This is a genomic window from Streptomyces sp. 11-1-2 (assembly GCF_003595545.1).
Taxonomy (GTDB): domain Bacteria; phylum Actinomycetota; class Actinomycetes; order Streptomycetales; family Streptomycetaceae; genus Streptomyces; species Streptomyces hygroscopicus_B.
In genome coordinates this window covers 8,984,404-9,040,275 of the sequence record NZ_CP022545.1, presented here as the reverse complement: position 1 = coordinate 9,040,275, position 55,872 = coordinate 8,984,404, and the positions used below count along the sequence as shown (strand labels likewise).

Annotated in this window: 54 protein-coding genes, 7 tRNA genes and 1 pseudogene (2 of these 62 cut by a window edge); 22 read left to right on the top strand and 40 right to left on the bottom strand. The window is 71.5% G+C overall.

Annotated elements, in window-relative coordinates; genetic code table 11:
• The 10 genes from ruvB to pgsA form a co-directional block, all read right to left on the bottom strand.
• On the bottom strand, positions 1–618 hold the 5' portion of the coding sequence (gene ruvB, locus CGL27_RS38865) for a Holliday junction branch migration DNA helicase RuvB (protein ID WP_078639877.1). The gene continues 471 nt to the left of window position 1, outside the view; the window shows 618 of its 1,089 coding nt (coding positions 1–618); it begins with the start codon at positions 616–618; the stop codon falls past the left edge of the window.
• A gap of 64 nt (positions 619–682) precedes the next feature.
• Entirely contained in the window at positions 683–1,303 is a 621-nt protein-coding gene (gene ruvA / locus CGL27_RS38860; RefSeq protein WP_119992292.1) for a Holliday junction branch migration protein RuvA, read from the bottom strand.
• Positions 1,300–1,887, bottom strand: coding sequence for a crossover junction endodeoxyribonuclease RuvC (gene ruvC, locus CGL27_RS38855; RefSeq protein ID WP_119992291.1), 588 nt, complete (start codon positions 1,885–1,887; stop codon positions 1,300–1,302). The genes ruvA and ruvC overlap by 4 nt, the downstream gene beginning before the upstream one ends.
• Before the next feature lie 159 nt (positions 1,888–2,046).
• A complete protein-coding gene (locus CGL27_RS38850; RefSeq protein ID WP_078639880.1) occupies positions 2,047–2,799 on the bottom strand; it encodes a YebC/PmpR family DNA-binding transcriptional regulator in 753 nt (250 codons plus the stop codon).
• 115 nt (positions 2,800–2,914) lie between these two features.
• On the bottom strand, positions 2,915–3,544 hold the full coding sequence (gene pdxT / locus CGL27_RS38845; RefSeq protein WP_078639881.1) for a pyridoxal 5'-phosphate synthase glutaminase subunit PdxT: 630 nt from the start codon (positions 3,542–3,544) through the stop codon (positions 2,915–2,917).
• Between the two features lie 90 nt (positions 3,545–3,634).
• The gene (pdxS, locus tag CGL27_RS38840; RefSeq protein ID WP_078639882.1) at positions 3,635–4,555 is read right to left on the bottom strand and encodes a pyridoxal 5'-phosphate synthase lyase subunit PdxS; all 921 of its coding nucleotides are present in this window, start codon (positions 4,553–4,555) and stop codon (positions 3,635–3,637) included.
• 262 nt (positions 4,556–4,817) lie between these two features.
• On the bottom strand, positions 4,818–5,375 hold the full coding sequence (locus CGL27_RS38835) for a hypothetical protein (protein ID WP_078639883.1): 558 nt from the start codon (positions 5,373–5,375) through the stop codon (positions 4,818–4,820).
• Between the two features lie 115 nt (positions 5,376–5,490).
• Positions 5,491–6,651 carry a glycosyltransferase family 4 protein gene (locus tag CGL27_RS38830; RefSeq protein WP_119992290.1) on the bottom strand — a complete coding sequence of 387 codons (1,161 nt, stop codon included), beginning with the start codon at positions 6,649–6,651 and terminating at the stop codon, positions 5,491–5,493.
• The gene (locus CGL27_RS38825) at positions 6,648–7,574 is read right to left on the bottom strand and encodes a phosphatidylinositol mannoside acyltransferase (protein ID WP_119992289.1); all 927 of its coding nucleotides are present in this window, start codon (positions 7,572–7,574) and stop codon (positions 6,648–6,650) included. Before CGL27_RS38825 ends, CGL27_RS38830 begins: the two co-directional genes overlap by 4 nt.
• On the bottom strand, positions 7,571–8,239 hold the full coding sequence (pgsA, locus tag CGL27_RS38820; RefSeq protein ID WP_078639886.1) for a phosphatidylinositol phosphate synthase: 669 nt from the start codon (positions 8,237–8,239) through the stop codon (positions 7,571–7,573). The genes CGL27_RS38825 and pgsA overlap by 4 nt, the downstream gene beginning before the upstream one ends.
• Before the next feature lie 206 nt (positions 8,240–8,445).
• On the opposite strand from pgsA, the gene CGL27_RS38815 reads away from it, so the two are divergent.
• Together CGL27_RS38815 and CGL27_RS38810 are read left to right on the top strand one after the other, a co-directional pair.
• Positions 8,446–10,653, top strand: coding sequence for an elongation factor G-like protein EF-G2 (locus CGL27_RS38815; protein WP_119992288.1), 2,208 nt, complete (start codon positions 8,446–8,448; stop codon positions 10,651–10,653).
• Positions 10,654–10,885: 232 nt separating this feature from the next.
• Positions 10,886–12,538, top strand: coding sequence for a hypothetical protein (locus CGL27_RS38810; protein WP_119992287.1), 1,653 nt, complete (start codon positions 10,886–10,888; stop codon positions 12,536–12,538).
• A gap of 81 nt (positions 12,539–12,619) precedes the next feature.
• Here CGL27_RS38810 and CGL27_RS38805 read toward each other — a convergent pair whose 3' ends face one another.
• From CGL27_RS38805 to CGL27_RS38790, 4 genes are all read right to left on the bottom strand, one after another.
• Positions 12,620–13,186, bottom strand: a complete 567-nt coding sequence (locus tag CGL27_RS38805; protein WP_119992286.1) for an HIT domain-containing protein — start codon at positions 13,184–13,186, stop codon at positions 12,620–12,622.
• Between the two features lie 91 nt (positions 13,187–13,277).
• Positions 13,278–15,257: a threonine--tRNA ligase gene (thrS, locus tag CGL27_RS38800; protein ID WP_078639889.1), complete on the bottom strand. Its 1,980-nt coding sequence runs from the start codon at positions 15,255–15,257 to the stop codon at positions 13,278–13,280.
• 284 nt (positions 15,258–15,541) lie between these two features.
• Positions 15,542–16,744, bottom strand: a complete 1,203-nt coding sequence (locus CGL27_RS38795) for a hypothetical protein (RefSeq protein WP_119992285.1) — start codon at positions 16,742–16,744, stop codon at positions 15,542–15,544.
• Positions 16,744–17,322, bottom strand: coding sequence for a DUF4365 domain-containing protein (locus tag CGL27_RS38790; protein ID WP_078639891.1), 579 nt, complete (start codon positions 17,320–17,322; stop codon positions 16,744–16,746). The genes CGL27_RS38795 and CGL27_RS38790 overlap by 1 nt, the downstream gene beginning before the upstream one ends.
• 162 nt (positions 17,323–17,484) lie before the next feature.
• Here CGL27_RS38790 and CGL27_RS38785 point away from each other — a divergent pair, with 162 nt between their 5' ends.
• Positions 17,485–18,210 (top strand): 3'-5' exonuclease, encoded by a 726-nt coding sequence (locus tag CGL27_RS38785; protein ID WP_078639892.1) that lies wholly within the window; start codon positions 17,485–17,487, stop codon positions 18,208–18,210.
• A 29-nt stretch (positions 18,211–18,239) separates the two neighbouring features.
• Here the strand turns inward: CGL27_RS38785 and CGL27_RS38780 are convergent, their stop codons facing one another.
• From CGL27_RS38780 to CGL27_RS38730, 10 genes are all read right to left on the bottom strand, one after another.
• On the bottom strand, positions 18,240–18,611 hold the full coding sequence (locus CGL27_RS38780; protein ID WP_119992284.1) for a VOC family protein: 372 nt from the start codon (positions 18,609–18,611) through the stop codon (positions 18,240–18,242).
• Positions 18,612–18,746: 135 nt separating this feature from the next.
• A tRNA-Val gene (locus CGL27_RS38775) sits at positions 18,747–18,821 on the bottom strand.
• Positions 18,822–18,888: 67 nt separating this feature from the next.
• Positions 18,889–19,377, bottom strand: coding sequence for an SRPBCC family protein (locus tag CGL27_RS38770; protein WP_078639894.1), 489 nt, complete (start codon positions 19,375–19,377; stop codon positions 18,889–18,891).
• A gap of 33 nt (positions 19,378–19,410) precedes the next feature.
• A complete protein-coding gene (locus CGL27_RS38765; protein ID WP_119992283.1) occupies positions 19,411–22,158 on the bottom strand; it encodes a Tat pathway signal sequence domain protein in 2,748 nt (915 codons plus the stop codon).
• A gap of 103 nt (positions 22,159–22,261) precedes the next feature.
• Positions 22,262–22,873, bottom strand: coding sequence for a DUF624 domain-containing protein (locus CGL27_RS38760; RefSeq protein ID WP_237298661.1), 612 nt, complete (start codon positions 22,871–22,873; stop codon positions 22,262–22,264).
• A gap of 31 nt (positions 22,874–22,904) precedes the next feature.
• On the bottom strand, positions 22,905–23,759 hold the full coding sequence (locus tag CGL27_RS38755) for a carbohydrate ABC transporter permease (protein ID WP_119992282.1): 855 nt from the start codon (positions 23,757–23,759) through the stop codon (positions 22,905–22,907).
• A gap of 115 nt (positions 23,760–23,874) precedes the next feature.
• The gene (locus tag CGL27_RS38745; RefSeq protein ID WP_119992281.1) at positions 23,875–24,876 is read right to left on the bottom strand and encodes a sugar ABC transporter permease; all 1,002 of its coding nucleotides are present in this window, start codon (positions 24,874–24,876) and stop codon (positions 23,875–23,877) included.
• Between the two features lie 11 nt (positions 24,877–24,887).
• Positions 24,888–26,168 (bottom strand): sugar ABC transporter substrate-binding protein, encoded by a 1,281-nt coding sequence (locus CGL27_RS38740; RefSeq protein ID WP_119992280.1) that lies wholly within the window; start codon positions 26,166–26,168, stop codon positions 24,888–24,890.
• Positions 26,169–26,444: 276 nt separating this feature from the next.
• Positions 26,445–26,516 (bottom strand) — tRNA-Val (locus tag CGL27_RS38735).
• 66 nt (positions 26,517–26,582) lie between these two features.
• Positions 26,583–27,038, bottom strand: a complete 456-nt coding sequence (locus tag CGL27_RS38730; protein ID WP_119992279.1) for a TIGR02611 family protein — start codon at positions 27,036–27,038, stop codon at positions 26,583–26,585.
• Positions 27,039–27,228: 190 nt separating this feature from the next.
• Between CGL27_RS38730 and CGL27_RS38725 the strand changes: the two genes are divergently transcribed.
• Together CGL27_RS38725 and CGL27_RS38720 are read left to right on the top strand one after the other, a co-directional pair.
• Positions 27,229–27,642 (top strand): SsgA family sporulation/cell division regulator, encoded by a 414-nt coding sequence (locus CGL27_RS38725; RefSeq protein WP_003959770.1) that lies wholly within the window; start codon positions 27,229–27,231, stop codon positions 27,640–27,642.
• 312 nt (positions 27,643–27,954) lie between these two features.
• Positions 27,955–28,524 (top strand): CGNR zinc finger domain-containing protein, encoded by a 570-nt coding sequence (locus CGL27_RS38720; protein ID WP_119992278.1) that lies wholly within the window; start codon positions 27,955–27,957, stop codon positions 28,522–28,524.
• 49 nt (positions 28,525–28,573) lie between these two features.
• Here CGL27_RS38720 and CGL27_RS50430 read toward each other — a convergent pair whose 3' ends face one another.
• The gene (locus CGL27_RS50430) at positions 28,574–28,747 is read right to left on the bottom strand and encodes a hypothetical protein (RefSeq protein ID WP_162953164.1); all 174 of its coding nucleotides are present in this window, start codon (positions 28,745–28,747) and stop codon (positions 28,574–28,576) included.
• A 68-nt stretch (positions 28,748–28,815) separates the two neighbouring features.
• Entirely contained in the window at positions 28,816–29,274 is a 459-nt protein-coding gene (locus tag CGL27_RS38715; protein WP_078639902.1) for a hypothetical protein, read from the bottom strand.
• 132 nt (positions 29,275–29,406) lie between these two features.
• On the opposite strand from CGL27_RS38715, the gene CGL27_RS38710 reads away from it, so the two are divergent.
• Complete coding sequence (locus CGL27_RS38710; protein WP_078639903.1) at positions 29,407–29,922, top strand: DsbA family protein; 516 nt, start codon at positions 29,407–29,409, stop codon at positions 29,920–29,922.
• A gap of 67 nt (positions 29,923–29,989) precedes the next feature.
• On the opposite strand, the gene CGL27_RS38705 is transcribed toward CGL27_RS38710, so the two are convergent.
• The 3 genes from CGL27_RS38705 to CGL27_RS38695 all read right to left on the bottom strand — a co-directional run bounded on the left by CGL27_RS38705 (position 29,990) and on the right by CGL27_RS38695 (position 32,784).
• Complete coding sequence (locus CGL27_RS38705) at positions 29,990–30,835, bottom strand: GNAT family N-acetyltransferase (RefSeq protein WP_119992277.1); 846 nt, start codon at positions 30,833–30,835, stop codon at positions 29,990–29,992.
• A gap of 69 nt (positions 30,836–30,904) precedes the next feature.
• Positions 30,905–31,732 (bottom strand): aminodeoxychorismate lyase, encoded by an 828-nt coding sequence (locus tag CGL27_RS38700; protein WP_078639905.1) that lies wholly within the window; start codon positions 31,730–31,732, stop codon positions 30,905–30,907.
• Positions 31,729–32,784, bottom strand: a complete 1,056-nt coding sequence (locus CGL27_RS38695) for a chorismate-binding protein (protein ID WP_119992276.1) — start codon at positions 32,782–32,784, stop codon at positions 31,729–31,731. Before CGL27_RS38695 ends, CGL27_RS38700 begins: the two co-directional genes overlap by 4 nt.
• Before the next feature lie 160 nt (positions 32,785–32,944).
• On the opposite strand from CGL27_RS38695, the gene CGL27_RS38690 reads away from it, so the two are divergent.
• The 5 genes from CGL27_RS38690 (at position 32,945) to CGL27_RS38670 (ending at position 33,367) form a co-directional block, all read left to right on the top strand.
• Positions 32,945–33,017, top strand: a tRNA-Gly gene (locus tag CGL27_RS38690).
• Positions 33,018–33,045: 28 nt separating this feature from the next.
• Positions 33,046–33,116, top strand: a tRNA-Cys gene (locus CGL27_RS38685).
• Position 33,117: 1 nt separating this feature from the next.
• Positions 33,118–33,189: transfer RNA gene (locus CGL27_RS38680), tRNA-Val, on the top strand.
• Positions 33,190–33,212: 23 nt separating this feature from the next.
• A tRNA-Val gene (locus tag CGL27_RS38675) sits at positions 33,213–33,284 on the top strand.
• 11 nt (positions 33,285–33,295) lie between these two features.
• Positions 33,296–33,367 (top strand) — tRNA-Val (locus CGL27_RS38670).
• 71 nt (positions 33,368–33,438) lie between these two features.
• Here the strand turns inward: CGL27_RS38670 and CGL27_RS38665 are convergent.
• Positions 33,439–33,726, bottom strand: a complete 288-nt coding sequence (locus CGL27_RS38665; protein WP_119992275.1) for a zf-TFIIB domain-containing protein — start codon at positions 33,724–33,726, stop codon at positions 33,439–33,441.
• Positions 33,727–33,791: 65 nt separating this feature from the next.
• On the bottom strand, positions 33,792–34,838 hold the full coding sequence (locus tag CGL27_RS38660; RefSeq protein WP_119992274.1) for an aminoglycoside phosphotransferase family protein: 1,047 nt from the start codon (positions 34,836–34,838) through the stop codon (positions 33,792–33,794).
• Positions 34,839–35,016: 178 nt separating this feature from the next.
• Between CGL27_RS38660 and CGL27_RS38655 the strand changes: the two genes are divergently transcribed.
• Positions 35,017–35,916 (top strand): cyclase family protein, encoded by a 900-nt coding sequence (locus CGL27_RS38655; protein WP_162953163.1) that lies wholly within the window; start codon positions 35,017–35,019, stop codon positions 35,914–35,916.
• Between the two features lie 97 nt (positions 35,917–36,013).
• Positions 36,014–36,601 carry a TetR family transcriptional regulator gene (locus tag CGL27_RS38650; protein ID WP_119992272.1) on the top strand — a complete coding sequence of 196 codons (588 nt, stop codon included), beginning with the start codon at positions 36,014–36,016 and terminating at the stop codon, positions 36,599–36,601.
• Between the two features lie 43 nt (positions 36,602–36,644).
• Here CGL27_RS38650 and CGL27_RS38645 read toward each other — a convergent pair whose 3' ends face one another.
• On the bottom strand, positions 36,645–37,109 hold the full coding sequence (locus CGL27_RS38645) for a helix-turn-helix domain-containing protein (protein ID WP_119992271.1): 465 nt from the start codon (positions 37,107–37,109) through the stop codon (positions 36,645–36,647).
• Between the two features lie 136 nt (positions 37,110–37,245).
• Between CGL27_RS38645 and CGL27_RS38640 the strand changes: the two are divergent.
• From CGL27_RS38640 to CGL27_RS38615, 8 genes and pseudogenes are all read left to right on the top strand, one after another.
• Positions 37,246–38,438, top strand: a pseudogene (locus CGL27_RS38640) (MFS transporter).
• A gap of 269 nt (positions 38,439–38,707) precedes the next feature.
• Entirely contained in the window at positions 38,708–39,220 is a 513-nt protein-coding gene (locus CGL27_RS38635) for a hypothetical protein (protein ID WP_119992270.1), read from the top strand.
• Positions 39,221–39,404: 184 nt separating this feature from the next.
• Complete coding sequence (locus CGL27_RS38630; protein WP_119994765.1) at positions 39,405–40,598, top strand: helix-turn-helix transcriptional regulator; 1,194 nt, start codon at positions 39,405–39,407, stop codon at positions 40,596–40,598.
• Positions 40,599–40,707: 109 nt separating this feature from the next.
• Complete coding sequence (locus CGL27_RS38625; RefSeq protein WP_119992269.1) at positions 40,708–41,310, top strand: hypothetical protein; 603 nt, start codon at positions 40,708–40,710, stop codon at positions 41,308–41,310.
• A complete protein-coding gene (locus tag CGL27_RS50425) occupies positions 41,307–41,483 on the top strand; it encodes a hypothetical protein (protein WP_162953162.1) in 177 nt (58 codons plus the stop codon). Before CGL27_RS38625 ends, CGL27_RS50425 begins: the two co-directional genes overlap by 4 nt.
• A complete protein-coding gene (locus CGL27_RS50420; protein ID WP_162953161.1) occupies positions 41,480–41,623 on the top strand; it encodes a hypothetical protein in 144 nt (47 codons plus the stop codon). The genes CGL27_RS50425 and CGL27_RS50420 overlap by 4 nt, the downstream gene beginning before the upstream one ends.
• Positions 41,624–41,849: 226 nt before the next feature.
• A complete protein-coding gene (locus CGL27_RS38620) occupies positions 41,850–42,737 on the top strand; it encodes a radical SAM/SPASM domain-containing protein (RefSeq protein WP_240450790.1) in 888 nt (295 codons plus the stop codon).
• Entirely contained in the window at positions 42,734–43,873 is a 1,140-nt protein-coding gene (locus CGL27_RS38615) for a methyltransferase domain-containing protein (protein WP_119992267.1), read from the top strand. Before CGL27_RS38620 ends, CGL27_RS38615 begins: the two co-directional genes overlap by 4 nt.
• Before the next feature lie 205 nt (positions 43,874–44,078).
• Here CGL27_RS38615 and CGL27_RS38610 read toward each other — a convergent pair whose 3' ends face one another.
• Together CGL27_RS38610 and CGL27_RS38605 are read right to left on the bottom strand one after the other, a co-directional pair.
• A complete protein-coding gene (locus tag CGL27_RS38610) occupies positions 44,079–44,297 on the bottom strand; it encodes a hypothetical protein (RefSeq protein WP_119992266.1) in 219 nt (72 codons plus the stop codon).
• A gap of 286 nt (positions 44,298–44,583) precedes the next feature.
• Positions 44,584–44,820: a hypothetical protein gene (locus tag CGL27_RS38605; protein WP_078639914.1), complete on the bottom strand. Its 237-nt coding sequence runs from the start codon at positions 44,818–44,820 to the stop codon at positions 44,584–44,586.
• 306 nt (positions 44,821–45,126) lie between these two features.
• On the opposite strand from CGL27_RS38605, the gene CGL27_RS38600 reads away from it, so the two are divergent.
• A complete protein-coding gene (locus CGL27_RS38600; protein WP_119992265.1) occupies positions 45,127–46,470 on the top strand; it encodes a serine/threonine-protein kinase in 1,344 nt (447 codons plus the stop codon).
• 110 nt (positions 46,471–46,580) lie between these two features.
• On the opposite strand, the gene CGL27_RS38595 is transcribed toward CGL27_RS38600, so the two are convergent.
• From CGL27_RS38595 to CGL27_RS38570, 6 genes are all read right to left on the bottom strand, one after another.
• Positions 46,581–47,399, bottom strand: coding sequence for an RNA methyltransferase (locus CGL27_RS38595; protein WP_086711564.1), 819 nt, complete (start codon positions 47,397–47,399; stop codon positions 46,581–46,583).
• 80 nt (positions 47,400–47,479) lie between these two features.
• The gene (gene cobA / locus CGL27_RS38590) at positions 47,480–48,700 is read right to left on the bottom strand and encodes a uroporphyrinogen-III C-methyltransferase (RefSeq protein ID WP_078639917.1); all 1,221 of its coding nucleotides are present in this window, start codon (positions 48,698–48,700) and stop codon (positions 47,480–47,482) included.
• Positions 48,701–48,837: 137 nt separating this feature from the next.
• Complete coding sequence (gene cobT, locus CGL27_RS38585) at positions 48,838–52,935, bottom strand: nicotinate-nucleotide--dimethylbenzimidazole phosphoribosyltransferase (RefSeq protein WP_119992264.1); 4,098 nt, start codon at positions 52,933–52,935, stop codon at positions 48,838–48,840.
• A gap of 280 nt (positions 52,936–53,215) precedes the next feature.
• Complete coding sequence (gene cbiE / locus CGL27_RS38580; protein ID WP_119992263.1) at positions 53,216–54,469, bottom strand: precorrin-6y C5,15-methyltransferase (decarboxylating) subunit CbiE; 1,254 nt, start codon at positions 54,467–54,469, stop codon at positions 53,216–53,218.
• 291 nt (positions 54,470–54,760) lie between these two features.
• Entirely contained in the window at positions 54,761–55,408 is a 648-nt protein-coding gene (locus CGL27_RS38575) for a GNAT family N-acetyltransferase (RefSeq protein WP_078639920.1), read from the bottom strand.
• Between the two features lie 197 nt (positions 55,409–55,605).
• On the bottom strand, positions 55,606–55,872 hold the final stretch of the coding sequence (locus CGL27_RS38570; RefSeq protein WP_119992262.1) for a MetQ/NlpA family ABC transporter substrate-binding protein. It continues 555 nt past the right edge of the window; 267 of the gene's 822 nt are visible here — the last part of the coding sequence; its start codon lies beyond the right edge, outside the window — the gene reads right to left on this strand; its stop codon occupies positions 55,606–55,608.

Sequence of the window (55,872 nt, the reverse complement as noted above, 5' to 3'; positions counted from 1 at the left end):
CCGCTCCAGCTCGGCCGGGGCGTAGAACTCCATATGGCCGGTGAAGCCGAAGCGGTCGCGCAGCGGGGGCGGCAGCAGCCCGGCCCGGGTGGTGGCGCCGACCAGCGTGAACGGCGGCAGCTCCAGCGGGATGGCGGTGGCCCCGGGCCCCTTGCCGACAATGACGTCGACGCGGAAGTCCTCCATCGCCATATAGAGCATTTCCTCGGCGGGCCGGGACATCCGGTGGATCTCGTCCAGGAAGAGCACCTCGCCCTCGGCGAGGGAGGAGAGGATCGCGGCCAGATCGCCGGCGTGCTGGATGGCGGGGCCGGAGGTGATCCGGATCGGGGCGGCCATCTCGGCGGCGATGATCATGGAGAGGGTGGTCTTGCCCAGCCCGGGCGCGCCGGAGAGCAGCACGTGATCGGCGGTGCCGCCGCGCTGCCGGGCCGCCTTGAGCACCAGGTCCAGCTGCTCGCGCACCCGCTCCTGCCCGACGAACTCGCCGAGGTCCTTCGGGCGCAGCGCGGCCTCCACCGCTTGGTCGTCGCCGTCCGCGTCGGCGCCCACCAGCCTGCCGCCGGGGCCGGGCGGGGCGTCGTCGGCGGTGGCCGATGGGGTCTCGTCCCAGTTCACTGCGTTTCGCCTCGCGATGTCGTCTGGAGTGGTGCCGCCGGTCGCGGCCCGCGGCCGCGGTGGCTCACCGTGTGCGGTTCAGGGTCTGCAGGGCGGCCCGCAGCAGCTGAGCCACCTGGGGCTTGCCGCCCGCGGCCACCACCTCCTCGGCCTGCGGGGTGACGGCGGCCACCGCCTCGTCGGCCTCCCGGGTGGCGTAGCCGAGGCCGACCAGTGCGGTGTGCAGCTGGTCGCTCCAGCCGGGGGCCGCCGCGGAGCGGGCACTGGGGACGGCAGAGCCGAGCGGCTCGCCGAGCCGGTCCTTGAGCTCCAGCAGCAGCCGCTGCGCCCCCTTCTTGCCGATGCCGGGGACGGCGGTGAGCGCCTTCTCGTCCCCGGTGGACACCGCGAGCCGCAGCGCGTCCGGGGAGTGCACCGCCAGCATGGCCTGGGCCAGCCGGGGGCCGACCCCGCTGGCGGTCTGGAGCAGCTCGAAGACCTGGCGCTCGTCGTCGTCGGCGAAGCCGTAGAGGGTCAGCGAGTCCTCACGGACGACGAGGGAGGTGGCCAGCCGGGCCTGCTGGCCGACGCGCAGCCCGGCCAGGGTGGCGGGGGCGCACTGGAGCGCCATCCCGATCCCGCCGACCTCGATCACGGCGGTGTCCGGGGCGACGGCCGCCACCGGACCGGAGACGAACGCGATCATGAGATACGGCCTTTCGTGGTGCGCGCGGTACTCGTGGTGCCGGCGGTGCTCGTGGGGCGGGCGCTATTCGTGGTGCGGTGGGCGGCGACGGCCTGCTGGAGGCGGTTGGTCGCGGGGGCCCGCCAGATATGGCAGATGGCGAGCGCCAGGGCGTCCGCCGCGTCGGCCGGTTTGGGCGGTGCGTCCAGCCGCAGCAGCCGGGTCACCATCGAGCCGACCTGTGCCTTGTCGGCGCGCCCGGATCCGGTCACGGCCGCCTTGACCTCGCTGGGGGTGTGCAGCGCGACCGGGAGCCCGCGGCGCGCCGCGCACAGCATCGCGACGGCGCTGGCCTGGGCGGTGCCCATGACGGTGCGCACATTGTGCTGGCTGAACACCCGCTCCACGGCGACGGATTCGGGCCGGTGGGCGTCCAGCCACTCCTCTATGCCTCGCTCGATGAGGACGAGCCGGTCGCCGATCGCGAGATCCGCCCCGGTCCGGATGACGCCCACGCCGAGCATCCGCAGCGGGCGGCCCGCGACCCCCTCGACCACGCCGACGCCGCACCGGGTCAGCCCCGGGTCCACGCCCAGCACGCGCACCGCGCCCCTCCCCTCACCGCTGCTTCGGTCACCTGTTCCTGCAGGCTAGCGGCTGCCGCCGACAACACCGGCGCGGACAACGCCGACGGGCCGGTGGGGTGGTGCCCCGCCGGCCCGTCGGCGTTGACCGAAGGCGTTGACCGCCGTGCCGATCCGCCGTCAGGCGTCCACCTTGGCCATGACCTCGTCGGAGACATCGAAGTTGGCGAAGACGTTCTGCACGTCGTCGCTGTCCTCGAGAGCGTCGATCAGCTTGAAGATCTTGCGCGCGGCGTCTTCCTCGAGCTCGACCTGCATCGTGGGCACGAAGTTGGCGTCGGCCGAGTCGTAGTCGATACCCGCCTCCTGCAGGGCGGTACGGACCGCGACCAGGTCGGTGGCCTCGCTGATCACCTCGAAGGACTCACCGAGGTCGTTGACCTCCTCGGCGCCCGCGTCCAGGACCGCGCCCAGCACGTCGTCCTCGGCGAGCTCGCCCTTGGGGACGATGACGACGCCCTTACGGTTGAACAGGTACGACACGGAGCCCGGGTCGGCCATCGAGCCGCCGTTGCGCGTCATCGCGACGCGGACATCGGAGGCCGCGCGGTTGCGGTTGTCGGTCAGGCACTCGATGAGCACGGCCACGCCGTTGGGGCCGTAGCCCTCGTACATGATCGTCTCGTACTCGGCGCCACCGGCCTCGAGACCGGCACCACGCTTGACCGCGCTGTCGATGTTCTTGTTCGGAACCGACGACTTCTTCGCCTTCTGGATGGCGTCGAAGAGCGTCGGGTTGCCCTCCGGGTCGGAACCGCCCATCCGGGCCGCGACCTCGATGTTCTTGATCAGCTTCGCGAAGAGCTTGCCGCGCTTGGCATCGATCACGGCCTTCTTGTGCTTCGTCGTAGCCCATTTAGAGTGGCCGGACATCCGCCTGTCTCCTTCGCGTAACCCATTGCTGTACGAACGCCTGAGATCCTACCGGGATCGGCTCGGCCCGCGGCGTGGACCAGCCCTCCCGTCTCCCACCACCCTCAACCGAGCGCTACGCGCGCCGCACCATATCCACGAAGAGCTTGTGCACCCGGTGGTCACCCGTCAGCTCGGGGTGGAACGAGGTCGCCAGGACATTGCCCTGCCGGACGGCGACGGTGTGCCCGTCGAACGTCGCGAGCACCTCGGCACCGCCGCCCACGGACTCGACCCACGGCGCGCGGATGAAGACCCCCTCGACGGGGCCGCCCTCGATGCCGTCGATGTCGACCCGGGCCTCGAAGGACTCGTTCTGACGGCCGAAGGCGTTGCGGCGCACGATCATGTCGATGCCGCCGATGGTCTCCTGGTCGTCCCGGCCGTCGAGGATCTTGTCCGCGAGCATGATCATGCCCGCGCACGTACCGTACACCGGCATTCCGGCCCGGACCCGCTCGCGCAGCGGCTCCAGCAGCCCGAAGATGACCGCCAGCTTGGACATGGTGGTCGACTCGCCCCCCGGGATCACCAGGGCCGCGACCTCGGCGAGCTCCTCGGGACGGCGGATCTGCCGGGCCGTGGCCCCGGCCGCGGTGAGCGCGGCGAAATGCTCGCGGACATCGCCCTGGAGGGCGAGCACACCGATCACAGGCGCGTCGGGCGTGGACGCGGTCGGCAGGGAAGCAGTGGACGACGTAGTCACGGAAGCGAAGACCTCTCGAACGTCAGGAGCACCACGCGCCGGGCCGGGACGCCGGGCGCGTGGTGCCATGTGGTGCCGTGCGGGCGCCGCTTACCAGCCGCGGCTGGCGTAGCGCTCGGACTCGGGGAGGGTGTCGCAGTTGATGCCGACCATGGCCTCGCCGAGGTCCCGGGACGCGTCCGCGATGACCTTGGGGTCGTCGTAGAAGGTGGTGGCCTTCACGATCGCGGCGGCGCGCTTGGCCGGGTCGCCCGACTTGAAGATGCCGGAGCCCACGAAGACGCCCTCGGCGCCGAGCTGGCGCATCAGCGCGGCGTCTGCCGGGGTGGCGACACCGCCGGCGGAGAACAGCACGACCGGCAGCTTGCCGGTCTGCGCGATCTCGGCGACCAGCTCGTACGGGGCGCGGATCTCCTTGGCGGCCGCGTAGAGCTCGTGGTTGTCCAGGCCGCGCAGGCGGGCGATCTCGCCCCTGATCTGGCGCAGGTGGCGGACCGCCTCGACGACGTTGCCGGTGCCGGCCTCGCCCTTGGAACGGATCATGGCCGCACCCTCGGCGATCCGGCGCAGCGCCTCGCCCAGGTTGGTGGCTCCGCAGACGAAGGGGGTGGTGAAGGACCACTTGTCGCTGTGGTTGACCTCGTCGGCCGGGGTGAGGACCTCGGACTCGTCGATGTAGTCGACGCCGAGCGACTGCAGCACCTGCGCCTCGACGAAGTGGCCGATCCGCGACTTGGCCATGACCGGGATGGAGACGGCGCTGATGATGCCCTCGATCATGTCCGGGTCGGACATCCGGGCCACGCCGCCGTCCTTACGGATGTCGGCCGGCACCCGCTCGAGTGCCATGACCGCGACGGCACCGGCGTCCTCGGCGACCTTGGCCTGCTCGGGGGTGACGACGTCCATGATCACGCCACCCTTGAGCTGCTCGGCCATACCGCGCTTGACGCGGGCGGTTCCGGTCGCGGGGGCGTCGGAGTTGGGCGTGCTGGCGGGCGTGATGGACACGGTTTGACCTCACTCGATAATGAAAAGTGCGATGAGCCCATCGTAGGGCCGTTCGATACCGGAACATGACCCGGCCATCTGGTCCTGGTCACGAGCGTGTGTGCTACACGAATGACAAAAGCGGCTCGGGGCGGGGCACGGCAAGGGCCAATCGAAGGCCGGTGGCTCGAAACAGCCGGTGAATCCTCAGTGCGCGGAAGGCGGCAGGGGGCGGGCTCTTCTGCCGTCGCACCGTAGGGCTTCCTTCAGCGCAGGGCTTTCTTCAGCGCTCGGCCTCCTCGGCGCCCGGCACCCGCCCGAGGGCCGCCGGGGGCTCGTCGTCCATCTCGAAGGCGAGCGGAAACGGGGCGTGACCCGCCAGCCGGAACCAGCGCACCGTGCGATGGCGGCGCAGCGCCCGCGCCGCGCGCACCGCGTCGTTGTGGAACCGCCGGGCCATCGGCACCCGCCTTACCGTCTCCGTGAGCTCCCCCAGGGCGTCCTCGCCACCCGGCGCCTGCCGTACCGCCTCGGCCTGTGCGCTGTCCTGGAAGACGGCCCGCAGCGCCTGGCTCAGCTCGCTCTCGGCGACCTCGCGGTGCTCCTCCTCGGACTGCCGGGCGGCGTGCGCGGCCTGGTACAGCACGATCGACGCGGCCGGGTCGAGCACTTCGGCGGTGGCCAGCTCCTGCGCGACGGAGGCACGCCGCAGCAGCTGCGCGTCCAGTGCGGCCCGCGCCGCGTCCAGACGGCTGTGCAGCCGGTCGAGGCGTCCCGCGGTCCAGCTCAGATAGACGGCGATGACGACCAGCACGACGGCGATCCAGATCAAGGTGCTCACGGCCCGCCACGCTACCGCCTGCCGCCCCGGGAATCCGGGGTGGAGCCCTCAGCCGGAGCCGTTCCGCGCGGCCGTGTACGGCGCCGTACGCCCGTCCCGGGGCGGCCCCGGAACGCTAGGGCCTGGCGAGCCCCAGACGCGCCCACAGCCGCGCACGGTCGTCCGCGGCCACGGACGCCGCCCCGTCCGTCACCGTCTCGTAGACCGCGAGGATGTCCGCGCCCACCGTCGACCAGTCGAAGCGCCGTACGTGCCGGCTGCCCCGCTCCCGCAGCTCGGCCAGCCGCTTGTCGTCGCCCAGCAGCCGTACCGCGGCCGCCGCCAGGGCGTCGGCGTTCTCGTTGGCGAACAGCTCACCCGCCGCTCCCCCGTCCAGCACCTGGGCGAACGCGTCCAGATCGCTGGCGAGGACCGCGGCGCCCGCCGACATGGCCTCGACGAGGATGATGCCGAAGCTCTCGCCGCCCGTATTGGGCGCGACATAGACATCGACGCTGCGCAGCAGCCGCGCCTTGTCCTCGTCGCTGACCATCCCCAGGAACTCGACGCGCTCCCGCAGCGGCGCCGGCAGGGCGGCCACGGCCTCCTTCTCGTCACCGCGCCCGGCGATCAGCAGCCGCGCCCCCGGCCGGGCCTCGAAGATCTTCGGCAGGGCGCGCATCAGCACCGGCAGCCCCTTACGGGGCTCATCGATCCGGCCCATGAAGCCGATCGTCTCCCCCTGCCACTCCTCCTTCGGCTCGGCGTCGGCGAAGAAGTCCACGTCGACGCCGTTGGGGATGACGACCGCGTCGCCGCCGAGGTGCTCCACCAGCGTCCGGCGCGCGTACTCGCTCACCGCGATGCGTGCGCTGATCTTCTCCAGCGCCGGCTGCAGGATCGGATACGCCGCGATCATGGCCCGGGAGCGCGGGTTGGAGGTGTGGAACGTCGCGACGATCGGCCCCTGGGCCGCCCAGCAGGCCAGCAGCCCCAGCGAGGGCGAGGTGGGCTCGTGGATGTGGATGACGTCGAAGCCGCCGTCGTGCAGCCAGCGGCGCACCCGCGCGGCCGACAGCAAGCCGAAGTTCAGCCGGGCCACCGAGCCGTTGTACGGCACCGGCACGGCGCGCCCCGCGGAGACCACGTACGGCGGCAGCGGCGTCTCGTCGTCCGCCGGGGCCAGCACGGAGACCTGGTGGCCGCGCCGGATCAGATGGTCGGCCAGATCGCGGATATGGAACTGGACGCCGCCTGGGACATCCCAGGAGTACGGGCAGACGATCCCGATCCTCAAGGCTTCTCCATTCCGGGATTTCCGGGACTTCCGGGACCGCGATCCAGATCCGCGAGCCACAGGCGCTGCAGCATGTGCCAGTCCTCCGGGTGCTCGGCGATCCCCGAGGCGAAGGCGTCGGCCATCTCCTGGGTCATGACGGCGGTCCGCTCCACGCGGTTCCCGTCCCCGGGCACCTCGACCGGCGGATGCACCCGCCCGCGCATCACCGGCGAATCGTCGTACCAGAGGGTCACCGGCAGCAGCAGGGCACCGGTCTGCAGGGCGAGCGCCGCGGGCCCGGCCGGCATCTTCGCCCGCTCGCCGAAGAACGACACCTCCACGCCCGAGGCCGACAGATCGCGGTCGGCGACCAGGCACACCAGACCGCCCGAGCGCAGCCGCCGGGACAGCGTCCCGAACGCGCTCCCGCCCTGGTGCGGCAGCACCTCCATGCCCAGCCCCTCGCGGTAGGCCACGAACCGGTCGTACAGCGATTCCGGCTTCAGCCGCTCCGCGACCGTGGTGAAGGGCACCCCCAGATGTGTGGTCACCCAGGCCCCGGCGAGGTCGTAGTTGCCCATATGCGGCAGCGCCAGGACCACGCCCCGGCCCTCGGCGAGACCGTCCACCAGATAGTGCACGTCCTTGATGTCGAAGCCGCTCTGTATGCGCTCGGGGCTCCAGGCCGGAAGCCGGAAGGACTCCATCCAGTAGCGCAGATACGAGCGCATGCCCGCCCGCGACAGCTCGGCCAGCCGCCGGGGCGAGGCGTCCGGGACCACCCGCGCCAGATTGGCCTCCAGCCGCAGCACGCCCTTACCGCGCCGCTTCCACGTCTGGTCGGCGATGCGCTGCCCGAGGCGCACGGCGACCGGCTCCGGGAGCTTCTTGACCGCGCCCCAGCCGAGCCCGTACAGCGCGTCGGTCAGCCTGTCCTTCACCGCGTCTCGCCCCCCTGGGGCACCGCCCGCTCCTCGGCGTCCGCCTCGACGGCCTCCCGGCGCACGGTCACCACCCGCTGGACGAGGGTCACCGCGCTGCCGACGGCCACGATCCACAGCGCGATCGGGAGCAGGATGTCGATATGCGGCACGCCGAACTTGTGCAGACCCGAGAAGCCGCAGGCCACCAGGGAGATCACCAGCCGCTCGGCGCGCTCCACCAGCCCGTTGACGTTCACCGGCAGCCCGATGCTCTCGCCGCGCGCCTTGGTGTACGAGACCACCTGGCCGCTGGCGAGGCAGAAGATCGTCACCGCACACAGCACATTGTCGTCCCCGCTGCCCGCGTACCACAACGCCAGACCGCCGAAGATCGCGCCGTCGGCCACCCGGTCCAGCGTGGAGTCGAGGAACGCGCCCCAGCGGCTGGAGCGTCCGAGCTGCCGCGCCATATTGCCGTCGACCAGGTCGGAGAAGACGAACAGCGTGATGACGACCGTTCCCCAGAAGAACTCCCCCTGGGGGTAGAAGACCAGTGCGCCCGCGCACACGCCGGCGGTGCCGGTAAGGGTCACCGCGTCGGGGCTGATCCCGAGACGGATGAGCAGGGCGGCGAACGGTGTGAGAACACGCGTGAAGAATGCACGCGCGTACTTGTTCAGCATGGCCTTCCCGGGGGGTCGATACGGGCCGGGTGGCCAAGAGGCCACCGGCGCGCCCATCGTAGCCACGCCCCGGAGGGGCGCCGTGCACCTGTCGGACAGCTCCGTGACCCCACGCGCGCTACGGCCGCATGTGTGACGTATGGACGCACCGTTACAGCGGTGGAAAGCTCGAAGTATCGCAAGGTGTCGACCGGGAGGCGAGACACATGGGCGACAAGACGAGTACACACCCAGGGGCCGCCGGAAGGGCAGCGGCGGCCGACCGGCCCAGCTCCCTGCGGAATGTGGTTCTGGTCGGCCACAGTGGGACGGGAAAGACAACGCTGGTGGAGGCCCTCGCACTGGCGACGGGCGCGGTCAACCGGGCGGGCAGAGTCGAGAACGGCGGCTGCCTCTCCGACTACGACGAAATCGAGCACCGGCAGCAACGTTCGATTCAGCTCTCCCTGATCCCCGTCGAATGGGGCGGGATGAAGATCAATCTCCTGGACACCCCCGGCTATGCCGATTTCGTCGGGGAACTCAGGGCCGGTCTGCGGGCGGCGGACGCGGCCCTTTTCGTTGTCTCGGCCGCCCAGGACGCCCTGGGCATCACCGGGGCCACCCGCATGATCTGGGACGAGTGCGCCGCGGTCGGAATGCCGCGCGCCATCGTGATCACACACCTGGAAGCGGCCCGCGCCAGCTTCGAGGAGATGACCGAGCTGTGCCGGGAGAGCTTCGGCGGCGACGACCCCGACGCCGTACTGCCGCTGTACCTGCCGCTGCGGGGCGAGCCGGGGCCCGACGGGCACGCCCCGGTGACCGGGCTCATCGGGCTGCTCACCCAGCGGGTCTTCGACTACTCCTCGGGCGTGCGCACCGAGTCGCAGCCCCGGGACGACCAGCTCCCGCTGGTCGAGGAGGCCCGCGGCCGGCTCATCGAGGGGATCATCGCCGAGAGCGAGGACGAGACCCTCATGGACCGCTATCTCGGCGGTGCGGAGATCGACGTCAAGACGCTGATCGAGGACCTGGAGAAGGCCGTCGCACGCGGCAGCTTCCACCCCGTGCTGGCGGCGGCGCCCGCCGCCGAGGGGTCCAAACAGGGCCTGGGCACCGTCGAGCTGCTGGACCTGGTGACCGGCGGCTTCCCGTGCCCGCTGGAGCGCGAGACACCCGCCGTCACCACGCCACAGGGCGCCGCCCGCCCGCCGCTGAGCTGCGATCCGGACGGACCGCTGGCCGCCGAGGTGGTCAAGACCTCCTCCGATCCGTATGTCGGCCGGATCTCCCTGGTGCGGGTCTTCTCCGGCACGCTCCGCCCCGACGAGACCGTCCATGTCTCCGGCCACGGTATGGAGGACCGCGGCCATGAGGACCACGACGTGGACGAGCGGGTCGGCGCCCTGTCCGCGCCCTTCGGCAAACAGCAGCGCACCCTCGCCCAGGCCATCGCGGGCGATCTGGCGTGCGTGGCCAAGCTGACCCGCGCCGAGACCGGGGACACGCTCTCGGCCAAGGACCAGCCGCTCCTCATGGAGCCCTGGCAGATGCCCGATCCACTGCTGCCCGTGGCCATCCGGGCACACAGCAAACCGGACGAGGACAAGCTGTCGCTGGGCCTGTCCCGGCTGGTCGCCGAGGACCCGACGATGCGCCTGGAGCAGAACCCGGACACCCACCAGGTGGTGCTGTGGTGCCTGGGCGAGGCGCATATGGACGTCGCGCTGGAACGGCTGCGCAGCCGGTACGGAGTCCAGGTGGACGCGGTGCCGTACAAGGTCTCGCTGCGTGAGACCTTCGCGGCGAAGTCGGCCGGGCGCGGCCGCCATGTCAAACAGTCCGGAGGCCACGGCCAGTACGCGATCTGCGAGATCGAGGTGGAGCCGCTGCCGGAGGGCTCGGGCATCGAGTTCGTGGACAAGGTCGTCGGCGGCGCGGTACCCCGGCAGTTCATCCCGTCCGTCGAGAAGGGCGTGCGCGGCCAGGCGGAGCGCGGCGTCGCGGCCGGCTACCCCCTGGTCGACGTGCGGGTCACGCTGCTGGACGGCAAGGCGCATTCGGTGGACTCCTCCGACGCCGCCTTCCAGACGGCGGGCGCGCTCGCGCTGCGCGAGGCGGCCGCCGACGCCCGGATCGACCTGCTGGAACCGGTGGTCGAGCTGGGCGTGCTGGTCTCCGACGACTATGTCGGCGCCGTCATGAGCGATCTGTCCGGCCGGCGCGGCCGGGTCGTCGGCACCGAACAGTCGGGCGGTGGACAGACCCTGATCAAGGCGGATGTGCCGGAGATCGAGATTGGCCGGTACGCGGTCGATCTGCGATCGCTGTCGCACGGCACGGGTCGGTTCAGCCGTTGCTACGCCCGGCATGAGGCGATGCCCCATCAGCTGGCCGAGCAGATGCGCGAACAGGTGTCCGCCGAGGCGTAGTTCACGGCCCGCCCGTGGCGTATCTCACGGTCGGTCCAGGGCGTATTTCACGACCCGCCCGCCCCACCGCGCCGGGGCGGGCGGGCCTCCGCCGTCCGCCGTCCAGCGGCGGGCCCGCGGGCTCCTTCTCCACCAGGGTTTTCCACAGGCCGCACACGCACTGGCGACAGGCGGTGCACACCCCGGATACGCTGAGGTCGCAGCGCAAGAGCGTGCGGTATTGGGGGCGTTGGTGACGGACGGATTCGACTTCAGTCCCGGGGCGCAGGTTCCCCTCTCGGGAGCGGCGGGACAAACGGCAGCGACCCAGGCACTCGCCTCGGCCGCCTACCGCGACGACCCCGTGGCAAAGTTGCTCGACGCCAACTCGGAGTGGACGGTCTCCGAGGTCAAGGCGCCGAGAATGTCGCTCTTCGAGCCGAATCTGGGCGAGGCGTTCGCGCGCGCCGTCCAGATGAGAATGCTCGGCGGCGGCCGGGGCCAGGTGATCCAGTCCTTCGGCATAGAGCCCCAGACGGTCGTCGAGCACTGTCTGGCCGCCAACCGCATCCGCAAGACCCGTGACGCCCGGCTCACCGCCGTCATGGTGATCTTCGGGCTGCTGTTCCTGCCCGGCACACTGCTCTGGCTCGGCGTCTTCCAGCTACGCCGCTCGATCGCCGGGGCCCAGGACAAGCGGATGGGGGCACTCGGCACGGCGCTGCTGGTGGCGCTCGGCGTGATGGTCCTCATCTTCCTGATCAAGCTGCCCTTCGGCGGCTTCTGGGGGATATATCTGCGTGGCGTCGTGGTCGCCCCAGTGATCGGCTGGTACATCGCCAAGCAGGTCTGCGAGCGCACCGCCAAGGAGCTACGGGACTCCTGGGGCGGGCTGCTCTCGGGCGGCGGCATCGGCGCCAAGGTGCCCGAGACGGTGCCCAACCACCCGGGCCAGACCGCCGCCGAGGAGCTGCGCAAGGCGCTCCACAAGCTCACCGCCGAGCAGCACAGCAATGTGGTCTTCTACGCCGGCCCCAAGGGCATATTGGGCATGGGCACCCGCTGGGGAAGCTGGCAGCTGGCCGAGGACCTGGTCTCGGCCGACCCCGACAAGGAGATCGATCCCTTCCGCAGCTGGGACGTCATACGGGCGATCCATGACCAGTTGCGGATGCTGGAGCGCACCCCGCTGCACACCGGCGGCTTCCCCAAGCCCTCCGTGCGCCACTGGGTGGTCTCACCGATCGGCGAGGGAGCCAAGGCGGTCGAGCGCGGCGGCACCTCCGAGGAGGAGGGCTTCCAGATAAAGGGCGTCGAGCTGCAGCGGATCTGCGACAAGCAGCAGTTCGGCGCAGGTGACCGGCACTACCTGGGCGTGCAGTTCGTGCTCTGGGACGGCCAGTTGGTGATCAGCCTGATGATCACGGTGACCCTGCTGCACAAGACGCTGCGGATCGAGGTCACCGGGCATGCGCTCGGGCCGATCCATCCGCTGTTCCACAACAAGCCGTCGGCGCCCAGCAAGACGGTCGCCAAAACCTTCCGGTTCTGGGAGACCAAGTCCATCCCGCTGCCGCTGGTGAACGCGAAGGAGGTCGTGCGGCTGACCGCGCGCGCTCCCTTCACCTGGTATCCGCCGATACTGGACTACCTCGGGGGCAAGCTGGTCCTGCCCGAGCCGTTCGGTCTGCGGCACGCCTGGGCGGACAAGCCCTGGCGGCACCGCTTCATGGCGGACGACGCGCTGCGCACCGCCACACCGGTGCTGCGGGTGGTCCATGAGGCGGCCCTCGGGGTGCTCAAGCACCACGGCGTGGACACCGAGCGCTTCGGCAACCGCTCGCTGGCGCTCAGCGGCCAGATCCAGGAGGCGGCCCCGAAGAAGGCCGATCTGTACGACGCGTAAGCCGTCGTACGCACCGTATGAGGAAGAGGGCCCCGGCCGCGCGGCCGGGGCCCTCTTCCTCATACGGTGCGTACGGCTTGGCTATGCCTGGGCCTGCGGCCAGGCGTCGGCCAGCAACTGGCGGGTGTCGGCGAGGAGTTGCGGCAGCACCTTGGTCGTGCCGATGACGGGCATGAAGTTGGTGTCCCCGCCCCAGCGCGGCACCACATGCTGATGCAGATGCGCCGCGATCCCGGCTCCGGCCACCGCACCTTGGTTGAGCCCGATATTGAAACCGTGCGCACCCGAGGCGGTACGGAGCGCGGTCATGGCGGCCTTGGTGTAGTCCGCCAGCTCGATCGTCTCCTCGGCGGTGAGCTCGGTGTAGTCGGCGATGTGCCGGAACGGCACGACCATGAGATGGCCGCCGGTGTACGGGTACAAATTGAGCACGGCGTACACGGAGGCGCCTCGAGCGATGATCAAGCCATCCTCGTCCGACTTTTCCGGAATGGAGCAGAACGGACAGCCATCGCCCGCGCCCGGGCCGGTCGGCTTGTTCTCCCCCTGGATGTAGGCCATCCGATGGGGCGTCCACAGGCGCTGGAACGCGTCAGGCGTCCCCACTCCGATCTGCTGTTCCGGCTCACTCGTCATGCGGGCCAGCATATTCGCCCGGCCGCGGTGAGGAAGAGCCGAGGGGCGGCCCTGGTCAGGGCCGCCCCTCGGAATCCCGGCCTCCGTGGGAGACCGCAGTGGATCAGACCTGGATCCGGCGCTCCACGGCGTCGGCGATCTCGGCCAGCGCCTCGTCGATCGGAATGCCGTTCTTCTGCGAACCGTCGCGGTAGCGGAAGCTCACGGCGTCGTTGGCCACGTCCTCGTCACCGACGATCACCATGAACGGGATCTTGCTGCGCTGGGCGTTGCGGATCTTCTTCTGCATCCGGTCCGAGGACGAGTCCACCTCCATCCGCAGGCCCTTCGCCTTGGCCTGCGCGGCGAACTGCTCCAGGTACGGCACATGGCCGTCGCCGATCGGGATACCGACCGCCTGCACCGGGGCCAGCCACGCCGGGAAGGCGCCCGCGTAGTGCTCCAGCAGCACCGCGAAGAAGCGCTCGATCGAGCCGAAGAGCGCCCGGTGGATCATGACGGGCTGCTGACGCGAGCCATCGGCCGCGGTGTACTCCAACTCGAACCGCTCCGGCTGGTTGAAGTCGACCTGGATGGTCGACATCTGCCAGGTACGGCCGATCGCGTCCCGCGCCTGCACCGAGATCTTCGGACCGTAGAAGGCCGCGCCACCCGGGTCCATGACCAGCTCCAGGCCCTGCTTCTCAGCCGCCTTGCGCAGCTCCTCGGTAGCCTCTTCCCACTGCTCCGGCCCACCGATGAACTTGTCGGAGTCGTCCCGGGTGGACAGCTCCAGATAGAAGTCGTTCAGGCCGTAGTCGCGGAGCAGGTCCAGCACGAAGGTGAGCAGATTGTCGAGCTCATCGGCCATCTGCTCCTTGGTGCAGTAGATGTGCGAGTCGTCCTGGGTGAAGCCCCGGGCCCGGGTCAGGCCATGGACGACACCGGACTTCTCGTACCGGTAGACCGTGCCGAACTCGAACAGCCGCAGCGGCAACTCACGATACGACCGCCCGCGCGCCCTGAAGATCAGGTTGTGCATCGGGCAGTTCATGGCCTTGAGGTAGTAGTCCTGGCCCTCGAACTCCATGGGCGGGAACATGCCGTCCATGTAGTGCGGCAGATGGCCGGAGGTCTCGAAGAGCTTGGCCTTGGTGATGTGCGGGGTGTTGACGAACTCGTACCCCGACTCCTCGTGCCGCTTCCGCGAGTACTCCTCCATCTCCTTGCGGATCACGCCGCCCTTGGGGTGGAACACCGCAAGCCCCGAGCCCAGCTCGTCGGGGAAGGAGAACAGGTCCAGCTCCGCGCCCAGCTTGCGGTGATCGCGCTTCTCCGCCTCGGCGAGGAAGTCCAGGTACGCCTTCAGCTCGTCCTTGGTCGGCCAGGCGGTGCCGTAGATCCGCTGGAGCTGGGGGTTCTTCTCGCTGCCCCGCCAGTACGCGGCGGCGCTGCGCATCAGCTTGAAGGCCGGGATGTTCCGGGTGGTCGGCAGGTGCGGACCGCGGCACAGGTCCTTCCAGCACAGCTCGCCGGACTTGGCGTCAAGGTTGTCGTAGATGGTCAGCTCGCCCGCGCCGACCTCGGCCGACGCACCCTCGGCGGCGTCCGCGGCCGACCCCTTGAGCCCGATCAGCTCCAGCTTGTACGGCTCGGCGGACAGCTCCTCGCGCGCCTCGTCATCGGTGACCGCGCGGCGGGAGAACCGCTGCCCCCTCTTCTGGATCTCCTGCATCTTCTTCTCGATGCGCTTGAGATCGTCCGGGTGGAACGGGGTCTCGACGTCGAAGTCGTAGTAGAAGCCGTCCTTGATCGGCGGGCCGATGCCCAGCTTCGCCTCGGGGAACAGCTCCTGCACCGCCTGCGCCATGACATGCGCGGTGGAGTGGCGCAGGATGTCCAGGCCGTCCTTGCTGGTGATCTCCACGGGCTCGATCTCATCGCCCTCGGCCGGCTGGTACGCCAGGTCCTTGAGCTGCCCGCCCACGCGCACGGCGACGATCGAGCGGTCGCCGGTGAAGAGGTCCGCCGTCGTAGTGCCCGTGGCCACCACGCGTTCTTCCCGCTCGGAATCGCGTTGGATGATCACACGGACGTCTGACACCGGTCTCTCCTGACTGATGGATGGCTCACCGCGGCGAATGCGGCGCAGCGTGAATCGTACCGAGCCGACGGGTGGGACCGCGAAACGGTTGTGCACGCCGTCACCGCGCGGGACGACCACCGTCACGGGCTGGGACGACCACCGTCACGGGCCGGGACGGCCGCCGTCACCGCCCAAGACGGCCGCCGTCACCGCCCAAGACGGCCACCGTCACCGCCCAAGACGGCCGCCGTCACCCCGCACGGCGGCCGTCGCCGGACGTGGTCACGGGCCGGGGCGGCCGGTCAGGGGCCGCCGCCGCACGCCTCCTCGAAGAAGTCCAGGTTCTCCTGGAGCGATTTGACCAGCCGGTCCCGCTCGGCCTCGTCCACCTGGACCGGGGTGACGCCGGTGGCCCCGCTGAGCCGCCGGAAACCGCCGCGGCTCTCCAGCCGCCCCCGCACCCGGATCGGCAGCCCCACCAGATGGGCGTGGCCGGCGATCCGGTAGTCCTCCTCGTCCAGGGTGATCCGCACCTGTGCGACCTCCGCCCCGGAGAGCACCCGCAGCCGCACCGTCCCGGGACCGCCGGGGCCGGTTCGGCGCAGCCGCACCACCGCACCGGTGAGGCATACGGGCACCGACGGCTCGTCCCGGACATAGCGGGCGCCCGCCTCCCGCAGCCCCGGCAGATCGCCGGGCGAGAACTCCACCGGATCGGGCCGGGCGGCGAACCCCGGCGGCGGACCGGCGGCCGGTGACCACTCCAGCGCCACCCGCGCCCCCTCCGTGCCCTGGACCAGCGCGACCACCGCCTCGGTCAGCTCCCGGCAGGCCCCCGCGGCGACCGCCACGTCGTACACCTCCATGCCGCCGGTCGTCCGGTGGTAGTCGGCGGCGTCGCGGAGGGCGTACAGCGCGCGCAGCAGGGTGACGGCGGTGGCGCGGCCGTCCTCCGCCACGGGCACGAAGACGGTCAGCTCACGGCCACCGGACTCCGCGCCCGGGGGCCCGGTCAGCACCCGCTCCAGGGACGCCTCGGCGGCGCGGCGGTGCCGGGCGCCGTAGTAGCCCGCCCGGCCCCGGGCGGCGAGCGCCGCGGCCAGCAGGGTGTCGCGGGCGGCGGCGCGCAGCCGCTCCTGCGCGGTCCAGGCGGAGGTGCCGCCGGGCGATTCGGGCACCTCGCGCCGCCAGCGGATCTCATCGCTGGGCACGGCGAGGCCGGTGAGCACCTCGCGGGCGGAGGGGGCGGCGCTGCGGCTGAGCGCCATCAACGCCTCGCCGAGCAGATCGCCGCTGTCGGGGAAGTCCCGGCTCTCGGGCACCAGCAGGCTGGTGGCGCCCGCGAGCCGGCCCGGCGGCGTCCAGCGGGCGTAGCGCCCCGGGGCGCCGCCGCGGCGGCGCCAGCCGTGCCGGGCGAGCAGGGCGCCGAGGACGGCCGGATCGGTCTCGTCGGGGTGCGGGACCGACGGGGGTGCCGGGTCGTCCTGGGGCCACGGTCGGTCCATCACGGTCTCCCTCCCGCCCCGACCCGGGTCATGATCTCGCAGAGCGCGCGGTCGTCGAAGACCCGCGAGGCCGGGATCCGCACGGTGGTCCGGCGGCGGCCCGTGATCGGGTGGCCGGCCAGATTGATCCAGTAGCAGCAGTGGCGCAGGGACAGTCGGTCATGCCCGGCTCGCAGCCAGTCCTCCTGGCCGCGCGGCACGATCATCACCACGAGGATCTTGTGCACGGAGACCGGGCTCCGGGCCAGCTTGATCAGGTGGTCGTTGTCGAGGGTGAAGGCGAAGGTCGGGCCCGGAGGGTCCGGTGCGATCTGGTACGTGGCCTTGAGCTGCACCTTGATGGTGACCTCGTCGTCCACGGCGTGGCCGGGGGCGCTGTGGCTGACATGCCAGTCGATGCCGTGGTCGGGAAAGGGCTGGGCAAGTGAGCAGCCCGCGGCGGCGGCGACCGCGTGCAGATACCCCACCTGAAGGGTCTCCATGCACGCGGTGGTCGCGATCTGGCCACGCACGGGGGGTGATCCGCTCAGAGCAAGGCCGCTCACCGTCGGAGCCGGGTCGGGTTTCGCGAGCGTCATGTCCGTGACGCCTTCCGGTCGTCGCCGGCATACGTACACCTGTGTTGTCTCCGCGTCAGGACCTCGGCAAACAGCGGCGGTTCGAGGTGCTCGCTCCGGGTATCACCTGGTCGGGGCGGGATGCAGGAGTCATCGACGGGAAAAGCACGAGGAGTTGGGGCCATGCCGTCCTGGTTCGAGGGGCCGCTTGCCGCCTTTGACACGGAGACCACGGGTGTCGATGTCGAGCATGACCGGATCGTGTCGGCGGCGCTGGTGGTACAGCGCGGGACCGGAAGTCTGCCGGAGATCCGGCGTTGGCTGGTGAGTCCGGGGGTGCCGGTGCCGCCGGCCGCCACCGAGATACACGGCCTGACCGATGCCCATCTGCAGCGTCACGGCAGATGGCCGGCGCCGGTGATGGACGAGATGGCGCGGGCGATAGCCGAGCAGACCGCGCGGGGCACCCCGCTGGTGGTGATGAACGCGCCGTTCGATCTGACGCTGCTGGACCGGGAGTTGAAGCGGCATCGCAACTCCAGCCTGGCGGGCTATCTTTCGCTGCGCTCGATGAGCGTGCTGGATCCGCGCGTGCTGGACAAGCATCTGGACCGCTATCGCAAGGGCCGCCGCACCCTGCTCGATCTGTGCGCGCACTACGGAGTGGAGCTGACCGGCGCGCATGACGCGGCGGCGGACGCGGCGGCCTCCCTGGACGTGGTGCGGGCGGTGGGCCGCCGGTTCGCCTCCCGTCTGGAGACGCTCACACCCGCCGAGCTGCACGCCCGCCAGACGATCTGGTACGCGGCGCAGGCCCGGGGGCTGCAGGCGTGGTTCGCGCTCAACGGCTCGGACGAGATCTGCGATCCGGCCTGGCCGCTGCGTCCCGACCTCGCGGCCGCGGCCTGACGCTCGGGGGCGGCGGAGCGAGCGGGGGCTCAGTCGCGGCGGAGCGAGAAGGGGTGGCCCGCCGGGTCGGAGTAGATCCGGGTGTCGCGCGGGCCACCGTTGTTCTTGGTGTCCAGCGGGCGGGCGCCCAGGTCGATGACCTGGCGCTCCGCGGCGTCGATGTCCTCCACCAGCAGGTCCAGGTGTGCCTGCTGGGAGTCCTCCGGCCGCGGCCAGCTCGGCGGGGCGAAGCCGTGGTCCCGCAGGAACGCCATCCGCGACCCGCCGGGTGCCACGATCTCGATCCGGTCGGGGGTGGTCATCGGCTGGATCTCGGCGCCGAGCACCCGGGCGTAGAACTCGGCGAGCTCTTCGGGTTCGGCACAGTCCAGGGACAGGACGGCTACGCTGGCTACGGCCATGAGTTCCCCTCCATATCGTCACCCACGGAAGTTTTATCCGGATACCCAGCTCTTGGCCGTACAAGCACGCGGATCGGCCTTACCAGCGGACAGACATGAGGCCGGGCCGCCTGCTGGCGGCCCGGCCTCATGGGGTGGTGGGCGATACTGGGTTCGAACCAGTGACCTCTTCGGTGTGAACGAAGCGCTCTCCCACTGAGCTAATCGCCCGGGTTGTCCCCATCGGGGTCTCCCCCGGCGGAACGACCTGAACAATACAGGTCGCGGCGGGTTTGGTTCAAACCGTATGTCCGCCGGAGGGCGGGGAGGCCGGACCGGCGGGCCGCGCGGCGAGATGCGCCCGCAGCCCCCGCCGTCCGGAGCGCATCATCAGGGCGTGGTTGGCCCGGAAGACCGGACGGCCGGGGACCGCGAGGCGGCGCAGCAGGGGCTTGCGGGCCACCACCTCCTGTTCGAAGTGGGCGCGGGTGCCGGTCCCATGGGGCAGCACCGTCCAGCGCGCCCATCCCTCCAGATCGCCCGAGAAGCCGATCTCCAGCACGCCGTCCGCCGGGTCCTGGCGTGCCTCGCTGACGGTCACCCGCAGGTCGTACGGGACCAGGGAGCGGAAGCGGGCGGCGCCGCTGTGCTCGTCGATCCGCCGGACCTCACGGACCTGGGGCCACCACCGCGGATAGTCGTCGCCGTTCGCCAGCGCCGCGAAGACGGCGGCGGGGGCGGCGTCGAGATCCCATCGGCTGTGGAAGCGGTAATGGCACCAGTCCATGCCTCAAGTGTCGTCGGAGCCGTGGCCGCGTGGCTAGCCCGGCAGCTTGTCGCCGACGAGCGCGAGGTTCTGGATCGCGGCGAGGCCGTACTGGGCGGTGGCGTTGGTGCTCACCCAGGCCGCCTCGACGCCGGGCTCCAGCACCTGCGGGCCTTCGAGTTCGACCGTCTTCCAGCTGGTGGTGGCGTCGGGGTAGCCGTCGCCCTCGTGGTATTCGGTGAACTTCTGCCAGGCGCGGGCGGCCAGCTTGTCGTCCTCGAGCTGGACGGCGGCGTAGGCGTCGAGCCGTGAGTGGCCCTGGACCAGGATCAGGGAGCCGAAGTCGGTGCCGTAGCGGGCCTTCTGCTCGGCCTTGGTGGCGTTGAAATAGCGGCAGTAGTCCAGCCATGCCTCCTTGAACTTCGGCAGGTCGATGAGTTCGATCACCTCGGCGCAGACCTCGACCAGGCCGAAGACCGCGGACAGATGGGAGACGCTGACCTTGGGCTCGTCCTCGATGGCGTATGTGCCGGTGTCGAGGTCGTACAGCCCGCTGCCCTGGACGAAGCCGTTGGGCTGAGCCGCGATGGTCTCCATGGTGGAGCGCAGCCGCGCCTCGGCCTTCTTCGCCTTCGGGCCGCGCCGCTCCCATTCGGTGAGCCAGGCGCCGGCGAGGCCGCTCCAGTCGGTGCCGAAGCCGATGGACAGGGCGTGCGGATCGGGCTCGTAGTCGGGGTCCTCGCGGACCTTGCGCAGTGGATCGAGGACGAGGAACGTCTCGTCGGAGTCGACGAGGGCGTGCATGATGTCGCCGATCCGCTCGTCCGCGGTGAGGAAGTAGTAGTAGCGGCGGTACAGGGCGGTGGAGATGCGCTGCTGTTTGGCGCTGTCGGAGAAGTGCTGGACGCCGTGCCGGGTGCCGAGCCCGGCCCAGGTGCCGAGGTGGTAGGCGTCGACCTCGCCGGTGTGCCGGGTCATGGATTCGGCGAAGCGGAAGATGTCGGAGCGGCCGGAGCGCAGATACGCCAGCCACAGCCACACGTCGGGCGAGAGCTCGGAGTTGTCCCAGGCGTAGCCTCCGACGTCGTACCGCCACTGGTGCCGGTCCCCGTCGTAGGTGTGCATGATGTCGCCGAAGTCCCAGAAGCCGTACCAACGGCGCTGTTCGACCTGGCCCTTGTGGTAGTCGAAGAGGAAGTCCAGCCGGTCCTCGATCCTGGCCCTGGCGGGGGTGGAGCGGTCGACGGGGGCGAAGAGGCCGCCGAAGACCTTGGCGCGGGCGATGTCGGCGGGGCCCGCGGCCAGTTGGGGCGGGGTGCGTACGGCGGCGGCCTGCCGGACGAGGGTGTCGGCGTCGGGGGTGGCCGCGTTGGCCCAGAAGGTGAGTTCGCTGGTGCGGGCGATGCCGTACGGGGTGCCGAAGCCCGGCTCGTAGTCCTCGTAGGTGATCTCGAGGCCCTCGAGCTGTTCGGGGAAGGTGTCCTGGCCCATGCCGTCGTGGTAGAAGCGCAGGTCCATGGGCTGGGCCTCGGGCGACCAGAGCCACAGGGTGACCTCGGCCGCGTCCCCGGCGGCGCCGCGGATGTCGAGCTGGGCGGGGAACTTCTCCCAGAAGTCGCGCAGTCCGAAGGAGAGTCCGCCGCTGACCCCGCCGACATAGCCGAAGCCGCTCGCCCGGCCGCCGCCGCCCGCCGCGATCCAGCCGTGGCCGGGCTTGGTGCGCTTGCGCAGGGTGAAGCCGTCGGCGGAGAGCTGGGAGAGGGTGTAGTCGCCCCAGGTGGGGATGGAGTGCAGCCGGGAGGTGACGCGCTGGTCCCAGGTGGCCGGGTCGGGCAGCTTCTCGCCCTTGACCTGGGCGGCGCGGACGCCTCCGCCGGGGTCGCGGCGCAGCCCGGTGACGCCCTTGACGGCCTCGGTGAGGAATCCCTTGCCCTCGCCCGCGATGCGGATGTGGCGGTCGTACGCCTGGTCGCGCATCGGCACGGAGAAGCGGACGCCGAGACCGCGGATGAAGTCCTTCTTCTGGTCGCCGTCGTAGATGATCGTGTGCACCATGCGGAACGAGTCGGCGCCCGCGTAGAAGTAGAGCCGGACGCTGAAGGGGAGCCAGGCCCGGCGGCCCTTGCGGTGCTTGCCGTCGATGCGGACGACGGCGCGTACGGGGCCTCGCTGCTCGACCTTCGCCCCGCTGATCTCGCCGTCGAACCGCTCCCACGCGGCGCTGCCGTGATCGCCGTCGTCGAGGTCGCCCTGGCGGAGCAGGACCAGCCGGCCGTCGCGGGCGATCTCGGTGGAGCCGCGGGTGACGGAGCGTACGAACTTCTCGCCGTCCTTGCCGATCACGGCCCTGATCACCCCGGTGTCGACGGTGATCCGGCCGCCGCTCTCGATGACGGTGACCTTCTTGGCGGGCGCGGCGGGCGTGCCGGTGGTGAGCTTGTAGCCGCTGCCGGTGAGCCCCTCCCCCGCCGCGTGCGCGGTCCACTTGAGCGAGCCGTCGGGCCAGTGGGCGGTGGCCCAGGTCTGCAGGGGCACCTCCTTGCCGTCGGCGGTGGTCAGCGCGAAGGTCCGGTCGCCGGGGTGGGCGCCCTTGGGCCAGGGGACGCCGAAGGTGGAGCCCGCGGCCGCGCCCAGGCCGCCGTCCTCCAGCCAGGTGATGTCCACGGGCTCGTCGGCGGACCTCTCGGCGGGGCTGTCGGCGGCGGCCTGCGGGGCGTTCTTGGCGAGCAGCCAGGAGAACGGTATGGCGGCGCCGGTGGCGGCAGCGGCCTTGAGGAGGTTGCGTCGGGCGATCGGGGGCATGTCCGCTTCACCTTTCGTACGGGGGCAGGTGCATGACATGAGTGACGAGGGGGCGGCGCCCGGGGGCAGGTGGCAGGTGGCGCCGGGAGCGGGCAGCGCCGGGTCAGGCGCGGGCGCGGCGCTCCACCGCGACCGCACAGCCCGCGAGGGCGCCCGCCGCCGGGGCGATCAGCGGCAGCATCTGCCAGGCGGCGACGGCGAGCACCGCGAGCCCGCCGATGAGCAGCAGCGATCCGCCGGGGTCGGCGGCCAGGCCCTGGCGTAAGGCGGTACGGGCCGCGGCCGGCCATGCGGTGCCGGGCCGCCGTACGGTCGCCGTCCGCAGCCCGAGGACGAGCACCACGAGCAGGCCCGCCACGCTGACGGCGATCAGCGCGGGCCCGCCGGGCAGGGCTCCGGTGCGGGCCACCCGCAGATCGAAGCCGAGCAGCGCGAGCGCCGCCCACCACAGCAGGGAGAACCGCCAGCCGCTGCGGGTGGCCTCCCGCAGCCCGGCCAGGAAGTCCCGCCAGGTGGACCGCTCACCGTCCAGATGGCGGCGAAGGTGCGCACAGCCGGCGGCGAAGGCGGGCAGCAGGGTGATCACGGGCAGGGCGGCGAGCACCATCCAGACGCCGGTCAGCAGGCATTCGGCGAACAGCGCGAAGCGCAGTGTGCCGCGGGCGGGCCGCCGCGCGGTGCGTCGTACGGCGGCTGCTTCCCCGGCTTTCCCCATGGCATTCCCCGTGGCTTGCCCCATGGCGGCCTCAGCCCTTCAGTCCGGAGGTCGCCGCGCCCTCGACCAGATAGCGCTGGAAGGCCAGGAAGAACAGCAGCACCGGCAGCAGGGCGACGAGTGACATGGCGACCATGCCTCCGTAGTCGGCGACGGAGTCCTGGTCGATGAAGAGCTTCAGGCCCAGCGAGACCGTGTACTTGTCCGGTTCGTTGAGATAGAGCAGGGGCCCGATGAAGTCGTTCCAGGACCAGATGAAGGTGAAGATCGCGCTGGTGATCAGGGCCGGGCGGCACAGCGGCAGCACGATGTTCCAGTAGATGCGCAGATGTCCACAGCCATCCAGCCGGGCCGCCTCGTCCAGCTCCCGGGGCAGCCCGCGCATGAACTGCACCATCAGGAAGACGAAGAAGGCGTCCGCCGCCAGGTACTTGCCGAGCAGCAGCGGCACATACGTGTTGATCAGGTCCAGCTTCTGGAACAGGATGTACTGCGGAATGATCAGCACCTGGAACGGCAGCAGCAGGGTGGAGATCATGAGCGTGAAGAGCGCGTCGCGCCCCGCGAAGCGGATCCTGGCGAAAGCGTAGGCCGCCAGCGAGCAGGAGAACAGCACGCCGATCACCGAACCGCCCGCCAGCAGGAGCGAGTTGGTGAAGAAGGTCGAGATCGGCACGTCCGCGATGCCATCACTGAGCCGACGGTAGTTGTCGGTGATCGGATCCGTGGGCAGCACCTGAAGGCTGCCGATGATCTGGTCACCGGGCTTGAACGAGCCGCCGATCACCCACACCACGGGGTAGAGGATCACCACCAGCACGGCGAGCGCCCCCACATGCCAGATCACGGAGCGCGCCCGGCGCCCAACCGTAAGAGAAGCACTCACGGCGCCTCCCGCTCAGTCCCGGCGCGCTCCCATGCGCGGGCTTCCTTCGTCACTGCTCGCTCCTTCGTCGCTGCGCGGCTCCTCAGTCCAGCCCGCGCAGCGCGCCGGGACACGCTCATCTGGCGTCCTCCTCGTAATGCACCCAGCCGCGCTGGGTCTTGAACAGCACGGCGGTCACCAGGCCGATGCCGAGCATCAGCATCCAGGCCATCGCGGCGGCGTAACCCATGCGCAGATTGCGGAAGCCCTGCTCGTAGAGGTACCAGCCGTAGACCAGCAGGGAGTCGCCCGGTCCGCCGGTGTTGGTGCCCGACCCCGCGATCACCACCGCCGAGGTGAAGACCTGGAACGAGTGGATGAGCTCCAGCAGGAGGTTGAAGAAGAGCACCGGGGAGAGCATCGGCAGGGTGATGGACCGGAACCGCCGCCAGCGGCCGGCGCCGTCCATCTCGGCGGCCTCGTACAGTTCGCCCGGCACCTGCTTCAGCCCGGCCAGGAAGATCACCATCGGCGCGCCGAACTGCCAGACGGTCAGGGTGACGAGGGTGGGCAGCGCCCAGTCCGGATCGCCGATCCAGCCGCCGACGTCCCATCCGAAGAGGCTCATCGACTTGTCGACGATCGCGTCGTCGTTGAAGATCGCCCGCCAGACGATGCCGACGCTCACGCTGGCGCCGATGAGCGAGGGGGCGTAGAACGCCGAACGGTAGAAGCCCTGGCCCTTACGGGGCTTGACCAGCAGCAGCGCCACGGCGAGCGCCGCCGCCAGCTTCAGCGGAGTGCCGATCAGTACGTACTTCAGCGTCACCTGGACCGAGGTCCACCAGCGGTCGTCCTGGAAGAGGTCCTGGAAGTTCTTGAACCCGATCCACCGCGGCGAGTCGAAGAGGTTGTAGTCGGTGAACGCCAGATAGAGCGAGACGAGCATCGGGCCGAGGGTGAGCAGCAGGATCCCGATGCACCAGGGCGTCAGGAAGAGATAGCCGGCGAGGTTCTCCCGGCGGCCCGGCCGCCGCCCCGCCGCGGGGGCGGGGCGGGTGCCGGGGGCGGCCGTGGCCCGGGACTTCCCGGTGGGAGGCCGCGCTCCGTCCGTCGCACGCGTCGTGGTCGGTGTCACGGAAGCTCTCCTCACGAGCCGAGCGCGGACTCGGCCTCGTTGAAGAACTGGTCGACGGCCTTGCCCATCGAGGTCTGTCCCAGCGCGACCTGGGTGTAGATCCTCAGGAAGGCGGCCTCGGCGACATCGGCACCGGCCGGATGCGGAGTGATCGGCTCCAGCTTGGCGCTCACGCTCTTCTCATACGCGGCGATCTTGGCGTCGACGCCCTGGGGCTGGTAGGCGTCGTACTGGGAGATGGTCGCCGGGATGCCGCGGTTGTAGCCCATGACCTTGCCCACCTCGGGGTCATGGGTCATGAAGTCGATGAACTGGGCGACTTCCTTGGGGTGCTGGGTGCGAGCGGAGCCGCTGAGCATCAGCGAGGAGAGGTACTGGCCGGTCCGCTTGCCGTCCGTGGTCGGGATGGGCCCGAGGTCGAGGGTGGTCTTGGTCTCGGCGGCGAAGCGGACCAGGAAGTTGTCCCAGGTGAACTCGGAGGCCGACAGACCGGCGCTGATCGACGCCTTGGGCTTGGCCTGCTCGGACTTCTTGCCCGGCACCAGCTCGTCGGCCTTGGCGTGCTGCTGCCACCGGCCCCACCACTCGGTGAGGTCGTCCTTGGTGAAGCCGAGCTTGCTGTCCTTGGTGAAGAACGCCTTGCCGTTCTGCCGCAGATACAGGTCGTAGAGATACATCACATTGGCGTTGTCGCCGGCGCCGTAGAGGGTGTCGTCGCTCTTGCGTACCTTCTTGGCGGCCGCGAAGAAGTCGTCCCAGGTCCATCCGTCCCCGACGGTCACTCCGGCCTTCTTGAACGCGTCCGGGTTGTAGAAGAGGGCGAAGGTATTGGCGCCGACCGGCACTCCCAGGAGCTTGCCGTCGATATCCCCGGCCTTCTCCAGCCCGTTACGAAAACCCTTCAGGCTGAGATTTCCGGCCTTGGCCTGACCATTCAGATCCAGGAGAAGGTTCTTGTCGCCGTATTTGCGCAGGAAGGCGTAGGAGTTCTGGAAGACGTCCGGTGCGTTTCCGCCCGCGGCCTGGGTGTTGAACTTGCTCCAGAAGTCGGTGTATTCCGAGAAGTCCGTCTTGACCTTGATGTTCGGGTGTTCCTTCTCGAACAGCTTCACCGTCTTCTGGATCAGCTCGGCGCGGTCCTTGGCTCCCCACCAGGAGTAGCGGATGGTCACCTTGCCGTCCCCCGAGCCACTCCCCCCGCCGCAGCCGGTGGCCAGCAGCCCCAGCGCGGCCACCACGGCCGCGCCCGCGCGGACCCCTCTCGCCCTCGCCGTCCATCGCCGAGCACCCATGACACGCCCCTCCCGGGCAGGCCATCCGGCTGCCCCCATTGGTTGAAACGTTTTAGGCAAGCGCTTGCCGGGACAAGTTAAGGACCAGCGACGCGTACGTCAACGGTTCGGACAGGATCGATCAGGATTGAGGTGAAGCGCTTCGACAACAGCACTGGGGACGGCACCGACGGCTTCCCGTCGCCGGACACCTTCGGACAGCCGCCGGGCACCTTCGGATATGCGAGAACGCCGAGGGCCCGGAAGGCTGATGCCTTCCGGGCCCTCGGTCCAGGGTGGGCGATACTGGGTTCGAACCAGTGACCTCTTCGGTGTGAACGAAGCGCTCTCCCACTGAGCTAATCGCCCTGGCGCACGGCCAACATTAGCGTATGCCGGACCGTGCTCATGACCAGTCCTACGACCCCGGACCGGTCACTGCTCGATCTTCCACGGCATCACGATGCCGAACTTCCACACGTAGACCGTCACCGCCGCGGCACAGATCACCACCGCGATCGTGGTCAGTATGAGATTGCGCCGACGCACCCTCGGATCCAGGGCACGGTGCGCCGCCTCGGTGACCTTGCGCTTGGTCCAGGCCAGCACGAGCTGGGCCCAGACGAACTCGGTCGCCCAGATCGCCATTCCGGCGAAGATCACCAGCCAACCCGGACCGGGCAGGGGCAGCAGAATGATGCCCAGGCCCACGACCCCGAGGCCGACGATGAAGACGCCGACCTGCCAGCTCAGGTGGAGCGGTCGCGACCGCTTGATGAACCGCGGCGCCCGGGAACCCCATACCGGCTCCCGCTTCGACCCGTCGCCCCCCGTCGCGGCCTGGGGTGCCGTTTCGGCACCCCCCCGCCGCCCGTCACTCTCCGCATTCATGTGACCCAACCTACCTGATCAATTGAAGTCACCGGAACGGCGGCAGTACCCATGTCGGAGCTGGGCCGCAAGAGCTACCGGAAGCGCCGCAAAACGGTCAGAGGGGTTTACAACGGCACCGTAGGTGGCATGTCGATTTCGCCGACGTGCGAATCCCCGAGCGCACACTGAGCGAAAGGCCCTGGCGCTTATGAACACCACGGTCAGCTGCGAGCTGCACCTGCGCCTCGTTGTGTCGAGCGAATCCTCACTGCCTGTACCCGCGGGCCTGCGGTATGACACGGCCGACCCTTACGCCGTGCACGCCACCTTCCACACCGGAGCCGAAGAGACGGTCGAATGGGTGTTCGCCCGCGATCTTCTCGCCGAGGGCCTGCACCGGCCCACCGGCACCGGCGACGTCCGTGTGTGGCCGTCCCGCAGCCACGGCCAGGGAGTCGTCTGCATCGCCCTGAGCTCCCCGGAGGGGGAGGCACTGCTCGAAGCCCCGGCGCGGGCCCTGGAGTCGTTCCTGAAGCGAACCGACGCCGCGGTGCCACCCGGTACCGAACACCGCCATTTCGACCTCGACACAGAGCTCTCCCACATCCTGGCGGAGAGCTGAGACCCGACGAGAGCTGAGCGCTCGGCCGTCCGACTCGGGGAGACGGCGCAAGCCTGGGCGCGATCTACGCGACATGCGCAACCTTTCAGTACCGACCATCCCGACCACGGCAACCCGACAACGGCAGAGGCAGGCGACGGTGCCGTCGCCGCGGCACCCCCCGCGGCGACGGCACCGTCGCGTGCCCGCGCGGCACCCTCGCGTGCCCGCCCGTGCCGTCCGGTGACCGCCCGGCGCCCGGCAGGGCTAGAGTCGGGCAGATCGAGGGCAGCCCAGAGGCAGCCGCCGACCCAGCCGGCCAGGGAGCCAATCGTGCTGATCAACCACGACACCCGGTGCGCGCTCGACGCGGTCGTCGATCTGGTGAACACCGCGCCCGAGGGTGCGGACCGGGACGACCTCGCCGATGTCGCCGCCCTGCGCCGGTTCGTCGAGCGCAATGGCATCAGCGACATCGGCACGCTCGCGGAGCGCGACCTCACCGCCGTCCGGGCCGTACGGGACCGCTTCGCCGAGGTCTTCTCGGCGGCCGGGAACGAGGCCGCCACCCGCCGCTCCGCCGAGCTGCTCAACGCGATGATCGCCGCGGCCGGCACCACGCCCCGGCTCACCGACCACGACGGCTTCGACTGGCATGTGCACTACTTCGCGCCCGGGGCCTCGCTGGCCGACCACCTCGCCGCCGACTGCGGCATGGCGCTGGCGTTCCTCGTGGTGGCGGGCGAGCGGGAGCGGCTGCGCCGCTGTGAAGCCCCGGACTGCCGCCACGCCTTCGTGGACCTGTCCCGCAACCGCTCCCGGCGCTACTGCGACAGCCGCACCTGCGGCAACCGGCTGCATGTCGCCGCGTACCGCGCCCGGCGCCGCGAGGCCGCTAGCTGACCGCCCGCGCGCGGCGGTCGAGCGGAGGGGGAACGGGCGGGGCGCCGCCTCACCACCGGTGGAGGTCGTGAACGGCGGTCACGACGAGCAGGGTGCCGATGAACGCCAGGAACAGCATCAGCGGCGGCTGCGAGAGGGCGAAGAGACAGCCACGGGTCTCGTCGCTCGGCGGAACAGGGGGTCCTTCGATGGGGGATTGCTCCCCGGGCGGTGATTGCAACATCTCGCGGAGATCATGACCCAGCCCTCACCCCGCCTGCGACCGGTGATCGTTTTTTGATCGGTCGCTTGTCAGATCCCGTGCTTTTTGAGTATGGCCTCGATGTCGGAGAAGTCATCTGTGCCAGAGCTCGTTCCGCCCTTGGCCTTCGGCCGCTCCGCCGCCTTCGTCCCGGCGGCTCCTCGGCCGGGCCCCAGCGCGGGCTCCGAGGCCCCAGCGGACACCCCGGCACGTTCGGCCGCGGCCGCCGCCCTGCGCTCCTTACGGGTGCCGCCGGAGCGGCGCTCGACCGCCCGGCTGATCATGAACAGCGCCCAGGAGAGGCCGAGCACGCCGAAGCCCACCCAGACGGTCGGCTTGAAGACCAGGTCGGCCACCCAGTCCAGGATGCCGGTCATCGCCAGGCCCAGCGGGACCAGGGCGTAGGCGGCGATCCGGGTCGCGGCCAGGAACCGCTTGCGGTAGGCGGTCAGCCCGGCGATGCCCAGACCGGCCGCGGACAGCGCGGCACAAATGGTGTCGGTCAGCATCGTTCCTCCCGCGACTGGCGTTCCGGTATGTCCATCGTGCACCCCGTAAGGCGGCGGGGGCCATGGCCCAGGCCCGGGATCAGGGACATCTCCGGGTACGGAGCAGGGACCAGGGGCTGGAAGACTGGCCCCATGAGCCACACCGACCCCTCCCCTCGCCCCGTGCTCGACGTCTGGTGCGAGCTGCAGTGCCCCGACTGCCGTACCGCCCTGGGCGATCTGCGCGCGCTGCGCGACCGCTTCCAGGACACCCTGGACATCCGGCTGCGCCACTTCCCGCTGGAGCGCCACCGGCACGCCCACGCGGCGGCCCAGGCGGCCGAGGAGGCCATCGCACAGGGGCGCGGCTGGCCGTATGTCGAGGCCGTCCTGGAGCGCACCGAGGAGCTCGGGACCCGCGGTGAGCCGCTGCTGGTGGAGGTGGCCCGGGAACTGGGGCTGGACGCCGAGGAGATGGACACCGCGCTGGTCGACGGCCGGCACATCCTGATCGTGGACGCGGACCAGGCCGAGGGCAAGGCGATCGGGGTCACCGGCACCCCCACGTATGTGATCGGCGGCGAGCGGCTCGACGGCGGCAAGAGCCAGGAGGGGCTGCGGGAGCGCGTCGAGGAGATCGCCGCCCGCCTCATCGCCGAGCGGCCGTAAGGCCCCCGGCGGGGCCTCGGAAGGCCCTTGGAGCAGACCCTCGGATCAGGCCGTAAGAGCAGGACGCTCAGAGCAGCGCCTTGTAGAGCTGGTACTCGGTCGGCTCGTAGCCCAGCGACTCGTACAGCCGCAGCGCCGGGGTGTTGCCGCCGAAGACATACAGGCCGAGGCCGCGCGCCCCGTGCGCCAGGCTCGCGCGCTCGGCGGCCAGCATCAGGGTGCGGCCGTGTCCGTGGCCCCGGTGCTCCTCGGTGACCTCGACGGCGTAGACGTACGCCTCCCCGCTCTCGGCCGCGTCGGGCTCCCCCTCGCGCAGCGTGACCCAGAGGGTGCCCACGTCCGTACCGCCGTGGGCGAGGATGCGCAGCAGGGCCCCGGGGGTGTCCGGGCCCTGCGGCAGCAGCGTGGCGTAGTCGGTGTCCGCCTTGGTCTCGGCCTGCTGCCGGGTGACTCCGCGCTCCAGCAGGTCGGCCATGTATCCGGCCCGCTTGTGGGCGTGCCACGCCGGGTATTCGGCCTCCGTCATGGGGCGTATCGCGCTGTCCCCGGGCAGTTCGGGCGGCTCCGTGAGCCGCTTGAACATATTGCGGCCGCGCTCGCGGTAGCCGAGCGCGGCCGCTAGCCCGAGGGCGGTCGTGGCCGGTGCGGGGACTCCCACCACGAGCTGGGTGCAGCCCCAGCCGCGCAGCACCTCCTCGGCGGCGAGCGCGGCGACCGTGCCGCGGCCCCGGTGCCGCTCGCCCTCGTCGATGTGGAGCCGCTCGATGCACCCGGCCACCGGGCCCAGGCGGGCGTCGGTGGTGAGCTGGACGGAGCCGACGGGGCGGCTGTTGACGCACACCTCGTACGAGCGGGCACGCCCGCCGCCGTCGGTGTGCTGTTCGGGCGCGATGGGCCGCAGAGTGGTGGTCACGAGGGTGTTCTACCGGTCCGCCGGGCCGACGTCACCCGTTTTCCGCGCGGATCCGCCGCTACCGGCCGGTCACGGGTCGATGTCCGCGGCGGCCCGCTCGGTGAAGATCCGCAGGGCCTCGGCGGTGACCGGGCCGGGGGCGCCGGGCAGGGTGCGGGTGTCCACCCGGTGCACGCCCTGTACGTCGCGGGTCGTGGAGGTCAGGAAGACCTCCTCGGCCCGGCGCAGCGCCTCCAGCGGCAGATCGGTCTCCTTGGCGCCCACCCACTCCAGCACCAGGGCGCGGGTGATCCCGGCGAGGCAGCCGGAGGAGAGCGGCGGGGTGTGCAGCTCGCCGTCGAGGACCACGAAGACGTTGGTGCCGGTGCCCTCGCAGAGCGCGCCGACCGTGTTGCCGAAGAGGGCCTCGGTGGCGTCCTGCTCGCGGGCGCGGGCCAGCGCGACCACGTTCTCGCCGTACGAGGTGGTCTTCAGGCCGGTGAGCGCCCCGCGCTCGTTGCGCGCCCAGGGGACGGTGATCACGGCCGTGGCGTCGGGCCGGCGGGACGCCTCGGCCAGCGCGACCACCAGGGTGGGGCCGGCCGTGCCGCGGTCGGAGCCGAGCGGCGAGAGCCCGCCGGTGTAGGTGATCCTGAGCCGCCCGAACGGCACGGGGTGGGCCCCCAGCACCTCCTCGCAGCCCCGCCGCACCTCGTCCAGGTCCGGCTCGGGAAGCCCCAGGCCCTCGGCGGAGCGGGCCAGCCGCCGCAGATGGCGGGTGAGGGCGAAGGGCCTCCCCTCGGTGGCCTTGACGGTCTCGAAGACACCGTCGCCGACCGTGAGTCCATGGTCGAAGACGGACACCCTGGCGCTGTCCGCGTCGCAGAGGGATCCATCGAGCCAGATGGCCGGTTTCATCGCGTCGCCCTTCCCGTCGGCTGCTGTACGCCCGACGCTACCGCGAGCAGCCGGGCGGCCTTGAGTTCCGTTTCGTCCCATTCGCGCTCCGGGTCGGAGCCCCAGGTGATGCCCGCCCCGGTGCCGAACCGCAGCACGGCCCCGGCCGGGCCGCGGTCGATCCAGAAGGTGCGTATCCCGACCGCCAGCTCACCGGTGCCGCGGTCGGCGTCGACCCAGCCGATGCCGCCGCAGTACGGGCCGCGGGGCGCGGTCTCCAGTTCCTCGATGACGCGCAGCGCGCTGGACTTGGGCGCGCCGGTGACCGATCCGGGCGGAAAGGTGGCGGCGAGCAGTTCCGGCCAGCCGGTGCCGGGGGCGAGTTCGCCGCGCACCGTGGAGACGAGGTGGACCAGTCCCGGATGCGGTTCGACCGCGCAGAGGGCCGGGACGGTCACCGAGCCGGTGGCGCAGACCCGGCCCAGGTCGTTGCGGACCAGGTCCACGATCATCACGTTCTCGGCGTGGTCCTTCTCCAGCAGGTCCTCGGGGCCGCGGCCGGTGCCCTTGATGGGGCCGGACTCCACGGTGCGCCCGGCGCGCCGCAGGAACAGTTCGGGCGAGGCCGTGGCGACCTCCACCCCGTGGGCGGGCAGCCTTACGGTGCCCGCGTACGGGGCGGGGTTGCCCAGGGCCAGCAGCGCGGTCAGCGCGTCCACATCGGCCCCGGCCGGATCGGGCAGCGGCGCGGTCAGCACCCGGCAGAGATTGGCCTGGTAGACCTCACCGGCCGCGATGCGCCGCCGGATGCCGCGCACCCCGGAGGTGTAGGCGGCCCGGTCCAGCGACGAGGTCCACTCCCCGGCCGAGGGGCCGCGCCAGCCACCGGGCGTAGGGGGCGGCACGGGCTCGGTCCGTACGTCCCCGAAGCGTGCACAGACCAGACGGCCCTCGAAGTCCGCGACAACGGCCCAGAAACCCTGGGTGTCCAGGGCCGACGGATCGCTGGTCACATCGCGTAGATCGGAGGCGAGCAGGCCGCCGAAGCGGGCGAGCGGGGGCAGATCGTGCACGGTTGCGAGTCTATGGTGCCCAGGTCAGGGCGGCCTCGGGAGGGCGTGCGGCACCCGAGCAGGGCAGCACGCTGCGGAAACGGAATTTGAGCTGGCCGGGGAATCCGCTAGAGTTCAACACGTCGCCGGGACGCGGAAGCGCCCCGGACATACGACACCTGCGGACGTGGCTCAGTTGGTAGAGCATCACCTTGCCAAGGTGAGGGTCGCGAGTTCGAATCTCGTCGTCCGCTCGGTGTGGGGGTTTCGACCTCCACGGCTGGTGGAGTGGCCGAGAGGCGAGGCAACGGCCTGCAAAGCCGTCTACACGGGTTCAAATCCCGTCTCCACCTCGGACGATTAGCTCAGCGGGAGAGCGCTTCCCTGACACGGAAGAGGTCACTGGTTCAATCCCAGTATCGTCCACTCGGATCCTCGCGGATCCACCTGCGCGATTAGCTCAGCGGGAGAGCGCTTCCCTGACACGGAAGAGGTCACTGGTTCAATCCCAGTATCGCGCACGCAGTCCCGCGGACGATTAGCTCAGCGGGAGAGCGCTTCCCTGACACGGAAGAGGTCACTGGTTCAATCCCAGTATCGTCCACACTGATCGGCGGAGGGCCGGAGCGAAGAGCTCCGGCCCTCTGACGTTTCTCGGCTATCAGCTCTCAGTCCTCAGGACGAGAAGAGCATGTGCCCGAAGCCCCGCTTGTGGTGGCCGTGGTGACCACCGTGGTGGCCGCCGTGCTGCGGCGCGCCCCACGCGGGCGCGGGCGCGGCCGGGTACCCCTGCGGGCCGGGCGCGGCGGGCGGCATCTGCTGGGTCCACTGCGTCTCAAGGCGGGTCAGCGCCTCCAGCTCCCCGTAGTCCAGGAAGATCCCCCGGCAGCCGCTGCACTGCTCTATCTGCACGCCATTGCGGTTATACGTGTGCATCGGCGCATGGCACTTGGGACACTGCATGGTCCGCTCAACTCCTCATGCTTCGGACAACAACGCGCCGGAACATCCGTCCGACCGCGTGGACTTCAGCCTACGGCCTCCATGTACCGGGCGATGCGGACAGCCGCCTCCACCATCGCCTCCTCGGCCTCGTCCAACGCCCGCCCGGCAGCCGCCGCTTTGGCGAGCGCGAGCGCGGCGGTCTGGACGGTGAGGGCACGGGCGGGCACGTCCAGCCGCGGCCAGGGGTCGCCCTGCCCCGCGGCGGAACCACCCGCCGCCCGGTACGCCCCCAGAAACCGGTCCCAGTCCTCGGGGGCGAGCAGCCCGGCGGCGTACCAGGCGGCGGGCCGCGCGAGGTCCCAGGCGGGGTCGCCGAGGCCGAGGTCGTCGATGTCGATGAGCCGCCAGTCGGTGGCGCGGGGGCGGATGAGCTGACCGAGGTGGAGATCGCCATGGCAGAGCCTGTCGACCTCTTGCCGGTCCTCGTAATCCCGACGGTCCCGGCGATGCCCGTGAGCCCCGTGATCCGCGCGATCCCCGTGAGCCCGGCAGTCCGTATGGTCCAGGTCCACGCGGTCCGTGTGGTCCGTGTGGTCCGTGCGGTCCGTGCGGTCCACGCCTCGCGCCCAGCCGGGCAGACCGGACCAGGCCTGCAGCACGGCCCGGATGGCCGCGCTGTCGGGGAGCGCCGCCGCCCGCAGCCGGGCGATGGCGCGGGCCGCCTTGACCGGGCCGCGCATCGCCGGGAGGGGGCCGGGCAGTTCGGTGACCGGCACGGCGTGCAGCCGGGCCAGCAGCTTCCCCGCCTCGACCCACGGGGCGGCGTCCGGCGCGTCGGGCGCCACGGGTTCGCCGTACGGCCAGAGGGTGACCCGTCGGCCGTCGGGCAGCGCGCCCATGTCGTCGTCGACCGGCGGCAGCAGTATCCCCGCGCACCGGGGGTGGGCCGCGACCCCGAGCCGGACGGCCAGCTCGGCCGGGTCCGTGCCGGGTGGGTGCGCCTTGGCGACGACATGGCCGCACCGCACGACGGTGGCGTCGGGCCGGTCGGCCAGGACGGTCACCTCGGCGGTGGCATCACGCCGGCCCCGGCGAAGGGCGGCGACGAGCTGCGCCGCGGTTTGGCTCACGGCTCCCCCATGTCATCGGCTGCCCCGGGATCGTAGCCCCTGCCGGGCGGGGTGCAGGTGCTCCGCCCCTCCTGGTGTCGGGCGCTCACCCGGGTGCGGGGCGCGGGCGCTTGCGGCGCCACACTCCATGGTTACAAAGTTTGAATTCTGTAACCCCAACCCGGTACGGTTCGGCGCCATGGACGCATCGCGTACGGGAACGAGCAACTCACAGGACCTGCCGAGCAATTGGGGCCGGTGGGGTGAGGACGACCAGCTCGGCACGCTCAACCTCATCACCGCGGAGGCCCGGGCCAGGGGCGCCGCGGAGGCCCGCACCGGGCGGACGGTGTCCCTCGCGGTTCCGGTCCAGCCCGCGCCGCTCATCAGCGGCCCCTTCGCACCGTCCACCCAAGACGCCTCGCCCGTTCAGCAGCTGATGGTCTACGTCGGTTCCCCGGCGCCGGCGATGGCGGACGTGATGCTGGTGACCAATCACCACCCGCGCTCGACGCACCTCGACGCGCTGGGGCACGCGATCCGCGACGGGCGGGTCTATCCGGGGCGGCCCGTGGACGAGGCCGTGACACCGGCCGGCGCCCGGCACGGCTCCACGACGGCCTTCGCCGCCGGGCTCGCCACCCGGGGCATCCTGCTCGACCTGGCGGCCGAGGGCCCGTTGCCCAGTGGCCATGCGGTCACCGGGCGGGATCTCGAGGCGGCCGAGGAACGTCAGCGCGTGCGGCTGGAGTCCGGCGACGCCCTGGTGGTGCGCTGCGGATGGCCCATGACGCCCGACCCCGAGCGGCCGATGCCGGGGATGAGCCTGGACGCGGTGCGCTGGATGCACCGGCGCGGCGTGTCGCTCTACGCGGGCGACATCGGCGACGCGCACCCGGACCTGGATCCCGCCTGCCCCCTGCCGCTCCACCGGGTCGCCCTGCCGATGATGGGCCTGCCCCTGATCGACGCCGCCGAGGTGGACGAGCTCGCCGCCGTCTGCGCGGAGCTGGGCCGCTATGCTTTTCTGCTCACGGTGGCGCCGCCACGTATCCACGGGCTGACCGGGGTGCCCGTCAACCCGCTCGCGGTCTTCTGACGGGCCACTTGGAGGAACTGGCAGTGAGGGAGCAGCCGATGCCCGCCGCCGGGACCGGGAGCCGCGCGGTGCGGTTCGTACGGAACGGCGAGCCCTGATGCGGTCGGGCCCCCTTGACGCCGAGACCATCCTGACGGCCACCGAGGACGTGCTGCGCCGCCACGGACCGGCGAAGGCCACGGTGCTCGACGTGGCGCGGGCGCTGGGGGTCAGCCACGCCAGCGTCTACCGGCACTTCCCGTCCAAGGCGGCGCTGCGCGAAGCCGTCACCCGGCGCTGGCTCGGCCGGGCGCGCGAGGACATCGCGACGGTCGCGGCCGACACCCGGCAGGCCGCGCCCGAGCGACTGCGCACCTGGCTCACCACGCTGTTCGCCGCCAAGCGGAAGCTGCTGTCCGAGGACCCTGAGCTCTTCGCCACCTACCGGGTCCTGGCGGCCGAGCACAGCAGCGCGGCCGCCGACCATGTGGCCGATCTGATCGAGCAGCTACGCGTCATCATCGCCGACGGCGTCGTCGGCGATGACTTCACCTGTGCCGACCCCGCCGCGACGGCCCGGACCGTCTTCGACGCCACGATGGCCTACCACCACCCCGCACACGCCCCCGAGTGGCAGTCCCCGGGCGCCGAGGCCGCCTTGGAGTCCGTCTGCGCCCTGCTCATCAACGGCCTTCGCTCCCGCTGATCCGTCCGCGAAGGGACGGGCTGTGCCGTGGCCGTAGGACGGGTCAACCCATGTCGTCCGCACTGCTGAGCTTTTCGACGATGGTCTCGTCCGGGCCGACGGAGCGCCCGTCGCTGGAGCGGATCTCCAGCGGGCTCAGCGGGTGCCCGTTCCGACGGTCGAGGAGTCGCGAATGCTCCTCCCCCGGGCCGAAGCAGTGCGTCTCGCCCCACTGGCGCAGCGCCACGACGACGGGGAAGAGCGCACGGCCCTTTTCCGTGAGCACGTATTCCTGGTAACGGCTTCCGTCGGAGGCGGGCACGGCTTCCATCACTCCGGTCTGCTCCAGCGTGCGCAGCCTGCTGGTGAGGATGTTCTTGGCGATGCCCAGGCTCCGCTGGAACTCGCCGAAGCGGCGACTGCCGTCGAACGCGTCGCGCACGATCAGCAGGGACCACCAGTCGCCGATGGCGTCGATCGACCGGGCAACGGGACACGGTTCGGCGTCGAATCGCGTACGGGCGACCATCGCACTTCCTCCTCGCAACACATCTGGTCGCAACATGCTACCTCCTCACCTAAGGTCCAGCAGGTAGCAACTTGCAACCATCAATGAGGGGCACCGCATGCCGAGCGACTGCTCGACCGCCGACGGTCGGACGGCCATGAACACCGCACTCGCTCCGCCCGGGCCGCCATCCGCGCGCCTGATCCTGCTCTTCGCCGTTGCCTGCGGCAGCGCGGTGGCCAACGTCTACTTCGCCCAGCCCCTGCTGGTCACGCTCGGCGAGCGGTTCGCGCTCGGCCCCGGCCTGCTCGGCGCCATCGTCGCGATCACCCAACTCGGTTACGCCGCGGGTCTGTTCCTGCTCGTCCCGCTCGGCGACCTCGTCGACAGACGCAGGCTGATCACACTCCAGCTCGGCCTGCTCGCCGCCGCGCTGCTGAGCGCGGGTCTGGCACCCGGGACCGCCGCACTGCTCACCGCCCTCGCGGCGGTCGGTGCGCTCGCCGTCGTCGCCCAGACCATGGTCGCCGCGGCGGCCCACCTCACCGCTCCCGCCTTTCGGGGCGGGTCGTCGGAGCGGTCACCAGCGGGGTGATCACCGGCATTCTGCTGGCCCGCACGGTGGCAGGCGTCCTGGCCGACCTGGCCGGATGGCGCGCCGTTTACCTCTTCTCGGCCGTGGTGACCGCGGCGCTCGCCGTGCTCCTGCGCCTCGCCCTGCCGGCCGACCGGCCGCCGACCGTCACCATGCCGTACCGGCGTCTACTGGCATCGACCGTCGCCCTGTTCACCCGCCACCCTCTGCTCCGGGTCCGCGGCATGCTGGCGCTGCTGGTCTTCGCGGCCTTCAGCACGCTGTGGAGCAGCGTCGTCCAGCCGCTCAGCAGTCCCCCCTGGTCGCTGACGCACACCGCGATCGGCGCGTTCGGCCTCGCCGGAGCGGCCGGAGCCGCGGCCGCGGGAGCCGCCGGTCGATGGAACGACCGCGGTCTCGCCCAGCGCACCACGGGTACCGCACTGGTCCTGCTCGCCGTGTCGTGGCTCCCCCTGGCCTTCACCCGGCAGTCGCTCTGGGCCCTGGCCATCGGAGCGGTCCTCCTGGACTTCGCCGTCCAGGCCGTGCACGTCACCAACCAGTCCCTCATCTACGCCGTCCACCCGGACGCGGGAAGCAGAATCATCGGCGGCTACATGGTCTTCTACTCGGCCGGCAGCGCCCTCGGCGCGATCGGCTCCTCCGCGGCGTACGCGGCGGCCGGGTGGACAGCGGTATCCGCCCTGGGAGCGGCATTCAGCTGCTCAGCCCTGCTGCTGTGGGCGACGACCCGGCGCCTGGGCCCAGTGGCGTGAGGTCCTGAATCCCACTGCGGCCAAGTGCGATGCCGTGCCGTTGGCGTGGACAGGGGGCGGGGTGATCTGCCGGATACAGCGGCGACCGGAAGCGCCTCGCCCGCGTCTACACCAACCACCTGCGGCCCAGTGAGCGGCGCCGCCTGTGGGGCCGCCGGTCGTTCGAGCACCGCCGCTGCGCAGGATCGGTGGCTCACCTCCGACCGCCGGTCGCTGGGTGCGTCAGTTAGGTTCTTGCTCCGTACAGGCGCGCGAATGGGGGAGAAGCCATGGCCCAGCTCTTGGGACCTCTGGAGCTGACGGGGGACACGTGGGTGCTCGGGGACCCGATGCGGAAGGACGGCCTGTGTGTCGTACTCACCTCCGAGGGTCTGGAGCACCGGCGGCACGGGGAGGCGGCATCCCAGCTCACTGTCCAGTGGTCCCGGTTCGTCGAACTGAACGTGCGGGCCGCTTACCGGAAGTGGCAGGCCGCCCCCGGCCTCCCTTCCCGGCCCGGCGTCGACATGGGCCGCGACGGCTGCTCCCTGTACGGCACCGTGCGCCATCCGTACGATCTGTGGAGTGTGCGGTACACGCATCACCAGCGCCCCTATGCGGGCGGCCACGTCATCGTGCTGAAGGCCCTGTTCGGCCAGCTCACCCAGGCGAAAGCGCTGGACCGGCTCGGTGATCCCGAGTGGCTGGGTGCGGTGGTCGCTCAGCTTTCGGCCTACACCTCGTGGAACGCCATCAAGGGTAACCGGCTGGTGGAAGCGACCATCCAGAGCCTTGGCACTTGACCAGCCCACTCGCGCCCGACCAGCCAGCCGGGGCGCGGCCTGGGAACTCGCGCGCCCCTCAGTCATTACGGGACAGCCCGTAGGCCAGGAAAACGCCGGCCTCATGAGAGTGAGGGCCGATCGAACGCACCCCCGAGCCGACCAGGGGTACCGTCTGAGTGTGGCGTTCAGAACGGAGTTCAGTATGCCCGAAGAGACTGACATTGGCTCCAGCCTCCGCAAGGTCCGCAAGCGGCGCGGGTTGACGCAGCGGGGACTGGCCGACGTATCAGACGTATCGCTCTCGCTGATCCGGAAGCTGGAGCAGGGCGAGATCACCGACACTCGCATGGAGACTGCCCACAAGCTCGCCTCCGCGCTACGCGTCCCCACCAGCTACCTCCTGGAACGGGACGACGAGGAGTCCGCGACCGAGGGCGCCGAGCCCTGGCGCCCGTTGGGCCAGGCCGTCCAGGTCGCGACGGTTTGCAGGGGCCAGGCCCCCACGGTCGAGGGCGTACGCGCGATGCTCCCCGAGGTGCGTTCCGCCTACTTTGACAACCGACTCGCTGAGTTGACCGGGCTCCTGGCCCCGCTTCTGGCGGATGCTGACGCGCTCGGCGACTCGGCCGAGGCCCGGGACGTACGTTCCCATCTGCTGCAGATCGCCGGATCGGTGCTGACCCAGGTCCGCCAATTCGGCGCAGCGGAGACCGCACTGCGCCGCGCGCTCGATGACGCGCCGGACCGGCTGCGCGCGTCGGGGATCATCGCTACCTGGAGCTGGCTTCTCGTCCGGCAGGGCAGGTTGGCCGCATCCCGGGAGCTGGCCACCAAGTGGGCGGACGACGTCGAGCCGAAGATGTCCAGGGCGACACCGGAGGAGCTCGCCGCTTTCGGCTGGCTGCTGATGCAGGCGAGCGCCGCAGCCCTGCGCGACAACCGGCGAGGGGAGGCGGACGACACGATGCGCCTTGCCCAGTCGGTCTCCGTGCTGCTGGGGCGCGAGCTGCCCCGCGGTAGTGAGCGCCTCACGACATGGGGCCCGACCACCGTGCGGTACAAGGCATGCGAGCGGCACATCGTGCTGGATGAGCCGGACAAGGTACTGCGCGCGGTGAAGCCGAAGCGGTCCGGACGAGCTGCGGCCGGGAAGCCCGGCGGGCTGGCGGTGAGCACCGAGTACCACCGGCACCGGCTCGACGTCGCGAAGGCTCACACCATGATGCGGCAGTACCCGGAGGCTGTGGACATGCTGACCAGCGTGCACGTCGAGGCGCCGGAGTGGCTGGCCAGCCAGCGGTACGCGCGCGACATTCTCGGCGATGTGGTCGAGAAGCGGCGGACGTTGACGCCGGAGATGCGAACGCTGGCAGACGCGGTCAGCCTGCCGCTGTAACGCTCATTGACACTTCCCTCAGCAGCCCGAAGGAAGTGCCATTGAGTGACCCGGGTCACCACACTTAGCGTCACGGCACGGATACATACCGGCCACGAGGAGCCGTGTCGTGATCGCAGACCCACAACCAGCCCTGCCCTGGCTGCCGCCACCCGCCGGGGACGTCGAGGCGTTACCCGCAGGTAGATGGTGGGACGCCGTTCGCGCGGCCCCCACCGCCGGAGAACGTGTCCTGAAGATACTCGGCGACGAGACCGGCGCCGTCATCCAGGACAAGCACGTTCCCTTGTACTGGCTCGTGAAGGTGGGCTCCGCTAAAAGCTGGCACCTGCGGCAAGTCCGAGTCCTCACCCAATGGGCCAACGAGAGCAACTACCTTGGTGTGCCCCCCGTCTCCCGGACGGAGGGCCCCAGCACCCACTGGCGCGTGCCGCTCGACCGTTCCCACTACCTGACGGACGCCCCGAAGTTGTGGAGGGCGCTGGCCGAGGCCGACCGGGCCGAGCTCGGACCCGTCCCGCAAGGCCGCCAGACCTGCTATCGCTGCGAACTCCCTACCGACGAGCCAGTCATCGTCGACGTTCAGCACGGCGGCAGCGGCGCCGGCCGCACCGTCTACGCCTGCCCCCGGCATGCCCGGACCTACCGGCGTGACGTGGTCGCCGAAGCCGCCGCCAGGTGCCGCGCCGTCGACCGGGGCAGGACCCGATGACGGCCGCCGAGACCGCCGCCCCCTTCGCCAGTGAGCCATGGCGCGCGGCCATCGAGCACGCCGCAGGCTGCCCGGCCTGCCGGACGCCCGGCGCCGTATGCCCGGAGGGCGACCGGCTGCTGCGCGCCCACGAGGAGGCTGCGCGGCAGGTCCGATCAGGAGATGGCGCATGAGTCACCGTCAGCATCCCTCTGCCGAGCGGGCAGCACTGTCCGTCTTCCACGCCGCACACCCGGGGCTGCTGCTCAGCGCGATCCGCACGCTGTTGGCGCTCGCGGCCCGCCTCTGCATCGCGGCCACCCCGGGCCCATAGACCGGGTGGGCCGCTGGTGTTCCGGGCCCCCGTACCGGACGACGGCGCAGGCGGCCCACCCTCCCCGGCACCCTGTGGTCGGCGCGGCCAGGCACGGCCGCCGACCGCAGGGCAGGGACTCCGCCCCCGCACTCGTTACCGGCTCCCTCCGGGACGTGGGGGCGGTGCACCACCCCAGGCGACCGCAGGGCCAGGGTCGCACCCGTCTACTCGTGGAGGCAGTTACGTGAGCACAACTACCGTGATCGGTATCCAGTCCATTGAGCTGGAGATCACCGGAACCTGCCAACTCCGGTGTACCCACTGCTGCACCGACAGCAGTCCGCAGGCACCCGCCGGGAAGATGATCCGCGAGGACTGGTCGCGCGTCATCGCGGACGTGGCCGAGCTGGGCATCCCCATGGTGCAGTTCATCGGCGGCGAGCCGACCCTCTCGCCGCACCTCCCGCAGTTCATCGAGGAAGCCCTCGATGTCGGCCTCGGTGTCGAGGTGTATTCGAATCTCACCCACGTACGGCCGTCGCTGTGGGACTCCTTCAGCCGCAAGGGCGTCTGCCTCGCCACGTCCTACTACAGCGACGACCGGGCGCAGCACGAGGAGATCACCCGCACGCGCGGAAGCCTTGAGCGCACCAGGGCGAACATCGCCGAAGCGGTCCGCCGCGGTATCCCCATGCGCGCCGGAATCGTCGAAGTGGTCGAGGGGCAGCGCGTCGAGCAGGCCAAAGCGGAGCTGCACCGGCTCGGCATCAAGGAAATCCAGGTCGACCGCATGCGCAAGGTCGGACGTGCGGCCGAGCCTGACGCGAGCACGCCGACCGCCGCCGAGCTGTGCGGACACTGCTTCCGGCACCGCGTATCCGTCTCTCCCGACGGGGCCGTGTCCGGCTGCATCCTCAGCCGCTTCATGGTCGCCGGCAACGTCCGCGAACAGCGTCTCGCCGAGATCCTGCACAGCGACCGATGGGGCGAGATGATTGCGGCCGTGCCCTCGCCGCGCGCCGGCGCCTGTACCCCGGACGATTCGAACGACTGCGACCCGGCCCGTACGCCCGCCTGCAACCCGAAGCACTTCGCGCCCGCCCCGCCCCCCTCTCTTGGAGTTCACGCGTGAACTGGACCACCCGCGCCGTAGCTCTAGTCGGCGCCGCAACACACCGGCACTCCCGATGGGCGCCGGCCGTCGCCGCCACGCCACGGCACCTGTTCATCCCCCGATGGTGGAAGCGCGGTGCCGACGGCTGGGAACTGCACGACGGACCCACCAACCCGGACCGCTGGCTCGATGCGGCGTACCGCGACACGTCGCTTGTGACGCGCGTCGGCCCCTTACACGCCGACCACGCCACGGCGGCCGACCGACCGCATGGCCGGCCGACGTCCTCGGCCACCCTGCCGAGCCTGGTCGTGGGCATGTTCCAGCATGCCCGCATCGACGATGGCGACCGACTGCTCGACGTGGGCACGGGAAGCGGGTACGGGGCCGCCCTCGCCGCTCGCCGACTGAGCGACGAACAGGTGACGAGCGTCGACGTCGACCCCTACCTGACCGAGGCCGCCCGCAAGCGGGCGAGCGAGGCAGGCGTCGCTCCCACGCTCGACACCATCGACGCGACCGGGAACCTGCCGTACGAGCCCGCGAGCTTTGAGCGGATTGTCGCGACTGTGTCCGTACGCACGATTCCCGAAAGCTGGCTCCGGGTGCTCTGCCCCGGCGGTCGGCTGGTGACCACGATCGCCGGTACTTCCCTCCTCGTCACGGCCGAGAAGGACGAGGACGGGGGTGCGACCGGACGTGTCGAGTGGGACCGGGCAGGGTTCATGCACGCTCGTCACGGTGACGACTACCCGCCCGGTGCGGCCGTTCGCCTCGCCAAGGCCGCGGAACTGGACGGTGACGAGGTGACTCGCGGTCCGTATCCCGTCGTCGACGTGGCGAACGCGTGGGACCTCGCTTCCATGCTCGACGTCGAGGCGCCCGGCATCGAGTACGAGTACCGGGAGGACGGCGAGCAGCGCGTCGCGCTCATGGCACATGCCGACGGATCGTGGGCCCGGGCGACGGCGACCGGGAACGAGCGGCCCACCGTGCACCAGGCCGGCCCCCGTCGGCTGTGGGACGCCCTCGACAAGGTCCGCGACTACTGGCTCAGCAACGGCGAGCTACCGGTGCGAGGGGCCCGCGTGGACATCACACCCGACGGTCGTACGTACCTCGGCCGCGGAAAGTGGTCTGCCGAGCTGAGGTGATCACAGCGGGAACGGCGAACCTGGTGTCGCCCCCGGCTTAGGGCCCTTACGGCGGGCCGTGTCGGTTCCGAACGCGCCTAGACGGCGCGATGCCCGGACAGCTCCCCAGCTGTCCGGGCATTCGTGCCGTCCGCCGCACCCCCGTCCCCACGGGGTTAATGGCCGGAAGTCCCCGGCCCGGGCCGCTCTCCCAGGCCTGGGGCGCTCAGCGCCCCAGCATTCCCGCCACGGACGACGCTTGTGTGACGACGGCTTCCCAGCCGCCGAAGGTGATGGTCAGGAGGATGGCCATCGGCAGCACCATCGCCGCCGCGACCAGAGGGTGGCGGGTGCCGGTCCGCGGGCCGCCGAAGGCGTCGACCGCCGCGCGAATGGACCTGCGACGACGCGTGTGAATGACCGTGTGTCCAGCCGTGTCCGCCATCGTCCCTCCTCCGTCACATCTGGGGGCGGCGAGCGTCTGACCTCGGGGGACGAGTGCTGCGCCCGCCGCTTGACCACAACATTAGGCGCGCACCCCGGTCCTCGGCGTCATGCCCTCGTACCGATTGCCGGGCCTCCCGGAGGATGACCCCGGGAGGCGTCGACTACTCCCCTGGGTGGAGATGCGCCCTCACGCCTTGGGGTCTTCCCGGAGGGGTCCGGGGAATCGATCCTTCCGGAGCCCTTCCGGGGCCCCCGGAGTGTGCCCCTCCGAGCGCGTGCGAGCTCTACTCACCATCTCCCTCCTCGCCCCGCGGCACCGGCTGCTCCACCAGTGCCAGGACGCGATTGGCCATGAAGCGGGCCGTCCGCACCACGGACCCATTACGGGTGACTTCGCTCACTTCCACCACCCCCCGCCGGACCGCTGTCTCGACCCTCCGGCCCGCCCTGCTGGCCACCACTTCATACGTCCGCGTCGTGTCCCCCGCATCCACGACTATCTCCACACGATCACCCTTCACGGTCTCAATCCCCCTTCTGAGACGGCCTCTTGAGATCACGCAGCACGGAGCCGAGCGTGGATTGCCACGATTCCGGCCCACTTCTCCAGGATCCCAGGCACCACTGACAATCCATCGGCCGACGCATGCGCGGCCTCTCAGCGCGCGGGGCTGTCAATCCGTAAGCTGTGCACGTCAGACGGACAGCGACGGACAACAGCGGCGGACTGACGACAGATCAGCGGCAAACGGCAAGCAGACGGCAGCGGATGGGGCTCCCCACCAGGGGTTAAGGGAGGGGCTCCCCACCGGAGGTAGGGGACGGACATGGCGATGATGCGGCTCCGGCGCGAGGACCCGCGTGTCGTCGGTTCCTTCCGGCTGCACCGGCGGCTCGGCGCGGGCGGCATGGGGGTGGTCTACCTCGGCTCCGACCGGCGCGGCCAGCGAGTGGCCCTGAAGGTGATCCGGCCGGATCTCGCCGAGGACCGGGAGTTCCGGTCGCGGTTCGCCCGGGAGGTCTCCGCCGCGCGGCGGATCCGCGGCGGCTGTACGGCCCGGCTGGTGGCCGCCGACCTGGAGGCCGACCGCCCCTGGTTCGCCACCCAGTACGTACCGGGCCCCTCCCTCCACGACAAGGTGAACGAGGAGGGCCCGCTGCCCGCCGCCCAGGTCGCGTCGATCGGGTCGGCGCTGGCGGAGGGGCTGTTGGCGGTCCATGAGGCGGGGGTCGTCCACCGTGACCTCAAGCCCTCGAACATCCTGCTCTCCCCCAAGGGCCCGCGCATCATCGACTTCGGCATCGCCTGGGCGACCGGGGCCAGCACCCTCACCCACGTCGGCACGGCGGTCGGCTCGCCCGGCTTCCTCGCGCCCGAGCAGGTACGGGGCGCGGCGGTGACCCCGGCGACCGACGTCTTCGCGCTGGGCGCGACGCTCGCGTACGCCTCGACGGCGGACTCGCCGTTCGGGCACGGCAGTTCCGAGGTGATGTTGTACCGGGTGGTGCACGAGGAGCCGCAGTTGCTGGGCGTCCCTGACGCCTTGGCGCCGCTGCTCCACGCCTGTCTGGCGAAGGATCCGGAGGACCGGCCGAGCACTCTGCAACTGTCGCTGCGGCTGAAGGAGATCGCGGCGCGCGAGGCGCATGGGCACGGGCACGGTGCCGGGGGCTACGGCGGCGGGCCGGGCCGCCCTCCGGCGCGGCGCCCCGAGGCGTACGCCGACCAGCACACGGAGCGACGCCCGGGCAGTACGCCGGCGCCGCGGAACGGGTCGCCGTCCCCGCGGCCGGGAGCCAGTACGGGCGGGTCCTCGGGGCGAAACACGGGGCGGAACACCCCCGCGCGTCCGGCGCAGGCGCAGCGCCGGGGCCCGCGGCCGCCCGCGCGTACGGACCGCTCGGGGCGCCCGGTCAACACCGTTCGCACCTCGCCGGGCGGACGCCGCCCCAGCGGGCCGAACCGTCGGCTGCTGCGGCAGCGGCTGACCGTGTTCGTCGTGGTGACGCTGCTGGTGGCGCTGGGGATCGCGGCGGCGCAGGGCTGCCAGGGCCCGGCGAACGGCCTGGGCGCGCCGCACGGGCCGAAGGGGTCGGTCTCGGCGGAGGCGCCGCACTCGACGGAGACGCCGCCCTCGGCGGAGGCGGCGGCCGGGCCGGACGGCCGGTAGGGGTCAGAGCCCCCGTTTGCCCGAGGTGACCGCGTAGAAGCGGAGGCGCCGCACTCGGCGCAGGCCCCGCACTCGGCGGAGCGGCGGCCGGGCCGGACGGCCGGTAGGGGTCAGAGCCCCGGTCTGCCCGAGGTGACGGCGTAGAAGGCGACCGCCGCCGCCGCGCCCACGTTGAGCGAGTCCACACCGTGGGCCATCGGGATCCGGACCCACTCGTCCGCCGCCATCAGCGCCTGGGTGGAGAGCCCGTCGCCCTCCGCGCCCAGCATCAGCGCGACCCGCTCCAGGCGGTGCGGGGCCGCGTCGTCGATGGTGGTGGCCTTCTCGTCGGGGGTCAGGGCGAGGATCTTGAACCCGGCGTCCCGGACCGCCTCCAGCCCGCGCGGCCAGCTCTCCAGGCGGGCGTACGGCACGGAGAAGACGGCGCCCATGGAGACCTTGACCGAGCGCCGGTAGAGGGGGTCGGCGCAGTCCGGGGAGAGGAGCACGGCGTCCATGCCGAGGGCCGCCGCGCTGCGGAAGATGGCGCCGGTGTTGGTGTGGTCGTTGACGGACTCCATGATGGCGACGCGCCGGGCGCCCTGGAGGACCGACTCCGCGTCCGGCAGCGGCTTGCGCTGCATGGAGGCGAGGGCGCCGCGGTGGACGTGGTAGCCCGTCACGCGTTCGGCCAGTTCGGGGCTGACGGCGTAGACGGGGGCGGGGACGTCCTCGATGACGTCCCGCATCACATCGACCCACTTGGACGACAGCAGCATCGAGCGCATCTCGTAGCCGGCGAGGCGGGCGCGCCGGATCACCTTCTCGCCTTCGGCGATGAACAGGCCCTCGGCCGGTTCCCGCTTGCGCCGCAGCTCCACATCGGTCAGACCCGTGTAGTCGCGCAGCCGCGGGTCGTCCGGATCATCGACGGTGATGAGATCAGCCACTTAAGTGATACTGCCTTGTCCTGGATGCGGTGCCAATGAGCCCGACGCGAATAAGTTACCGGCGGTTACGTCCGCTTACGTCAGCGGTGGTCACGGGACGCGAGGGCGACGACATCTCCGATCACCACGACCGCCGGGGGCCGTACGCCCTCGGCCGCGACCTTCTCCCCGACGGTGGCGAGGGTCGCGTCCACCCGGCGCTGGGCCGGGGTGGTGCCCTCCTGGACCACGGCGACGGGGGTGTCGGCGGCGCGGCCGTGGGCGACGAGGGTCGCGGCGATGGCGCCGATCTTCTCCACGGCCATGAGCAGCACCAGCGTGCCGCGCAGCCGGGCCAGCGCCGCCCAGTCCACCAGGGAGCTGGGGTCGTCGGGCGCGACATGGCCGCTGACCACCGTGAACTCATGCGCGACGCCCCGGTGGGTCACCGGGATCCCGGCCGCGCCCGGGACGCTGATGGAGCTGGAGATGCCGGGGACGACCGTGCACGGGATACCGGCCTCGGCGAGCGCCTCCGCCTCCTCCATGCCGCGCCCGAAGACGAAGGGGTCGCCGCCCTTGAGGCGGACGACCGACTTGCCCGCCTTGGCGTGCTCGATCAGCGCGTTGTTGATCGCCTCCTGGGCCATGAAACGGCCGTACGGGATCTTCGCCGCGTCGATCACCTCGACATGCGGCGGGAGTTCATCGAGCAGATCGCGCGGGCCGAGCCGGTCGGCCACCACCACGTCCGCCTCGGCGAGGAGGCGGCGGCCGCGCACGGTGATCAGGTCCGGATCGCCCGGCCCGCCGCCCACCAGCGCCACCCGCGGGCCGCGGGTGCGGTGGCGGGGCGCGGCGAGGGTGCCGTCGCGCAGCCCCTCCACCACGGCGTCCCGGACGGCGGCGGAGCGGCGCGGGTCCTGTCCGGTGAGCACGGCGACGGTGACGCCCTCGCTCCGCCCGGTGGCCGGGGTCCAGGCGGAGGCGGCCTCGGCGTCGTCGCTGCGGACGCACCAGATGCGGCGCGCCTCGGCCTCGGCGGACGCGGTGGCGTTGGCCTCCGGGTCGTCCGTGGTGATCAGGACGTACCAGGCGTCCTCGAAGTCGCCCTCCTGGTAACGGCGGCGCTCCCAGCGCACCTCCCCCGCCTCGGCCATGGCCTCGACGGAGGCGGTGGCGGACGGGGAGATCAGCAGGATGTCCGCACCGGCCGCGATCAGCGCGGGCAGCCGGCGCTGGGCGACCTGCCCCGCCCCGAGGACGACCACACGCCGCCCGGAAAGGCGCAGTCCGACGGGGTATGCGAAGTGTTCGGACATGGCGGTGCGGCTCTCCTCGGGCGAATGCGCGGCCGCTGCGGCGCTGGAGCGGCTGATCGACTGGGGCTTGATCGACTAGAGCTTGATCGACTCTGGGGCGGAGCCCCCGCCGACACCCTACGCGGCGGGGGCGCGCATCAGTTTTTCTCCGTGACCCCTGCGGAGTCGAACGTGGCCACCTCGTGCATCGCCCGTGCGGCGCTCTGCACCACCGGGAGGGCGAGCAGCGCCCCGGTGCCCTCGCCGAGCCGCAGATCCAGGTCGACCAGAGGGCGCAGACCCAGCTTGTTCAGGGCCGCCACATGGCCCGGCTCGGCGCTGCGGTGGCCCGCGATGCAGGCCGCCAGCACCTCGGGCGCGATGGCCCGGGCGACCAGCGCGGCGGCGCCCGCGCTCACCCCGTCCAGGATCACGGGCGTACGCAGCGAGGCGCCGCCCAGCAGCAGCCCGGTGATCGCGGCGTGCTCCAGGCCGCCGATCGCCGACAGGACGCCGATGGGGTCGGCCGGATCGGGCTGGTGCAGCTCGAGACCGCGCCGTACGACATCGATCTTGCGCGCGTGCATCTCGTCGTTGATGCCCGTGCCGCGCCCGGTCACCTCGGCCGGGTCGGCGCCGGTGTAGATGGAGACCAGGGCGGCCGACACGGTGGTGTTGGCGATCCCCATCTCTCCGGTGAGCAGCGCCTTGTTCCCGGCGGCCACCAGATCGCGGGCCGTCTCGATGCCCACCTCGATGGCGCGCAGCACCTCCTCGCGGGTGAGCGCGGGGCCGACGGTGAAGTCTCCGGTGCCCGCCCGCACCTTGCGCGGCAGCAGCCCGGGGGTGCTGGGCAGCTCGCTCGCCACCCCGACGTCCACGACGCACACCTCGGCGCCCACCTGGGCGGCGAAGGCGTTGCAGACCGCGCCGCCGCCCAGGAAGTTGGCCACCATCTGGCTGGTGACCTCCTGCGGCCAGGCGGTGACGCCCTGGGCGTGCACCCCGTGGTCGCCCGCGAAGATCGCGACGGCCGCGGGCTCCGGGATCGGCGGCGGGCACTGCCGGGACAGCCCGCTCAACTGGGCGGAGATGATCTCCAGCATGCCGAGCGCACCGGACGGCTTGGTCATCCGCTTCTGCCGCTCCCACGCCTCGCCGAGTGCCTTGGCGTCCAGCGGGCGGATGCCCCGCAGGGTCTCCTGGAGCAGGTTGTGCGGATCGCCGCCGGGCAGCGTGCGGCGGCCGTACGTCTCCTCGTGGACGACCCAGGACAGCGGGCGGCGCTTGGACCACCCGGCCTTCATCAGCTCCGGCTCCTGCGGGAACTCGTCGACGTACCCGACGCACAGATACGCCACGATCTCCAGATGGTCGGGCAGCCCGAGCTCCCGCACCATCTCGCGCTCGTCGAAGAAGCTGACCCAGCCGACGCCGAGGCCCTCGGCACGGGCGGCGAGCCACAGGTTCTCCACCGCGAGCGCGGAGGAGTACGGCGCCATCTGCGGCTGGGTGTGCCGGCCGAGGGTGTGGCGGCCACCGCGGGTGGGGTCGGCGGTGACGACGATGTTGACCGGGGTCTCGAGGATGGCCTCGATCTTCAGTTCCTTGAACTGCTTGGCCCGGCCCTTGGGGAGGGACTTGGCGTACGCGTCCCGCTGGCGCATGGCCAGCTCATGCATGGCGCGCCGGGTCTCCGCCGAGCGGATGACGACGAAGTCCCACGGCTGGGAGTGCCCGACGCTGGGCGCGGTGTGCGCCGCTTCGAGGACACGCAGCAGCACCTCGTGCGGGATGGGGTCGGGCCGGAAGCCGTTACGGATGTCCCGGCGCTCGCGCATCACGCGGTGGACGGCGGCTCGCTCGGCCTCGTCGTACCCCTCGGCGCGGGGGCCGAGGGGGATGGGGATCGGCTCGGGCTCGAGCTCGGTTTCGGCGTCGGTGTCGGCCTCGGGCTCCGGTGTGGATTCCTGGGCCTCGTCCGCTACGGGCTCGGTGGCCATTTCGGGATCCGTTTGGGGGTCGGGCTCCGGCACGGAGGCGGTCGCCTCGGGCTCGGCGGATTCCGGGTCTGTGGGCTCCGGTTCGGCGGTCCCGGCCTCGGGCTCGGGAGCTTCGGTCGCGCCGGCCTCGGGCTCGGGGGCTGCGGGCTCGGCGGCCTCGGGCTCGGCGGCTTCCGGGCTGTCGGCCTCAGCGGTACCGGCCTGCGGCTCCGTGGCTTCCTGCTCGGTGGCCTGCGGCTCGATGGCTTCGGGTTCGGGTTCGGCTTCGGCTTCGGGTGCCGTTTCGGGCGTCGTGGCCTCGGGCTCGGTGGGCTGGGCTTCCGCCTCTGCCTCTGCGTCGGGCTCAGCGTCGGGCTCGGTGGCTTCGGCTCCGGCCTCCGGCGCTGCCTCGGGCGCCGCTTCCGCGTCCGGCCCGGCGGGCGCCGCCGCGGGCGCCGCCTCGGCCTCGGCGGTCTCGGGTGCCTCCGCCTCAGTGGCTTCGCTCTCGGTGGCCTCGGCCGCCGGGGTGTCCACCGCTTCGGCCTCGGGAGCCTGCTCCTCCGGGGACTGCTCCGCTGCCTCGGCCACGGTCTCCGCCTCGGCGATCGGCTCGGGCTCCGGCTCGGCCGCCGCCTGCTCAGGCGTCTCGGCGGGCTCCTCCGACGCCGCTGCCGCCGCCTCCGGTACGACCTCCGCTTCGGGCGCGGCCTCGGCCCCCGGCTCGACGGGCGCCTCCTGCTGAGGCGTCTCGGCAGCGGCCGGCTCCTCAGCGGCCGCCTCCTCGGGCTGAGGCGGCTCGTCTGCCACTTCGGCCACTATCGAGAGCGCCGGGTCCACGGCGGCCTGCTCCACCGTTTCGGCGGGCTGATCCGGGAGTTCGGCCGTGACCGGCTCATGGGCAAGCTGCGCCGGGATCTCCGGTACGGCCTCCGCGACCGGGGCGGGGGCGGGCTGGGCCTCGGGCTGTTCGGCGACGGGCTCGGTCTGGGCCTGGGCCGGGATGTCGAGGACCTGCTCCTCGACCACGGCGGCCTCTGGGGCGGGCTCCATGACGGGCTCCCCGGCCTGGGCCGGGATGGTCACGCCCATCTGGTGCGGGTCCGCGACCGCCGGGTCCCCGTACGCCTGGTCCATCGTGACCGGCTGCGCCTCCGGCGCCATCGCCTCGGGCTGGGCGAACTGCTGGGGAGCGGGCTCCGCTTCGGGCCCCTCCGCGACCGGAGGCTCCTCGGCCGTACCAGCCGTCTCCGCGGGAGCGGGCGCGGGCGCAGCGGTCTGCGCGGCCTGCTGCGCAGGCGGCGTGGAGTCCCAGGCGTCCCCCGGCTGCGGGGCGTCGACCATCTGCGGGAGGTCCGCGAGCTGGGGCCCGGGGAGCCGACTCAGGTCGTCGGGCTGCGGGGTGAAGTACTGCGGCCCGGCGGCGTACTGGGGCGCGGTGGAGTAGTCGGCCGCCAGAGGCTGCTCGAGCATGACCGGCTGCTCGGGAACGACGAACTGCTCAGGCGCGGCGAACTGCTGCTCGGCCTCGGCAAACTGCTCAGGCGCGGCAAACTGCTGCTCGGCGTCGGCGAACTGCTCGGGCTCCGCGAACTGCTGCTCGGGCCCGGCAAAGTGCTCGGGCCCGGCGAACTGCTGCTCCGCCATCCCGCCCTGCTCAGGCGCCGGAACGCCCTGCTGCGGCCCCGCCCCGTACTCGGGCTGGGCCCCGACCTGGTGCGGCACCTGCGGATGTGGCTCCGGCAGGGCCTGCGGCTCGGGCTCCGGCTGGCGTACGGGCGCGGCGTGCCGGCCCGCGGCCGGGCCCCGGTCGGCGAGCGAACGCACCACGCCGTTGGAGCTGTCGGGCACCGGCGGGCCCATGTGGAGTGGTCGCCGGGCGGGGGCCGCGGGCGCCGCGTACGCGGCCTGGGCGGGGGCCGACTGCGGTACGGGCTGCTCCGCCACGGGCTGCGGCTCGGGCATCTGGGTCTCGGCGTACGCGGCGGCGCCTGGGTCGAGCACACCCGCCTCGTATGCCCCGGTCTGGTACTGGGCCTGCTGCTCGCTCCAGGCGCCCTGGGCGCCCGGCATCAGCAGCAGATCGTCCTCCTCGCCGACGTGTTCGGGCCCGTCGAGGAAGGTGTAGGCGGCGCCGGGAGGGGCACCGGGATGCGGCTGCTCGATGTAACCGGCGTCGGCAGGCGGGGCATGGACATCCGCCGGGTGCGGATGTCCGAGTCGTCCGCCTGCGTTCTCCGGCAGTCCCTCTCCCGGGACCTGGCCGGTGTCGGTCATGCGTACCCCTCGCCCATCGTTAGTGCTCCTTCCAACCGCCTACCGCCGAGAGCAAGCCCCCTGAGCAAGAACGAGCATGCGCCGTGCGCGGCACGTAGACACGCCCGAGGCTTGCCTACCGCCACCCCTTCAAGGAAGGGGCATTTTCCGGCCTTTGGCCAATAAAGCACCGAACGCCGGGCAGCGGTACAGGCAGTACAACGATCCGCCAGCCTACCCCGCGCGGTGCCCGGGGCAGGTCACCGGGGCGAAGCTCGGGGCGAACGTCACAAGGACAAAATCACTGGTGCGGGCGGTGGCCGCAGAGCATGAAGGCGACCGCGCGCTCCCGTTCGGTCCAGCCCCGCGTGTCCAATTCGACGGACTGCAGCAGCACGCATTCGACGGCGTAGCCGCCGTCCTCCAGCGCCTGGCCGATGGCCTCCGCCTCGTCGCGAGTCGCGGCGTGGGTGACGATGCGCTCGGGGCGGCGCGCGGCGCACGCGGCGACCACGGACGCGCCCCCACCGCCGATCCGCACCACATCCGGCTCCGGCAGGTCCTCCAGCACCTCGGGGGCGACGCCCTGGACGACCTGGAGCTGTACGCCGAAGCGGCGGGCCAGGGTGTCGGTGCGCTCGCAGGCGTCCGGGGCGCGGTCGACGGTGATGACGGCGGCGCCGAACCCGGCGGTCTCGACGGCCGCCGCGCCGCTGCCCGCTCCGATGTCCCAGACCAGGTCGCCCAGGCGGGGGCCGATGCGGGCGAGTTGGAGGGCGCGCAGCTGCGGGGACTCGCTCTCGCCCAGCACGGTCCCGTACGCGGGGCCGGGCAGCGCCCAGCCGCGGACGGCGCCCGGGTAGCCGGGGTCGCGTCCGGCGATCCAGCCGCCGCTCTGCAGCGCGCCGCGGGCGGCACCGCCCGCCGGGCCGCCGCGGACGGGAGTTATGCCGGAGCCGCCGATGACGATGACGACGTTGGGGTCGCGCCAGGCGTGGTCGGCGGCCTTGTCGGAGGTCAGGACGGTGACCTGCTCGCGTTCGGTGCCCAGCGCCTCGCAGATGACGAAGGTGCGGTGCACGGGGCCGAGCAGCAGTGCGAGTTCGGCGGGGCCGGCGCCGGGCGAGGTGAGGACGGCGACCTTGGTGTGGGCGCGGCAGACGTTGACCGCCCGGCGCAGATCGCGGCTGTGGGCGACGACGACCTGGGCGTCGTCCCAGGGCATCCCGGCCCGGGCGAAGGCGGTGGCGACCGAGGAGACGGCGGGGACGACCTCGACCTCGAGTCCGTGCTCGGGGGCGCGCAGGGCGCGGACGACGCCGAAGAAGCCGGGGTCGCCGTCGGCCAGGACCACGGCGGAGCCGCGGTGCTGGGCGATCCTGCGGGCCGCGAGGTCCACGCTGCCGAGCCGGATCCGTTCGGCGCCTGGCGGGACTTCGGGCAGCGCCAGGTGGTGGGCGGCGCCGGCCACGAGAGTGGCCGCCGCGAGGGCGGAGCGGGCCGCGTCCGTGAGCGGGGTGCCGTCCCAACCGATCACCGTGACGCGGTCGGCCATCGTCCTTGTTCTCCCCTATGTGTGGCGGGTCGGGTCTGTCGGTGCGTCGCGGTGGGCCGTGTGCGTCGCGTGGTGTGCCTGTGAGGGTTCACGGGCGGGTCGCGGCCGATCTGCCGCGGATGCGCGGGGCGCGGTCCGGGATGCGGCCAAGGCGCGGGTGTTCGGCGCGGACGAAGAGTACCCCGGCTGGTCCGGACCGCCGGAGCGGGGGCGGGCGTGGGGGTGGTGCGCCGGGGGCGCGGACGGCGCGGATGCGCCGGATCTCCGCTCCGGGCGGGGCGCGGTGGGGCGTCAGCCCCAGTCGGAGTAGGTGGGATAGACGCCGAAGCCCTCGGGCCCGGAGATCCGGTCGGGGGTGCCGTCGAGATCCTCGGCGAGCAGACTCCAGACGATGAGGTCGGTGCGCATATCGGTCCAGCCGCCGTCCTCCGTCTGGGTCCGGGCTATCCAGGCGTTGCGCAACACACCCTCGCTGATACAGCCGACCTTCTGGGCGACCTGCTGGGCGGCGGTGTTGCCGGCGGCGGTGCGCAGCTCCAGGCGCTCGAACTTCTGGTCCTGGAACAGCCAGCGGGCCACGGCCAGCACGGCCTCCGAGGCATAGCCCTCACCGCGCGCCCAGGGGGCGACGATATAGCTGGCCTCGGTGGCCAGCAATCTCCAGTCGGTATGGCTCAGATGCACGATGCCGACCAGCCGCTGGGTGAGGAATTCGGCGACCGCGAAGACGATTCCCCGGCCCGTGGTCCGTTCCGCCGGGGCGAGCCGCAGTGCCTGATCGCGGGCGTCGGCCGGGCTGTACGGATTGGGCGCCCGGGTCCAGGCGATGATGTGTTCGTCGTTCATCATGTCCGCGAGCGCGGGTATGTCCGCTTCCTCGAACGGGCGCAGCACCAGCCGTTCCGTGCTGATGGAGATGTCCGGGAAGGTGGATGTCATGCGCCGCTCCGTAACGGGGGTCGTTTCAGGGCCGTAGAGAGGCCCAGCATGCAGCATCACGCAGGGCGAATGCAGCACGGGGGGTGAATCGGAAGGCCCCGCATCCGGTTGTGGTCCGGATGCGGGGCCCTGGGGATCCGCCGGTGGGCGGGAAGGTTGGCGCGATCGTTGCGGTGGTGTCGCGGTGCGCCGCGAAATCAGAAGGACGCCAGCACGGAGCCCTGGTACTGGTCCTTGATGTACTTCTTCACCTCGGGGGAGGTGAGGAGCTTGGCCAGCTTCTTGACGCGCGGGTCGTCCTCGTTGCCCTTCTTCACGGCCAGGAAGTTGGCGTACGGGTTGTTCTTGGGCGATTCGAGGAGGATGGCGTCCTTGGCGGGCTTGAGGTGCGCCTCGATGGCGTAGTTGCCGTTGACGACCGCGGCGTCCACGTCGTCGAGCGACCGCGGCAGCTGGGCGGCCTC

Excerpts from the sequence above, each read along its gene's own strand:
- ruvA (WP_119992292.1), bottom strand. The coding sequence starts at position 1,303 with ATGATCGCGTTCGTCTCCGGTCCGGTGGCGGCCGTCGCCCCGGACACC.
- CGL27_RS38850 (WP_078639880.1), bottom strand. The coding sequence starts at position 2,799 with ATGTCCGGCCACTCTAAATGGGCTACGACGAAGCACAAGAAGGCCGTG.
- pgsA (WP_078639886.1), bottom strand. The coding sequence starts at position 8,239 with ATGCTGAACAAGTACGCGCGTGCATTCTTCACGCGTGTTCTCACACCG.
- CGL27_RS38815 (WP_119992288.1), top strand. The coding sequence starts at position 8,446 with ATGGGCGACAAGACGAGTACACACCCAGGGGCCGCCGGAAGGGCAGCG.
- CGL27_RS38805 (WP_119992286.1), bottom strand. The coding sequence starts at position 13,186 with ATGCTGGCCCGCATGACGAGTGAGCCGGAACAGCAGATCGGAGTGGGG.
- CGL27_RS38795 (WP_119992285.1), bottom strand. The coding sequence starts at position 16,744 with ATGGACCGACCGTGGCCCCAGGACGACCCGGCACCCCCGTCGGTCCCG.
- CGL27_RS38790 (WP_078639891.1), bottom strand. The coding sequence starts at position 17,322 with ATGACGCTCGCGAAACCCGACCCGGCTCCGACGGTGAGCGGCCTTGCT.
- CGL27_RS38785 (WP_078639892.1), top strand. The coding sequence starts at position 17,485 with ATGCCGTCCTGGTTCGAGGGGCCGCTTGCCGCCTTTGACACGGAGACC.
- CGL27_RS38780 (WP_119992284.1), bottom strand. The coding sequence starts at position 18,611 with ATGGCCGTAGCCAGCGTAGCCGTCCTGTCCCTGGACTGTGCCGAACCC.
- CGL27_RS38770 (WP_078639894.1), bottom strand. The coding sequence starts at position 19,377 with ATGGACTGGTGCCATTACCGCTTCCACAGCCGATGGGATCTCGACGCC.
- CGL27_RS38765 (WP_119992283.1), bottom strand. The coding sequence starts at position 22,158 with ATGCCCCCGATCGCCCGACGCAACCTCCTCAAGGCCGCTGCCGCCACC.
- CGL27_RS38760 (WP_237298661.1), bottom strand. The coding sequence starts at position 22,873 with ATGGGGAAAGCCGGGGAAGCAGCCGCCGTACGACGCACCGCGCGGCGG.
- CGL27_RS38740 (WP_119992280.1), bottom strand. The coding sequence starts at position 26,168 with ATGGGTGCTCGGCGATGGACGGCGAGGGCGAGAGGGGTCCGCGCGGGC.
- CGL27_RS38730 (WP_119992279.1), bottom strand. The coding sequence starts at position 27,038 with ATGAATGCGGAGAGTGACGGGCGGCGGGGGGGTGCCGAAACGGCACCC.
- CGL27_RS38725 (WP_003959770.1), top strand. The coding sequence starts at position 27,229 with ATGAACACCACGGTCAGCTGCGAGCTGCACCTGCGCCTCGTTGTGTCG.
- CGL27_RS50430 (WP_162953164.1), bottom strand. The coding sequence starts at position 28,747 with ATGTTGCAATCACCGCCCGGGGAGCAATCCCCCATCGAAGGACCCCCT.
- CGL27_RS38715 (WP_078639902.1), bottom strand. The coding sequence starts at position 29,274 with ATGCTGACCGACACCATTTGTGCCGCGCTGTCCGCGGCCGGTCTGGGC.
- CGL27_RS38710 (WP_078639903.1), top strand. The coding sequence starts at position 29,407 with ATGAGCCACACCGACCCCTCCCCTCGCCCCGTGCTCGACGTCTGGTGC.
- CGL27_RS38700 (WP_078639905.1), bottom strand. The coding sequence starts at position 31,732 with ATGAAACCGGCCATCTGGCTCGATGGATCCCTCTGCGACGCGGACAGC.
- CGL27_RS38665 (WP_119992275.1), bottom strand. The coding sequence starts at position 33,726 with ATGCAGTGTCCCAAGTGCCATGCGCCGATGCACACGTATAACCGCAAT.
- CGL27_RS38655 (WP_162953163.1), top strand. The coding sequence starts at position 35,017 with ATGGACGCATCGCGTACGGGAACGAGCAACTCACAGGACCTGCCGAGC.
- CGL27_RS38650 (WP_119992272.1), top strand. The coding sequence starts at position 36,014 with ATGCGGTCGGGCCCCCTTGACGCCGAGACCATCCTGACGGCCACCGAG.
- CGL27_RS38645 (WP_119992271.1), bottom strand. The coding sequence starts at position 37,109 with ATGGTCGCCCGTACGCGATTCGACGCCGAACCGTGTCCCGTTGCCCGG.
- CGL27_RS38635 (WP_119992270.1), top strand. The coding sequence starts at position 38,708 with ATGGCCCAGCTCTTGGGACCTCTGGAGCTGACGGGGGACACGTGGGTG.
- CGL27_RS38630 (WP_119994765.1), top strand. The coding sequence starts at position 39,405 with ATGCCCGAAGAGACTGACATTGGCTCCAGCCTCCGCAAGGTCCGCAAG.
- CGL27_RS50425 (WP_162953162.1), top strand. The coding sequence starts at position 41,307 with ATGACGGCCGCCGAGACCGCCGCCCCCTTCGCCAGTGAGCCATGGCGC.
- CGL27_RS50420 (WP_162953161.1), top strand. The coding sequence starts at position 41,480 with ATGAGTCACCGTCAGCATCCCTCTGCCGAGCGGGCAGCACTGTCCGTC.
- CGL27_RS38610 (WP_119992266.1), bottom strand. The coding sequence starts at position 44,297 with ATGGCGGACACGGCTGGACACACGGTCATTCACACGCGTCGTCGCAGG.
- CGL27_RS38600 (WP_119992265.1), top strand. The coding sequence starts at position 45,127 with ATGGCGATGATGCGGCTCCGGCGCGAGGACCCGCGTGTCGTCGGTTCC.
- cobA (WP_078639917.1), bottom strand. The coding sequence starts at position 48,700 with ATGTCCGAACACTTCGCATACCCCGTCGGACTGCGCCTTTCCGGGCGG.
- cobT (WP_119992264.1), bottom strand. The coding sequence starts at position 52,935 with ATGACCGACACCGGCCAGGTCCCGGGAGAGGGACTGCCGGAGAACGCA.
- cbiE (WP_119992263.1), bottom strand. The coding sequence starts at position 54,469 with ATGGCCGACCGCGTCACGGTGATCGGTTGGGACGGCACCCCGCTCACG.
- CGL27_RS38575 (WP_078639920.1), bottom strand. The coding sequence starts at position 55,408 with ATGACATCCACCTTCCCGGACATCTCCATCAGCACGGAACGGCTGGTG.